At 61.0% G+C, this 57671-nt stretch carries 51 protein-coding genes (1 of these 51 running past the window's edge); 33 read left to right on the top strand and 18 right to left on the bottom strand.

The genetic code is table 11. The annotated features are described in order from the left end of the window. The 5 genes from NKJ18_RS07305 to NKJ18_RS07285 all read right to left on the bottom strand — a co-directional run. A protein-coding gene (locus NKJ18_RS07305; RefSeq protein WP_352758028.1) for a lanthanide ABC transporter ABC transporter substrate-binding protein PedA1 crosses the window boundary here: on the bottom strand, positions 1-1070 show its 5' portion. Its footprint begins 106 nt before the window's first position; the window shows 1070 of its 1176 coding nt (coding positions 1-1070); the start codon lies at positions 1068-1070; its stop codon lies beyond the left edge, outside the window. Continuing rightward, positions 1067-1738, bottom strand: coding sequence for an ABC transporter ATP-binding protein (locus NKJ18_RS07300; RefSeq protein ID WP_352512460.1), 672 nt, complete (start codon positions 1736-1738; stop codon positions 1067-1069). The genes NKJ18_RS07305 and NKJ18_RS07300 overlap by 4 nt, the downstream gene beginning before the upstream one ends. After that, a complete protein-coding gene (locus NKJ18_RS07295; RefSeq protein ID WP_023667999.1) occupies positions 1738-2505 on the bottom strand; it encodes an ABC transporter permease in 768 nt (255 codons plus the stop codon). Before NKJ18_RS07295 ends, NKJ18_RS07300 begins: the two co-directional genes overlap by 1 nt. A gap of 10 nt (positions 2506-2515) precedes the next feature. Continuing rightward, positions 2516-3550, bottom strand: a complete 1035-nt coding sequence (locus NKJ18_RS07290; RefSeq protein WP_352758027.1) for an ABC transporter substrate-binding protein — start codon at positions 3548-3550, stop codon at positions 2516-2518. A gap of 157 nt (positions 3551-3707) precedes the next feature. Next, positions 3708-4049, bottom strand: coding sequence for a DUF768 domain-containing protein (locus NKJ18_RS07285; RefSeq protein ID WP_023667997.1), 342 nt, complete (start codon positions 4047-4049; stop codon positions 3708-3710). Between the two features lie 188 nt (positions 4050-4237). On the opposite strand from NKJ18_RS07285, the gene NKJ18_RS07280 reads away from it, so the two are divergent. The 4 genes from NKJ18_RS07280 (at position 4238) to NKJ18_RS07265 (ending at position 7565) form a co-directional block, all read left to right on the top strand. After that, on the top strand, positions 4238-5194 hold the full coding sequence (locus NKJ18_RS07280) for an NAD(P)/FAD-dependent oxidoreductase (RefSeq protein ID WP_352512456.1): 957 nt from the start codon (positions 4238-4240) through the stop codon (positions 5192-5194). 165 nt (positions 5195-5359) lie between these two features. Further along, entirely contained in the window at positions 5360-6646 is a 1287-nt protein-coding gene (locus NKJ18_RS07275) for an SDR family oxidoreductase (protein WP_352629306.1), read from the top strand. Continuing rightward, complete coding sequence (locus NKJ18_RS07270; RefSeq protein WP_023681104.1) at positions 6646-7128, top strand: DUF2269 family protein; 483 nt, start codon at positions 6646-6648, stop codon at positions 7126-7128. The genes NKJ18_RS07275 and NKJ18_RS07270 overlap by 1 nt, the downstream gene beginning before the upstream one ends. Before the next feature lie 110 nt (positions 7129-7238). Further along, entirely contained in the window at positions 7239-7565 is a 327-nt protein-coding gene (locus NKJ18_RS07265; protein ID WP_023681103.1) for a low affinity iron permease family protein, read from the top strand. A gap of 212 nt (positions 7566-7777) precedes the next feature. On the opposite strand, the gene NKJ18_RS07260 is transcribed toward NKJ18_RS07265, so the two are convergent. Next, positions 7778-8053 (bottom strand): hypothetical protein, encoded by a 276-nt coding sequence (locus NKJ18_RS07260; protein WP_023667991.1) that lies wholly within the window; start codon positions 8051-8053, stop codon positions 7778-7780. Positions 8054-8270: 217 nt separating this feature from the next. Between NKJ18_RS07260 and NKJ18_RS07255 the strand changes: the two genes are divergently transcribed. The 9 genes from NKJ18_RS07255 to NKJ18_RS07215 all read left to right on the top strand — a co-directional run bounded on the left by NKJ18_RS07255 (position 8271) and on the right by NKJ18_RS07215 (position 17489). Then, positions 8271-9377 (top strand): NAD-dependent epimerase/dehydratase family protein, encoded by a 1107-nt coding sequence (locus tag NKJ18_RS07255; RefSeq protein ID WP_023733216.1) that lies wholly within the window; start codon positions 8271-8273, stop codon positions 9375-9377. After that, entirely contained in the window at positions 9374-10447 is a 1074-nt protein-coding gene (locus NKJ18_RS07250) for a GDP-mannose 4,6-dehydratase (RefSeq protein WP_023804822.1), read from the top strand. The genes NKJ18_RS07255 and NKJ18_RS07250 overlap by 4 nt, the downstream gene beginning before the upstream one ends. Further along, positions 10444-11736: a TIGR04295 family B12-binding domain-containing radical SAM protein gene (locus NKJ18_RS07245; RefSeq protein WP_023712229.1), complete on the top strand. Its 1293-nt coding sequence runs from the start codon at positions 10444-10446 to the stop codon at positions 11734-11736. Before NKJ18_RS07250 ends, NKJ18_RS07245 begins: the two co-directional genes overlap by 4 nt. After that, complete coding sequence (locus NKJ18_RS07240) at positions 11721-12821, top strand: glycosyltransferase family 4 protein (RefSeq protein ID WP_023804821.1); 1101 nt, start codon at positions 11721-11723, stop codon at positions 12819-12821. Before NKJ18_RS07245 ends, NKJ18_RS07240 begins: the two co-directional genes overlap by 16 nt. Positions 12822-12823: 2 nt before the next feature. After that, a complete protein-coding gene (locus NKJ18_RS07235; RefSeq protein ID WP_023696369.1) occupies positions 12824-13954 on the top strand; it encodes a CgeB family protein in 1131 nt (376 codons plus the stop codon). Next, complete coding sequence (locus tag NKJ18_RS07230) at positions 13951-15045, top strand: CgeB family protein (protein ID WP_023667985.1); 1095 nt, start codon at positions 13951-13953, stop codon at positions 15043-15045. The genes NKJ18_RS07235 and NKJ18_RS07230 overlap by 4 nt, the downstream gene beginning before the upstream one ends. After that, positions 15042-16145, top strand: coding sequence for a CgeB family protein (locus NKJ18_RS07225; protein ID WP_023804820.1), 1104 nt, complete (start codon positions 15042-15044; stop codon positions 16143-16145). The genes NKJ18_RS07230 and NKJ18_RS07225 overlap by 4 nt, the downstream gene beginning before the upstream one ends. 23 nt (positions 16146-16168) lie before the next feature. Continuing rightward, a complete protein-coding gene (locus NKJ18_RS07220; protein ID WP_023744467.1) occupies positions 16169-17209 on the top strand; it encodes a UDP-glucuronic acid decarboxylase family protein in 1041 nt (346 codons plus the stop codon). A 94-nt stretch (positions 17210-17303) separates the two neighbouring features. Next, a complete protein-coding gene (locus tag NKJ18_RS07215; RefSeq protein WP_023667982.1) occupies positions 17304-17489 on the top strand; it encodes a hypothetical protein in 186 nt (61 codons plus the stop codon). A gap of 8 nt (positions 17490-17497) precedes the next feature. Here NKJ18_RS07215 and NKJ18_RS07210 read toward each other — a convergent pair whose 3' ends face one another. Next, complete coding sequence (locus NKJ18_RS07210) at positions 17498-19312, bottom strand: hypothetical protein (RefSeq protein WP_352521484.1); 1815 nt, start codon at positions 19310-19312, stop codon at positions 17498-17500. An 85-nt stretch (positions 19313-19397) separates the two neighbouring features. Here NKJ18_RS07210 and NKJ18_RS07205 point away from each other — a divergent pair, with 85 nt between their 5' ends. The 11 genes from NKJ18_RS07205 to NKJ18_RS07155 all read left to right on the top strand — a co-directional run bounded on the left by NKJ18_RS07205 (position 19398) and on the right by NKJ18_RS07155 (position 28372). Next, positions 19398-20501 (top strand): inositol-3-phosphate synthase, encoded by a 1104-nt coding sequence (locus NKJ18_RS07205; protein WP_023681094.1) that lies wholly within the window; start codon positions 19398-19400, stop codon positions 20499-20501. Then, the gene (locus NKJ18_RS07200; RefSeq protein WP_023667978.1) at positions 20498-21094 is read left to right on the top strand and encodes a histidine phosphatase family protein; all 597 of its coding nucleotides are present in this window, start codon (positions 20498-20500) and stop codon (positions 21092-21094) included. The genes NKJ18_RS07205 and NKJ18_RS07200 overlap by 4 nt, the downstream gene beginning before the upstream one ends. 14 nt (positions 21095-21108) lie before the next feature. Further along, entirely contained in the window at positions 21109-22209 is a 1101-nt protein-coding gene (locus NKJ18_RS07195) for a CgeB family protein (protein ID WP_023667977.1), read from the top strand. Next, the gene (locus NKJ18_RS07190; RefSeq protein ID WP_023667976.1) at positions 22209-23012 is read left to right on the top strand and encodes a sugar phosphate nucleotidyltransferase; all 804 of its coding nucleotides are present in this window, start codon (positions 22209-22211) and stop codon (positions 23010-23012) included. The genes NKJ18_RS07195 and NKJ18_RS07190 overlap by 1 nt, the downstream gene beginning before the upstream one ends. 3 nt (positions 23013-23015) lie before the next feature. After that, the gene (locus NKJ18_RS07185) at positions 23016-23777 is read left to right on the top strand and encodes a TIGR04290 family methyltransferase (protein ID WP_023667975.1); all 762 of its coding nucleotides are present in this window, start codon (positions 23016-23018) and stop codon (positions 23775-23777) included. Continuing rightward, positions 23770-24702, top strand: a complete 933-nt coding sequence (locus NKJ18_RS07180) for a glycoside hydrolase 5 family protein (protein WP_023691448.1) — start codon at positions 23770-23772, stop codon at positions 24700-24702. Before NKJ18_RS07185 ends, NKJ18_RS07180 begins: the two co-directional genes overlap by 8 nt. Before the next feature lie 7 nt (positions 24703-24709). Continuing rightward, positions 24710-25867: a glycosyltransferase gene (locus NKJ18_RS07175; protein ID WP_023667973.1), complete on the top strand. Its 1158-nt coding sequence runs from the start codon at positions 24710-24712 to the stop codon at positions 25865-25867. Between the two features lie 8 nt (positions 25868-25875). Then, positions 25876-26853, top strand: a complete 978-nt coding sequence (locus tag NKJ18_RS07170; protein ID WP_023712235.1) for a GNAT family N-acetyltransferase — start codon at positions 25876-25878, stop codon at positions 26851-26853. A 4-nt stretch (positions 26854-26857) separates the two neighbouring features. After that, the gene (locus NKJ18_RS07165) at positions 26858-27760 is read left to right on the top strand and encodes a class I SAM-dependent methyltransferase (RefSeq protein WP_023744463.1); all 903 of its coding nucleotides are present in this window, start codon (positions 26858-26860) and stop codon (positions 27758-27760) included. Positions 27761-27833: 73 nt separating this feature from the next. Further along, positions 27834-28052 carry a hypothetical protein gene (locus NKJ18_RS07160; protein ID WP_023741848.1) on the top strand — a complete coding sequence of 73 codons (219 nt, stop codon included), beginning with the start codon at positions 27834-27836 and terminating at the stop codon, positions 28050-28052. Positions 28053-28195: 143 nt separating this feature from the next. Then, positions 28196-28372 (top strand): hypothetical protein, encoded by a 177-nt coding sequence (locus NKJ18_RS07155; RefSeq protein WP_023696378.1) that lies wholly within the window; start codon positions 28196-28198, stop codon positions 28370-28372. Here the strand turns inward: NKJ18_RS07155 and NKJ18_RS07150 are convergent, their stop codons facing one another. The 5 genes from NKJ18_RS07150 to NKJ18_RS07130 form a co-directional block, all read right to left on the bottom strand. Next, entirely contained in the window at positions 28373-28936 is a 564-nt protein-coding gene (locus NKJ18_RS07150; RefSeq protein ID WP_023667968.1) for a sigma-70 family RNA polymerase sigma factor, read from the bottom strand. A gap of 625 nt (positions 28937-29561) precedes the next feature. Then, the gene (locus tag NKJ18_RS07145; RefSeq protein ID WP_023712239.1) at positions 29562-30533 is read right to left on the bottom strand and encodes an amino acid ABC transporter permease; all 972 of its coding nucleotides are present in this window, start codon (positions 30531-30533) and stop codon (positions 29562-29564) included. 19 nt (positions 30534-30552) lie between these two features. Further along, on the bottom strand, positions 30553-31833 hold the full coding sequence (locus NKJ18_RS07140) for an NAD(P)/FAD-dependent oxidoreductase (RefSeq protein WP_023667966.1): 1281 nt from the start codon (positions 31831-31833) through the stop codon (positions 30553-30555). A 144-nt stretch (positions 31834-31977) separates the two neighbouring features. Then, complete coding sequence (locus tag NKJ18_RS07135; protein ID WP_023736090.1) at positions 31978-32805, bottom strand: transporter substrate-binding domain-containing protein; 828 nt, start codon at positions 32803-32805, stop codon at positions 31978-31980. A 298-nt stretch (positions 32806-33103) separates the two neighbouring features. Continuing rightward, positions 33104-34306 carry an MFS transporter gene (locus NKJ18_RS07130; RefSeq protein ID WP_023712240.1) on the bottom strand — a complete coding sequence of 401 codons (1203 nt, stop codon included), beginning with the start codon at positions 34304-34306 and terminating at the stop codon, positions 33104-33106. 176 nt (positions 34307-34482) lie between these two features. On the opposite strand from NKJ18_RS07130, the gene NKJ18_RS07125 reads away from it, so the two are divergent. From NKJ18_RS07125 to NKJ18_RS07110, 4 genes are all read left to right on the top strand, one after another. After that, positions 34483-35394: a LysR family transcriptional regulator gene (locus NKJ18_RS07125; RefSeq protein ID WP_352758026.1), complete on the top strand. Its 912-nt coding sequence runs from the start codon at positions 34483-34485 to the stop codon at positions 35392-35394. Between the two features lie 289 nt (positions 35395-35683). After that, positions 35684-35887 carry a hypothetical protein gene (locus tag NKJ18_RS07120; RefSeq protein ID WP_023667962.1) on the top strand — a complete coding sequence of 68 codons (204 nt, stop codon included), beginning with the start codon at positions 35684-35686 and terminating at the stop codon, positions 35885-35887. Between the two features lie 224 nt (positions 35888-36111). Continuing rightward, positions 36112-36366 carry a hypothetical protein gene (locus NKJ18_RS07115; RefSeq protein WP_023712242.1) on the top strand — a complete coding sequence of 85 codons (255 nt, stop codon included), beginning with the start codon at positions 36112-36114 and terminating at the stop codon, positions 36364-36366. Between the two features lie 316 nt (positions 36367-36682). Next, positions 36683-37657, top strand: coding sequence for a L,D-transpeptidase family protein (locus NKJ18_RS07110; RefSeq protein WP_023712243.1), 975 nt, complete (start codon positions 36683-36685; stop codon positions 37655-37657). A gap of 88 nt (positions 37658-37745) precedes the next feature. On the opposite strand, the gene NKJ18_RS07105 is transcribed toward NKJ18_RS07110, so the two are convergent. The 5 genes from NKJ18_RS07105 to NKJ18_RS07085 all read right to left on the bottom strand — a co-directional run bounded on the left by NKJ18_RS07105 (position 37746) and on the right by NKJ18_RS07085 (position 44785). Then, positions 37746-39716 carry a CHASE2 domain-containing protein gene (locus tag NKJ18_RS07105; protein WP_352758025.1) on the bottom strand — a complete coding sequence of 657 codons (1971 nt, stop codon included), beginning with the start codon at positions 39714-39716 and terminating at the stop codon, positions 37746-37748. A 90-nt stretch (positions 39717-39806) separates the two neighbouring features. Then, on the bottom strand, positions 39807-40631 hold the full coding sequence (locus tag NKJ18_RS07100) for a FecR family protein (RefSeq protein WP_023687780.1): 825 nt from the start codon (positions 40629-40631) through the stop codon (positions 39807-39809). Then, the gene (locus NKJ18_RS07095; protein ID WP_197031261.1) at positions 40628-41845 is read right to left on the bottom strand and encodes a tetratricopeptide repeat protein; all 1218 of its coding nucleotides are present in this window, start codon (positions 41843-41845) and stop codon (positions 40628-40630) included. The genes NKJ18_RS07100 and NKJ18_RS07095 overlap by 4 nt, the downstream gene beginning before the upstream one ends. A gap of 532 nt (positions 41846-42377) precedes the next feature. Next, complete coding sequence (locus NKJ18_RS07090) at positions 42378-43565, bottom strand: magnesium transporter (protein ID WP_023736095.1); 1188 nt, start codon at positions 43563-43565, stop codon at positions 42378-42380. A 503-nt stretch (positions 43566-44068) separates the two neighbouring features. Further along, entirely contained in the window at positions 44069-44785 is a 717-nt protein-coding gene (locus NKJ18_RS07085) for a pentapeptide repeat-containing protein (RefSeq protein ID WP_023687777.1), read from the bottom strand. A 1444-nt stretch (positions 44786-46229) separates the two neighbouring features. On the opposite strand from NKJ18_RS07085, the gene NKJ18_RS07080 reads away from it, so the two are divergent. Genes NKJ18_RS07080 through NKJ18_RS07065 form a run of 4 tightly spaced genes read left to right on the top strand, consistent with a single transcriptional unit; the run spans position 46230 to position 51811 of the window. Further along, complete coding sequence (locus tag NKJ18_RS07080) at positions 46230-47678, top strand: TolC family protein (protein ID WP_023687776.1); 1449 nt, start codon at positions 46230-46232, stop codon at positions 47676-47678. A gap of 37 nt (positions 47679-47715) precedes the next feature. Then, a complete protein-coding gene (locus tag NKJ18_RS07075; RefSeq protein WP_352758024.1) occupies positions 47716-49848 on the top strand; it encodes a type I secretion system permease/ATPase in 2133 nt (710 codons plus the stop codon). 42 nt (positions 49849-49890) lie between these two features. Continuing rightward, positions 49891-51180 (top strand): HlyD family type I secretion periplasmic adaptor subunit, encoded by a 1290-nt coding sequence (locus tag NKJ18_RS07070; protein WP_023681070.1) that lies wholly within the window; start codon positions 49891-49893, stop codon positions 51178-51180. Then, entirely contained in the window at positions 51170-51811 is a 642-nt protein-coding gene (locus NKJ18_RS07065) for a ribbon-helix-helix domain-containing protein (protein ID WP_023681069.1), read from the top strand. Before NKJ18_RS07070 ends, NKJ18_RS07065 begins: the two co-directional genes overlap by 11 nt. An 85-nt stretch (positions 51812-51896) precedes the next feature. Here the strand turns inward: NKJ18_RS07065 and NKJ18_RS07060 are convergent, their stop codons facing one another. Further along, the gene (locus tag NKJ18_RS07060; protein WP_023687774.1) at positions 51897-52835 is read right to left on the bottom strand and encodes a transglutaminase-like cysteine peptidase; all 939 of its coding nucleotides are present in this window, start codon (positions 52833-52835) and stop codon (positions 51897-51899) included. Positions 52836-53157: 322 nt separating this feature from the next. On the opposite strand from NKJ18_RS07060, the gene NKJ18_RS07055 reads away from it, so the two are divergent. Next, on the top strand, positions 53158-57671 hold a 4514-nt coding region (locus NKJ18_RS07055), incomplete at its 3' end, for a beta strand repeat-containing protein (protein WP_352758023.1).

The following is a 57671-nucleotide window of genomic DNA, read 5'->3' as shown; positions in this document are numbered from 1 at the left end:
CCGGCGATCAAAATGGGCTGGCGCATCTGTCCGTCCCAGGGACGGAAACTAAGCCCCTGCCCCTTGAAGCCAGCGAGAAGAAACGCGTCGCCGCGTATATATCTGCCGATTGCCGCGGGATCGAGACTGTGCAGGCGCGTCGCCGCTTCGCCGATACTGCGCACAGCGAGCCAGGCCGCGTAGTCGCTGGGCAACATCCAGCGCCCTGCCTGCCTGTGGAAACGGTCCTGCAGTTGCGTGGCGCCCCATTCCTCGCTGACAGCGCTCCAGCCTGTGGTGACCAGCCCTTGCGTGCCGGCGACGATTCTCGGCAGCGCAGTGCGGCCCTCCAGATAGGCGCCGAATTCATCCGCCTCGTCGGCGACCACGAGCACATCATAGTCGCTGACCTGCGTGACCGCGGGTATTTCGGTCTGCAGCGTGACATGCCCTGTATCGGCACGTCCGTTGGCGGGCCTGAATGTCCACGGCTGGTCGATCGTGATCTCGGCTCCGAAGCGAGCCGCCGCCCGTCGAAAGGCCGCCGCCATCGCCTGATCCTGCGAATGCGGCCCCACAAGCAGGAACCAACGCTGCCAGCGCTTCCAGGCGAGATACTGCGCCAGCCCGTCGGCGAGCATGGCGCGGCTCGGGATCGTGTGCAACACGTTCCGACGGCAGTCCTGTTGGCGAAGCACGTCGTCCGGCGCCCGGCTGTTGAGCAACGTCATCTGCTCGGCACCGGGCGCGGCACTGGCCTGTAGAAGCTGACTGGCGTCGAGATCGGCGACGACAAAGGCGATGCCGGCATCGGCGAATTGTCTTACCGCGTCGTCCGGCGTTTCGGTTGGTTTCAATATTCTTTCCTCCAGCCGAAATTTCTGCCCAAGAAACCGGCCGGTGCTTTCGTCGTCGGCAATGCCGAGCCGTGCGCCTTGCAGGCCGTCATCGGTGACGGTTTCATCAAGGGGTCCAAGGGGCAGAGCCGGTTTGCGCTCCTGGCCGATATACCCGATCACCATCGTCTGTTGCTCGGTGGCGCCAGGGCCGGTGATCAGCAAAAGAAAGAGAAGGCCCAGCAACAGTCTCATTGTGTCGCCCCCAGCCCAAAGCGCGACGATCCCGCTTCATCGCCACGAGAGATTGCGACATCGCGCACGATGCGGGCCGGCGATCCCTCCAGAACAATAACCCGATCACCCAGCGACGAGGCATATGCGAGATCATGCGTAACCAGCAGCGTGGTAGTCCGCCGACTGGCGAAACAATCCTGCAGCAGGCGGCGCATGTCTTGCGCGGTCGCCTCGTCGAGTGAAGCGAATGGCTCGTCGAGGAGCAGGAGCGCAGGCTCCACGGCGAGCGCCCGGGCAAGCGCTACGCGCCGCGCCATGCCGCCCGAGAGTCGCTGCGGATAGCTCTTCTCATTGCCTTTCAGGTCGACAGCGGCAAGCCACCGGGCCGCATCGGGCGCGCGATCCGGGATGGCCATCTCTACATTGCGCAAGGCGGTGAGCCAGGGCAGCAGCCTCGGTGTCTGGAACAGCATGCCTATCGGAAGCGGTCGTCCGCTCACGCTGCCGCGAAATTCGCGGTCGACGCCCGAAACGATCGACAGCAGCGTCGACTTGCCGACACCGGAAGGGCCGGTCAGGACGCAGACCTGTCCGTCGGCTATATCAAGCGACAGCGCGCGAAAGATCGTCCGGCGCTGTCCGTCGTCACCGGGGAAAGTCTTGTCCTCGATCCTGATCCTCAGCATCAGCGTCGCCAGGCGAACAGACGACGTTCCAACGGCACAAGCAGTCCATACTCTATGGCAAGCATCACAACGCCGAAGCTGATCGCATAGGCAAGGATGTGGGTGACGTCGAAGTTCTGAAAATAGACCTGTAGCTGGAACCCGACGCCGTTGGAGCGGCCGAGCAGTTCGGCGAGCAACACGATCTTCCACGTTAGTGCCAGCCCGCTGCGCAGGGTGACGAGAAAGAACGGCGCCAATTGCGGCAGCACGACATGCTGCAGCTTTGCAGCACGCCCGAAGCGATAGAGCTCAGCCATTTCGGCAAAGTCCTTGTCCAGCCGGCTGGCGCCTTCACGAATAGTCACCACGACGTTGGGGATCTTGTTGAGCGCGACCGCAAGGACAAGCGCGGTCTCGGCAAGACCAAGCCAGATATAAATTAGAATGACCGTGATCAGCGCCGGCATGTTGAGGAGTAACACGATCCAAGGCCTCATCCATATGTCGGCTCTGTGCGAGCGGCCTGCCGCGTAGCCAAGGGCCGCGCCAATGACGATTGCCGACCCGAGGCTTGCCACGACGCGCGCAAGCGAGATGCCCAAATGGTATGGCAGCTCGCCCCGAACCGCTTCGTGCAGGAGAACCGAAACAACCTGGACCGGACCAGGAAACAGGCGATCGGCGGCGATCGATGATGCAATCTGCCAGACGAGCACCATGGTCAGCAATGCCGCAGTGGATTGCGAACGCTGCATTGTGATGGGGAACGCTGGGACATCGGTCATTGGCGCGAGCTCAAGCCGGTATGGCCCGGAAGACACCAGGATCGAGGCTCGTCGCCTTGCCGACCAGATCTTCGCCGCCCAATTCGGCCAGGATTGCAAACAACCGGGCCGCGCCATCACGTTCGGCTTTGCCGAACCGACGAGGGATTCCGGCTCGATAGGCGGCGCGTAACGCCGCCTGTAGGTGAGGATCGTCCGTGCCCAATTGGGGCGCGAGCACCCGCCATTCGTCGTCCGAAGACTCGAGCAGCGACTTCGCTGCCGCGGTCGCGCTCGTGAATCGCGCGAGGGCTATCGGGTTGGCCCGCGCCCAGCTTTCATGGAAGACGTAGCCGAGCATCGGCAAGTCCACGGATACGCCAAGCCCCTGCAGGATTTGCGCGACACTGAGCAGAGGCCTTGCCCCCTCTGACTCGAGACGGGCGGCGAAATTCCAGAACGTCAGCAGTGCATCCAGTCGCCCCGCCAGAAATTCCTGCTCCAACAAAGGCGGCGCGCCGAACACTGGCTCCACCTCTTCAGCAAGATCGCGCTTCACCTGACGGAGGCCGAGCGCGCGCAACAGGATCCAGCTTTTGTCCAGCGGACCACCTGCGATCCCCAGCCTTTTGCCCTTGAGGTCCGCAAGAGTTCGAATGGGCGAGCCTTGCGGCAGTTCCAGCGCGCCGACGGCACGAGAATAGGGATAAAAGACCAGATCAGCGCCTTCGCTGCGCTGGCGCATGACCCACACCCAGTCCGAAACGATGACGTCGACGCTGCCGGCCAGCAATGCGGTCTTACCGGCTTCGGTACCGGCAAGCCGCTGAGCCTCGATTGATACGCCGTGCATGGTGTCCAACGCATGTCGCCGCATGACGTCAACTTCCCAGGCGGCGGTGCCAAATCCCAGCACGCCAAATCGCACGAGCGGCGATGGCTGTGGCGCGGCTTCTGCGGAAGCACCCAATAGCCAGCAACAAATACCCGCAAGAGCGGCCCGCCGCGAGATGTGACCCTGATCATGCCGGGTCAGCCATTCGCCTGGAAGGGTAGCAGTCAGCACGGGCGCACCGGGTGTGAAGGAACTTTCCTAACGCCGTGGCGGCAGGAATGTTCCTCAATGGTGCATGGAACTAACGGGAAAGCACCTAAGGTCCGTTTTTCAGCTCGTATAGCAGCCCGGGGGGCTTGTTCAGGCGAACAGAAGAAGGTGTCAGGGGCTACGGTCCGCTCTTGGCATCATCGACCTCCAACGCGTCCATTACAGGTGCCGGATCGCTCTTTTCGGAGCTCGGGCTCTGCACCCCGGACCCGGCGTTCTCGATCGCTTGCACGATAGCATCTTCGATGTTTCCGAGTTCGTCCTCCCTTACTTCACGCCCATAACCAGCCACCTCGGCATCTTGCTCGAATTGCTGAGCGAGCACCGCGACGCTGACTTCCTCTCGACCAGGAAGTGTGCCGACATTCTCCTGTAGCCAGTTTTGAAAAAACTCTCTGGTCGCGCTCATCTCAGACCACCCTTTCGCCAAACTAAGCGCGACGATGAGCCGAAGTTCCATGATGCGTTCACTTTCCCAGTGGCGCTGTACTCACAGCGTTGGGAGCCACGAGGTTTTTGCAGGCTTGATGAGGCAGTGGCCTTTCTCTTCACGACTCGATTGGAGTTCACTCTTATCGCGCAGTGTGCATCCTGATTGCGTCCATTTCGACCCTGTGGAACAAGCCTGTTGAGTTGAAGTTAGGCCCTATGCCAAGCTTTTCGGGCGAACCAAGTTTTTCGGGCAAACAAGTTTTTGACGTTGCCATCGTCGGCGGCGGCCCCGCGGGGCTCGCTGCAGCCATGTATTTAGCCAGGTTTCTGCGTTCGGTGATCTCGCTCGACGCGGGGCATGCGCGTGCCAAGCTCATCCCAAAATCCCGCAACTGTCCCGGCTTCCCCGACGGCATCAGCGGGGAAGAACTGCTCGGCCGCCTACGAGCCCAGGCACAGCTATACGGCGCGAGCCTTGTCCATGGTTGCGTAGGCCACGCCGAAAAACGCGAAGGTTTTTTTGTCCTGACGACCACCTGCGGGATTGTCCAAGCAAGGCGCGTGATTCTGGCAACGGGCATTGTGGACAAGGCACCTCCCATTGAAAGACTGGAGGAGGCGATTGCAACCGGCATTGTCAGACTGTGCCCGGTTTGCGATGCATATGAGGCCCGGGGTAGCCGCATCGGCGTTGTTGGTCCGGAGCATCTCGCCGTCAGGGAGGCTCTGTTCCTGAAGGGATATGGCAGTCAGGTCGCCTTGCTCGCCAATAACCAGGATGATGTTTCCGAAGCTGCCCGCGGCGCCGCCTTGGCAGGCGGAGTTGAAATCTGGGACGCTGTCGATGACCTGATCCCTCGACGAACCGGGTTCGATGTCGTCATGGCCGAGGGCGCCCCGATGCGCAACATCGATGTGGTGTACCCTTCGATGGGCAGCGACGTACGCTCCGAACTAGCGGTTGCTCTGGGGGCTAACTGTGACGCAGAAGGCTATGTCCTGGTCAACCGACACCTTGAGACTTCAACGCCAGGACTCTATGCCATTGGCGACGTGGCCGAGGGGCTCAATCAAATTGCTGTTGCGTTCGGAGACGCCGCCAAGGCTGGAACTCACATTCATAACGACCTCCGCGATTGCGCCGAGCCCGCGACGAACTTCCGGCGAAGTTGACCTGCAGATGCGAACGCACCGTACCGGCTCACCTTTGGCTGCGTTGATGCCCGGAACCCGTTCCACCCGGCGTGAGACTACCGGCTTCGGCTTTGCTAGAGTTCTCTCAGGCGCAGCCGCTGGGTTGATGGAAGGGCACGCGCCGGCGAACGGCTGGAGGAAGGAATGAAAATTCTCGTCACCGGCGCGTCAGGTCTGATTGGAGCCGCGCTTTGCGCGCGCCTGGCCGGCGAGAGACATGAAGTGGTTCGCGTGCTTCACCACGCAGACACTGGCGTCCACCCGGAGATCCCAACCGTTTCCCTGGATATGGCGCGGGCCTTGCGACCTCAGGACTGGATCCCCTATCTCGCCGGTGTGGACGCCGTCGTAAACTGTGCCGGCGTCCTGCAGGATAGTGCCCGGGAAAACACCCGGCATGTCCATTCTACCGGCGCCTCGGCTCTCTTCACCGCGTGTGAGCAAGCAGGTGTGAACAAGGTGATTCACTTTTCTGCCATCGGGGTCGATCGCCAGCAGCCGTCCGCCTTTTCCGCTAGCAAGCTCGCTGGCGATGAAGCACTGATGGCACGTAGCCTTGACTGGGTCATCCTGCGCCCCTCCGTAGTGCTGGGAAGGCCGGCCTTCGGCGCAAGCGCACTTTTTCGCGGCCTCGCGGCGTTGCCGCTCTTGCCGTTGATGCCCGACACGGGCCGTCTCCAAGTCGTCCAGCTCGATGACGTCATCTCCACCGTCCTGTTCTTCCTCAAACCCGGCAGCCCATCGCACCTCACGCTGGACCTCGCTGGGCCCGAGGCACTTTCGATGAGCGAGGTCGTGGGTCGCTATCGCCGCTGGTTCGGATGGAGCAGTGCTCGGGAGTTCATCTTGCCGAATTGGGCCGCAGCTATCTTGTACAGGTTCGGGGATGCCGCGGCTCAGCTGGGCTGGCGCCCGCCGATGCGCAGCAATGCAGCAAAAGAGATTGCCCGTGGCGCTGTCGGCGATCCCCAGCCGTGGATGACGGCGACCGGCATTCAACCATCAAGTCTTACATCTGCACTGCGTCTAAATCCTGCGACCGTGCAGGAGCGATGGTTCGCCGGTCTTTACTTTGTCAAGCCGGCGCTCTTTGTCGTCTTGCCGCTCTTCTGGATCATGACCGGCATCATTTCCCTGACCGCCGGCTGGCGCAGCGGAGTTGACTTGCTGATTGGCACTGCCGCCGGCCCCTTGGCCGAACCGGCGGTAGTCGCCGGCGCGTTGGCTGACATCGCCGTCGGGGCGCTTATCGCCTGGCGCCCAACCAGCCAGCTTGGTCTTTTCGGCGCAATCGCGGTATCGCTTTTCTATGCGACCGCTGGGAGCATTCTGCGGCCGGATCTTTGGCTTGAGCCACTCGGGCCGCTGATCAAAATCCTCCCGATCCTCGTTCTGCATTTTGCAGCGCTGGCCATTCTGGAGGAACGCTGATGATGTACTTCGTGCTTAAATACCTGCACGTGATCGGCGCTGCTGTGCTGCTCGGAACTGGTGCCGGCATTGCTTTTTTCATGCTTTTGGCACACCGGACCGGGAATGCCGCGACGATCGCAGCCGTCGCCCGCATTGTCGTGCTGGCTGATTTCCTGTTCACGGCTACGGCCGTTGTCGCACAACCTCTGACCGGACTGGGCCTCGCTAGGGTTGCGGGGTATTCGCTGTCGGAAGGATGGATCGTTCTCTCGATCCTGCTCTACATCTTAACGGGCCTGTTCTGGCTGCCTGTCGTGTGGATGCAGATCGAGATGCGAAATCTAGCCACACAGGCCGCACTCTCCAACCAACCTCCTCCCGAGCGCTACCATCAGCTGTTCAGACGCTGGTTTGTCTTCGGCTTCCCAGCTTTCGGCGCCGTGCTCGCCATTTTCTGGCTGATGATTGCGCGCCCGGCAATCGAGTGGTCATCGTTGTAGCTGCGATCGGCAAGCACTGCGCCGTGAATTCATCCGTCGCGCCTAGCTGGTTCGTGCCGGCGCGATGCACTGCGGTCGGGAACCACGGTCACTGCCGCGAGTTCTTTCGCATGGCCAATCATCCCGTCACCGGCGTGCTTACCTCAATCGGCACATTAACCTCCCGCCCCGCGGCATTCCTGATCCTGTTGGTCTACGCAATCCTTTGGATGATCTTCGAGCGACAGACCCTGGACTGGCATGGAGCGGCTACCTTGTTTACGTGGGCCATGACGCTGTTCATCCAGCGTGCCGAGCACCGCGACACTCAGGCCATTCACGCCAAACTGGATGAGATCCTGCGATCAGACCACAATGCCTCGAACATCACGCGGATCGACGATGAAGAGCCCGAGGAAATCGAAAAACACCGCCACCGCAGGCAGCAGGACGACTGATGAGCGGCGTTTTGGTTTCACGGCAGGACGAGTAGCGGGTTTCCAGCTTTTGACGCCTATCCAGCCCCGCCGCCTCCTGCGCTCAGGCCCAGGCCTTCGATCCTTGCTGCGGCTGTGGTTCAGCGACCGAAGGATCGGAGCCTCTATTGTTCCACCGCATCCAGAAATTGGCCCGAGAACCAGGTCGGGCAAATCGGCCGGCTCGAAATGTGTCATTCGCCTTTCTGGTTGCGCTCGACGAACTTGTTGAAACGGCTGGTTTGTCCGTCACCAGTCTTGGACTGGTAAAGAAAGGCCAGATCGTTCTCGTCGAATATGCGGAAGAACTCGTCCCATTCGACCGGCTCGAATGCTTCCTCGGGTTTGCCGAAGTCGATCCGCAGGATGCCGCCCGCCCCTTTGGTGCGAACCACTGCCGGCCGTCCATCCCGCTCCTCGGCCCATTTGCGGATTTCGTCGTGATTGGTGGTCGTTTGCGACTGGGACATTGAAATCTCCTTTGATCATCGGCGTTGCCAACATCGGGCATCGTCGGGGCTGCCGGCGTCCTAACAGCACAAGGGCGGCAATGTTCCGGCACGGCGCGGCGAGCGCGATGTGGCTGCTTCCGGACGAAGCCGGCCAAAGGAACTTTGTTGAAGCCAAGGGAACAAACCTTTTGCCGAAAAGTTCGGGTCGCCAAGATTACCTGTCTGAGGAGTGGTCGTGAAACGGATATTGGTTACAGGGGGCTGCGGCTTCATCGGCCGGCATGTCGCCCAGGAACTCATCGAGCAGGATTATTCGGTTCGCATTTTGGATGTGCTGCTGGAGCAGGTGCACGCAGGCGAAACAGTCGCCCTTCCCGCCGGGGCCGAGCTGATCAAGGGCGACATTCGGGACCGGGAGGCAGTCGCCAAGGCGCTGGAAGGCGTTGACGCGGTCATTCATCTGGCCGCGGAAGTCGGCGTCGGACAGTCGATGTACGAGATCGCGCGCTATGTCGGCACCAACGATCTCGGCACCGCGACGCTGCTTGAGGCGCTGATCAAACACCCGGTCGAGCGCATTGTCGTCGCCTCATCGATGAGTGTCTATGGCGAGGGCCTCTATGCTACATCGGACGGCCGGCGCATCGACAATGCCCGGCGCAAGGCGAGCGACATCAAAAACGGACAGTGGAATCCGCTGTCGCCGGAAGGCGAACCCCTCTCCCCCCTGCCGACGGACGAGGAAAAGCCGGTCGATCTCGCCTCTATCTATGCACTGACGAAATACGCCCAGGAACGCGCCGTGCTGATCTTCGGCGAAGCCTATGGCATCGATACGGTCGCGCTGCGCCTGTTCAACGTCTTCGGCGCCGGCCAGGCGTTATCGAACCCCTATACCGGCGTGTTGGCCAATTTTGCTTCGCGTCTCGCCAACGGCCAACGTCCAATGATCTTCGAGGATGGCGAACAGAAACGCGATTTCGTCCATGTGGATGACGTCGCCCGCGCCTTTCGTCTTGCGCTGCAGCAACGCCAGGCAAGGGGTCACGTCATCAACATCGGCAGCGGCCGAGCCTATGCGATCAGCGACGTCGCGCGGGTACTTGCCGAGGCCATGGGAACGCCGGACCGCTCGCCAGAACTGCTCGGCAAGGCGCGCTCCGGCGATATCCGCAACTGCTTCGCCGATATATCCAAGGCCCGTGAGCTGCTCGGTTTCGAGCCGAGGCAACAACTGGAGAATTCGCTCGCCGATTTCGTTTCCTGGGTGCGCAACTCTTCCGCCATCGACCGCGGCGCCGACATGAAACGCGAGCTCGAAGAACGTGGGCTGGTGTCATGAATACGCGCAATCGACGCGCCGCCCCGGTCGCCATTGTCGGCGGCAGCGGCTTCATAGGATCGAACCTGGCCGACAGCCTGTTGTCGGATGGCGAGCCGGTGCTGGTGATCGATAATCTCAGCCGCCCCGGCGTCGAACAGAACCTTGAATGGCTGGCGCAAAAGCACGGCAGCCGCCTCATGGTCGAAACCATTGACGTGCGAGACGCCAACGCGCTTGCGCCCGTTCTGAAGAGTTCCAAGGCGATCTTCCATTTGGCCGCGCAAACCGCAGTCACAACGAGCCTGGTCCAACCGGACGAGGATTTCGACATCAACCTTCGAGGAACGTTCAATGTCCTCGAGGCGGCGCGGCTGAGCAGTGAGTTTGTTCCGGTGGTCTTCGCCAGCACCAACAAGGTCTATGGCAGCCTGCCCGACGTCGCGGTGCGCGAGGACGGCGATCGTTACCTGCCTTGCGACGGCATCATCCAAGCGAATGGCATTGACGAGACCCACAGCCTGGATTTCTGCACGCCCTATGGCTGCTCCAAAGGCGCGGCGGACCAATATGTGCTCGACTATGCCAAATCCTACGGCATGCCGACGGCGGTGCTGCGGATGAGCTGCATTTACGGGCCGCGCCAGTTCGGAACCGAGGATCAAGGCTGGGTCGCGCACTTCCTGCTGAGTGCGCTCACGGGACGTCCAATCACCATTTACGGCGACGGCAGACAAGTGCGCGACATACTGCATGTCTCCGATGCGGTCGCCGCCTACAGGGCCACGCTCGATCGTATCGAGACGACCAAAGGCCAGGCATTCAATCTTGGCGGCGGCCCCGATAATGCGATCAGCCTGCGCATGCTGTTGAGCGAGATCCGTAGCTTGACCGGCCATGAGCTTTCGATCCGCCATGATGGCGAACGCACCGGCGATCAGCCCTTCTTCGTCGCCGACACCCGCAAGATCAAAGCGATGCTTGGCTGGAAAGCTCGTGTTTCATGGCGCGAAGGCATTCGCGATCTCGCAGACTGGCTGCAAAAACACCGGCTCCAGCCTCGCCCCGAAGTCGTGAGGTACGTCGCATGAAAATCGCCCTGGTAAACCCGTTCTGGACCTATGACGACAGCATTTATTTCGGCTGCCGCCAACCACATCTCCCGCTGGAACTCGGCTATTCGAAATCCCTGCTCGAAACAGCCGGCCATGAGGTGCTGATGCTGGATGGGCAATTGCAGAAGCTCGACAACTCGGACCTCTCCGAGCGTGTGGCTGATTTCGCGCCTGCAATGACGGTCGTCAGTACCGCCCCGACTTATCTGTTCTGGCGCTGCGCACCACCCGAGTTGCGCGTGCCGGCCGATTTCCTCAACCGTCTCGCCGGGCGCGGTGGACGCACAGTCGCGGTCGGGCCGCATGGCTCGGCTACGCCCGCGCCAACCTTGCGCAAGCTTGGCGTCGACATTGTTGTGCGCGGCGAATGCGAGGAAATCGTCGCGGAACTTGCCCGGCGCGACGACTGGAGCGCGGTCCCCTCGACCGCTTACCTGCGCGACGCCAAGGTGGTTTTGAACGGCGGCGTCCACGCCAGCTCGTTTGTCGATCATCCGCCACTCCAATGGCCATCAGACTGGATCGCAGCCCATTCGCATCACCATCACAGGTTCGATGACAAGCAGGTTGGGTTCGGCGCGGAGGTCGAAGCATCGCGCGGCTGCCCCTACAATTGCAGCTTCTGCGCCAAGATCGATTTCCGCGATGCCTATCGCCGCCGCAACCACGAGGCGGTCATAGCGGAAATCGATCGGCTGATTGCCCAGGGCGTCGGCTACATTTATTTCATCGATGAAATCTTCCTGCCGCAGAAAGCGCTGTTGGAAGCGTTGATCCATCGCGACGTGAAGTTCGGTGTGCAGACCCGCATCGACCTTTGGAAGCCCGAGCTGCTGGAATTGCTTGGTGCGGCCGGCTGCGTCTCCATCGAGGCCGGTCTCGAAAGCCTGACCGTGGAAGGTCGTGCGATGCTGGCGAAGCGCTGCCGGCTGGGTACCGAGGAACTCGCCGCGCTGCTCGTCAATGCCAGGCGTCACGTTCCATTCGTACAGGCCAATCTGATCGGCGTCGTCGAGGATGACCCTGCCCTCGTCGATTACTGGCGAACGCACCTCATCGACAACGGCGTGTGGGCCAATGAACCCGTACCGCTTTATCCATATCCGAGTTCGCCAAGCTATCGCGAGCTTTGGGGCGAACCCGACGACCTCGCCTGGGAGCGCGCCCATGATCACTATCTCGCATCATTCCAGAAGTTCAGCGACATCCAGGAAAGGCGCCCGCGTCCGCTGGCGGAACTGGAGGCGACATGTTGCGGACACTGACGCCGCGCTCGCGGCGCATCCTGATGACGGTCGATGCCGTGGGCGGCGTGTGGCGCTATGCGCTCGACCTAGCCAGGGAACTTGTCAACGGCGGCGATAGCGTAGTGCTTGCCGGTCTCGGTCCGCCACCGTCCAGGCAGCAGGCCGACGAGGCGGAGGCTTTCGCGAAGCTGATCTGGCTGAACACGCCGCCGGATTGGATGACCCGCAACGGCGGTGATCTCGACGCGCTGCCGCGAGAGTTGCATGCGCCCATGCGCGACCACGCCATCGACCTTGTCCATTTCAACGCGCCTTCGCAGGCGGCGGGATTCGACGCGCCATGCCCGGTCGTGGTGGTCTCCCATTCCTGCGTGACGACTTGGTTCCATGCGGTCAGAGGACAGGCGGCGGATGGCGCATGGGCCTGGCAGAAGGAGCGCAACAGACGCGGCATGGATCGGGCCGACGCGGTCATCGCGCCGAGCCGCAGCCATGCCGACATGCTAGAGACCTGCTACGGCCCGATCGCGCGCTTGAGTGTGGTCACAAATGGTGCCCGTCCTCTGCCGAAGGCCGAAAAGCATCAATCGCTCGTCTTCGCCGCTGCCCGCTGGTGGGACGAGGGCAAAAATGCGGCGGTGGTCGATCAGGCGGCGTCCCTGACGCGATGGCCTCTGTTTGCCGCCGGTTCGACGAACGGCCCAAACGGCGAGCATGTCAGCTTCAGCCATGCTGTTCCTCTGGGAGCAGTGCCGTCCGATGAGGTGCGTTCGTTGATGGCTCGCGCGGGTATTTTCGTATCGCCATCGCTCTACGAGCCATTCGGCCTGGCCGCGCTGGAAGCCGCCATGTCGGCTACGCCCCTGGTGCTATCCGATATCGCCACCTATCGCGAACTATGGGACGGGGCCGCGATATTCTTTGACGCGCGCGATCCGCACGATCTCGCTGCCTGCCTCAACCGTCTCTCCAGCGATGCCGAGCTCCGGCGAGAGCTTGGCCAGGCAGCCATCCGACGCAGCCGCAGGTTTAGGCTGACAAAGCAGACAGCGGCTATGCGCGGCGTCTACGACAAAGCGGCCTTAGCGATGGCGGAGCGCTGATCATGCGCTTTGTGTTTTACACCCACTCGGTCGTTTCCGACTGGAACCATGGCAATGCCCATTTCCTGCGCGGCGTCATGCGAGAGCTGGTCCAGCGCCGGCATCAGGCTATTGCGCTGGAGCCGGCGAATGGCTGGAGCCGGTCGAATCTGCTGGCTGAGAAGGGGTCGTTCGCCATCGAACGCTTCCGCAAGGATTTTCCCGAACTGATGCCGGTGACCTACGATGCCGGATTTGATCACGAAGCCTGGATTGCCGAGGCCGACGTTGTGATCGTTCATGAGTGGACGGATCCGGAGCTCGTCGCACGTATTGGCCGTGCCCGGGCCGCCGGCGGCAACTTCATCCTTCTTTTTCACGACACCCACCACCGGGCCGTGTCTGCGACCGAGGCACTCTCGGCGCTCCGGCTGGAGCACTATGACGGCGTTCTCGCCTTTGGCGAAACCTTGCGCGAGAGCTATCTGCGCGCCGGCTGGGGCAAGCGCGTCTTCACTTGGCATGAAGCGGCGGACGATCGCCTGTTCAAGCCGCACCCGGAGATCCACCCCACCTCCGATCTGGTCTGGATCGGCAACTGGGGCGATGATGAGCGGACCGCCGAACTCAAGGAGTTTCTGATCGAGCCGGTGCACGATCTCGGCCTTGATGCCGCTGTTCACGGCGTACGCTACCCCAAGACCGCACTTGCGGATCTGGCCACCGCAGGACTGCGCTATGAGGGGTGGATCGCCAATGCCGACGTGCCGAAGGCCTTCGCCGCGCATCGTGTCACCGTTCACATCCCACGGCGCCCCTATCGCGAGAGGTTGCCCGGAATCCCGACGATCCGCATGTTCGAGGCACTCGCCTGCGGCATTCCGCTGATTTCAGCGCCATGGTCCGATGTCGAGCAGCTTTTCAGGCCCGGTGTCGACTTCCTGTTTGCCGAGAATGGCTCGCAAATGCGGCAACAGCTTCGGACGGTGTTGTCCGACGAGGACTTTGCGGCCTCCCTGGTGACCTCGGGTCTCGAGACCATCCGCTCGCGGCACACCTGCCGCCACCGCGTCGACGAGTTGCTCGGCGTGCTCACGCAATGCGCGAACCGACACACCGCCGTCCCGACAGCCGCAAAGGAAGCCGTCGCATGAAGATCGCATTCTATGGATCGAGCCTTTTGTCGTCCTACTGGAACGGTGCCGCGACGTACTATCGCGGTTTGCTCAAGGCACTTTCGCAATTGGGTTACGAGATCACGTTCTACGAACCCGATGTCTACGACCGGCAGAAGAACCGCGACATCGAAGCTCCCGACTGGTGCACTGTCGTCGTTTATGAGGCGACCCAGCATGCGCTGATGCAGGTCGCGGCACGTGCCGCCGGCGCCGACATCGTCGTCAAGGCGAGTGGCGTCGGTTTCGAAGACGAGGCGCTGCTTCGCGCCGTTCTCGACCACGCCCGCAGCGACGCGCTTGTCGTATTCTGGGACGTGGATGCGCCAGCCACGCTTGCCCAGTTGCGCGACGAGCCGGACCACCCGCTCCATCGTGCACTGCAGGAGATCGACCTCGTGCTGACCTATGGTGGCGGCGATCCCGTTGTCTGGGCCTATCGTGCCATGGGCGCCAAGGAGTGCGTGCCCATCTACAATGCGCTCGATCCCGAAACGCACCATCCGGTCGCCAGCAAAGCGCGTTTTGCCTGCGACCTGGCGTTCCTCGGAAACCGGCTGCCGGACCGTGAAGCGCGTGTCGAATCGTTTTTCCTCGATCCCGCCAGCCAGCTGCCGAAACAGCGTTTCCTGCTCGGAGGCTCGGGTTGGGGCGACAAGCCGCTCCCCACCAATGTAGGCTGGCTCGGCCATGTCGGCACCCGCGATCACAACGCCTTCAATGTCACCCCAAAAGCCGTGTTGAACATCAGCCGCGATAGCATGGCCGCCAACGGTTTTTCACCGGCCACGCGAGTGTTCGAGGCGGCTGGCGCCGGCGCCTGTCTCATCACGGATGCATGGCTGGGCGTGGAACTGTTCCTGAAACCAGGCGAGGAGATCCTGGTCGCGCGTGACGGCGGCGATGTCGCCGAAATAATGCGCTCGCTGACCCCCGGTCGGGCCAAGGCAATCGGCCAAGCCGCACTTCACCGCGTGCTGGCGGACCATACCTACGCGCTTCGGGCGGATGTGGCGGATGCCGTCTTCAAACGTCATTTCGAGCACGGGGCCGTGGAGGCAGCGGAATGACCAAGAAACTGGACATCGTCTTTCTCGGCCTGTCGCTGTCCTCATCGTGGGGAAACGGTCACGCCACCACTTTTCGAGGTCTTTTGAAAGGCTTGCACGGACTCGGTCACCACGTGACTTTTCTGGAGCGCAACGTGCCATGGTACGCCAATCACCGCGATCTGCGCGAACCGGAGTTCTGCGCCTTGCGCTACTACGAAACCACTGCGGAGCTGCAACGCGACTACGCACAGTGCCTGGAGCAGGCCGACATCATCGTCATCGGATCCTTTGTTCCAGAAGGACGCCAGGTCATCGACATCGTCGCCTCGCTTTGCAAGGGGCAGCTCTGCTTTTACGACATCGACACCCCGGTGACCCTGGCCAAGCTTTCAGCCGACGATTGCGATTATCTGAGTTCGCGGCAAATTCCGTATTTCGATGTCTATTTCTCCTTCACTGGCGGACCAACGCTCAACCATCTGGCGCAAGACTTCGGCGCGCGCCATGCCGAACCTCTCTATTGTTCGGTCGATCCAGAACGGCATCACCCGACAGGAGATCCGATCCGCTGGGATCTCGGCTATCTCGGCACCTACAGCATGGACCGGCAGACAACGCTGAACGCTCTGCTGCTCGAGCCCGCACGGCATATGCCGAACCTCCGTTTCGTCGTGGCCGGCTCCCAATATCCATCCGACATCATCTGGCCGGACAATGTCGAACGCATCGAACATTTGCCGCCAGCCGATCACGCCGCGTTCTATAGCCGTCAGCGCTACACGCTGAATGTCACACGCAGTTCCATGATCACCGCAGGATGGTCGCCCAGCGTGCGCCTGTTCGAAGCGGCGGCTTGCGGCACGCCCATCGTCAGCGACCACTGGCCAGGGCTCGACAGCTTCTTTCCCGCATCGGCGATCCACACCGCCGCGGAGACGGACGAAGTCATCGATATCCTCGTTGGCGAGTCCGAGCGCGCACGCCTGGCCATGGCCGGCCGGGCTCGCAAACTCGTCCTCGCTTCCCACACCGGTGGGGCCAGGGCTCGCGAATTCGTGGCGGCGCTGACCCAACCAAGGGCGACGGCCCTCGATCTCGACATTGGAAGTGCAGCATGAACGGCAGACAGGAGAAAACAGCGATGCGACAGACAAGAAAGGCGCACAGGGCAAAGACGGTGCTTGTTGCCGGCGGCGCGGGTTTCCTCGGTTCGCATCTTTGCGAAGTATTGCTCCGCAACGGCTGGCGCGTGATCTGCGTCGACAATTTTCTGACCGGGCGCATGGAAAACATCATCTCGATCATGGACCGGCCGGGTTTCCGGTTGATCGAGCAGGACATCTGCCGGCCACTGGATCTCGGCGAGCCCGTGGATCACATCTTCAACCTGGCCTGCGCCGCCTCACCGCCGCGTTATCAGGCCGACCCGATACACACCACGCGTACCTGCGTGATCGGAACCCTCAACCTGCTCGAACTCGCTGTCCGCAATGACGCGCGACTGCTGCAGGCCTCGACGAGCGAAGTGTATGGCGATCCGGAACAACACCCGCAAAGGGAGGACTACGTCGGTCATGTGAACTGCACCGGCCCACGCGCCTGCTACGACGAGGGCAAGCGCACCGCCGAAACGCTTTGCTTCGACTATCTAAGGGCCGGCAAGGCCGACGTCCGCGTCGCGCGCATCTTCAACACCTACGGTCCGAGAATGGATCCGGCCGACGGTCGCATCGTCTCGAATTTGATCATGCAGGCGCTCGAGAAGCGTCCGCTGACGATATTCGGCGACGGCCAGCAAACGCGATCCTTCTGCTATGTCTCCGACTTGATTGATGGATTGATGCGCCTGATGAACATCGACCCCAATCCGGGCAAGCCGGTCAATCTGGGCAATCCCGGAGAATTCACCATCGTGCGACTGGCGGCATTGGTGAAGGCGATGACCGGCACCAAGTCGGATCTGAAATTTCTGCCCCTGCCGCAAGACGATCCTCGGCGCAGGCAGCCTGATATTACGCGTGCGAAAACGCTGCTCGGCTGGTCGCCGAGAGTGCCGCTCAACGAAGGGCTCAAGCTGACGATCGATTATTTCGCGGCGCTCGAAGGCACCGGCATCGGCGATCAGATGACAGGCCTTGCCAAAAGGAGACCCGCAGGCGGGCTGCAGAACCTTCCTGCATGACGTGGGCCGCGGCCGGACCTGCCCGGAGATCGTGCGGAACATCCATCCAACCTTGTAGTTTGGCGGGAGGGACCCGATACGGAGGATCATCCTCATGCAACCCAAGCGACCCGCGAAGGATGTCGACAAGATTGCCGAACGCGAGGCGGCTGCCTATTTGCGGCGCTCCTCGATCACCTATCTCGAGTGCTGCGTCAGCTTGATGATGACGCATCTGCAGCGCGAGGAAGTGGCCGCTATTCTTGAGCAGGAAGCAGACATGCTGCGAAGGCTGGATTGATCGAAACGTTACACCTGAGATTCGTCCAGGAATCGTATCAGCCCCGCCCTGTATCGGTCTGCCGTCCCGGCCAGCCTTGCTTTTTCCTGGCCATTTTCGGATTGCGCAGCCGTGCTCCAGAGCCCGATTTGGAACGCCAAATAGCAGGGTTCGAAAAAATCGATGTGGCCATTGTCAATATCGAGCCCCATCCCCTCGACCAACGTCGTCACATCGCTGTCGGACAGTCCATATTCGACACAGGCGCCGGCAATGTCCCACTCTATCGGCTGGCAGCCAATCAAATCGTGTGCCCGGCAATGGTCGACGGCATCTGTCTTGACCACCGTGCCATCGGCACAAACGAGAAACTCCCACGCGTGAAGCTTTCCGTCGATTTCCACCCGCTGCAGAACATGCGCAGGGGTTTTTTTCGAGAGCCAATGGCGCAACGTCGCCGCTCGGTTCTCGCCCAGGGCTTCAGATGTATTGGAAACAGCCATTTCCGCGAGTGCGAGCAATGATGCACCCGGTTCGCAGGTTCGGAGATTGAGCGCCCGCCAGGCTAGATAGCGCGTCAACTCCGCGACCAGCCTTCCTCTGGGCAGCGGCGCCTGGTCCATCGTGGTGCCGTCAATCCACCGTTCGACCAGAAAGCCGTGGCAAAGCCCGACCACTTGCGATCCGAACCCGGCTTTCCCCAACATTTCCGCGGCTCGTCTCTTACGCCGTCCGGTTTCGCCGAGGCCTGCGAATTTGACGAGCCAGCGACCACACCCCGCGGACGCCAGGAATTTACGCCGCTCGATGCCGCGCGGGCTCGGCGGCCAATGCTTTTCGTCGACGTAGTGGACGCTCCTCCATTCGCCACCAGACAGTTCGGTCAGGCGTAATTCGGGGCTGCCGACCGCCTCGGCCACCCATTCGCTAAGCGTGGGAATGTTCGAGCTTTCGGGGAAGGTGCATTCGAGCGCCGTCGCCACATGTTTCGGACAGCGCGACCATGTCTCCCTGGCCTCCCGTGACGCTTCGATGCCCGGGTTGCCAGGATGGCTGGGAAACAGGTGAATGCGGTCCATACCAATACCCAGTTCCCGCAGCCACGCGACGACGGCGTGCATCGAACTGCCGGACAGACCGGGACCTTCGTCTACAACGGCGAAGCGTGCCGATGGATTGTTCTTCCAGGAAGCGATCGAGCGCGAATCGGCATTGATGTGCCTGCGGAAAGGATGGCCGACCGGACGAACGCTGAACGGCGCCGGCGCGCCAATCGCGGCAGCCACTATGGCGGCAAGCCCCAGGCCGATGCTGCGGATGCCGATCACGCATGTGTTCGCATCGAGACCTGACTCCTGCGCCGCTCCCAAATAGCTTTCGGGATAAAGCGCGTAATGCGCGTAACCCTCGGCAGAACCGGTCAGAACCTCAGCCTCGCAATCCAACCCGTCCAGCAGTTGGAGAAGTCCCGGCTCGATGCCACCGCCCACGGCGAAACCGCTTCGCCACGACTTCGCCACCTCTGCCGCAAGACCAACCAGCAATCTGGCGCCTTGCTGTTGCCGCGGCGAAAAGATGTCGATGCCCCTGTTCTCGAAATCGACATCGGCAAGCGCGCGAACCAGTTCCGATACGCTGATGAATAGGCCGACCAACGCGGCATGGCGTCGGACGCCATGAGCCATGCGGTCCAGACTTTGAGCAACTTCGCTCGCAGCATCGCGAAGCCGTTCTGCGCTCTGCCTCCGCTTCTGGTCGCCGTAAACGATCATCGACCGGTTTTCCAATGCTTTGCCTTGCGGCAACGCAGCCAGCGCTGCTTCGATCCATGCTGTCTTGCGCAATTTTTCGGCAGGCCAAGGAACATTCCGGCACGCTGGTGGTTCGGCGGCAGGAACTTACCTTTGAACAGCATAGGGCGGCAGTTTCGTGGGATCGAAAAAGGTTCGTGTCGGTATCGTCGGGGTCGGCAATTGCGCATCCTCCCTGGTGCAGGGCCTCTCCTATTATCGTCACGCAAAAAGCAACGAACCAATCCCAGGGCTGATGCATGCCGACCTCGGCGGTTACCATGTCGACGACATCGAGATTGTCTGCGCATTCGACGTCGCCAGGAGCAAGGTTGGCCTCGACGTCGCTGAAGCAATCTACGCCGCCCCGAACAACACGTTCCGCTTTGCCGATGCGGCGGCAAACGGCGTTCGCGTCGAGCGCGGACCGACACTTGACGGCATCGGAAAATACTTGCGCGACGAAATCGAGGAGGCGCCGGAGCCGGTTGCCGACGTCAGCGAAATCCTGCGCAACAGCGGCGCCGACGTGCTGGTCTCTTACCTGCCGGTGGGCTCCGAGGAGGCGACGCGCTTCTACGCCGAATGCGCGCTTGAGGCCGGCTGCGCCTTCGTCAACTGCATACCCGTTTTCATCGCCTCACGTCCGGAATGGCGCCGGCGCTTCGAGCAGCGAGGGCTGCCGCTGGTCGGCGATGATATCAAGAGCCAGGTCGGGGCGACCATCGTTCACCGCCTGCTGGCCAATCTCTTCCGCGAGCGCGGCGTGCGCATCGATCGCACTTATCAGCTGAATTTCGGCGGCAACACCGACTTCCTCAACATGCTGGAACGCGAGCGGCTGGAATCAAAGAAAATTTCCAAGACCCAGTCCGTGGCCAGCCAGTTCGATGTTCCCCTGGAGCCGGGCAATATTCATGTAGGACCCAGCGACCACGTACCGTGGCTGACTGATCGCAAATGGGCCTATATCCGAGTGGAAGGGACGACCTTCGGCGGCGTGCCGCTCAACGCCGAGCTCAAGCTGGAAGTCTGGGATTCTCCAAATTCAGCCGGCGTGGTGATCGATGCGATACGCTGCGCCAAGCTTGCGCTCGATCGCGGCATAGCGGGAGCACTGACCGGTCCCTGCAGCTATTTCATGAAGTCGCCTCCCGAACAGTTCACCGACGCCGAAGCGCGGCAGCGCACGCTCGCCTTCATCGCCGGCAAGGACGAGCCTTTGCTGGATGCCGCGGAATGACGACAACGTTCTTTTTGATCCGTCATGCAGCGCACGACAATGTCGGCTCCTATCTTGCAGGACGGATGGATGGCGTTTGCCTTGGCGAGGCTGGGAAGGCGCAGGCCGCGCATCTTGGTGGCCGCATGGCCCGGGAGCCGATTGAAGCCATCTTGTGCAGCCCGCGTGAGCGTACGCAAGAGACGGCCGTGCCGATCGCGCTTGCCTGCGGCGTCGGTGAAATCGCGATCTGCGCCGAACTCGACGAGATCGATTTCGGCGATTGGTCGGGAAAGACCTTCGACGAGTTGAATGGCGATGCCGGTTGGCGGGCGTGGAACGACCAGCGGCAGGAGGCCAGGACACCGAGCGGCGAGACCATGCTGGATGTGCAGGAGCGGATCGTCGCACTGATGAACGCAGTGCGCGAGCGGCATCCGAACCAGTGTGTCGCCCTGGTCAGCCACGCCGACGTCATCAAGGCCGCCGTCTGCAAGGTGCTTGGCTTGCCGGTCGGCGACTGCTTCCGCTTCGACATCGATCCAGCCTCGATCACGACGATCGTGTCGGGTGACTGGGGCTCCAAGCTCCTGCGAATGAACGAAGCTGCCTGACGAGGACTTTCCGGATGCAGATGGTCATTTTCGGTCTCACCGTTACATCATCATGGGGCAACGGCCATGCCACGCTCTGGCGCGGTCTGATCCGCGCCCTGGGTCGGCTGGGATGGTCCATCACCTTCTTCGAACGCGATACCCCCTACTATGCCGGGACGCGTGATCTCGATCGGCTCGATGGCGGCAACGTCGTCATTTATCCGGACTGGGAGGACATCCGTCGCGTTGCGGAGCGGGCAATGAAGCAAGCGGATGTCGTCGTCGTCACCTCCTACTGTGCCGACGCCGTGGAGGCCTCGCGGCTGGCGCAGCAGACAGGTCGCGGATTGCGTGTCTTCTACGATCTCGACACTCCGGTCACGCTTGCCCGCATCGAGCAAGGCGAGCGTCCGCCCTATTTCGGACCTGAGGGTCTCGCCGATTTCGACCTCGTTTTGAGTTACACCGGCGGCTCTGCGATCGAGGCGCTTAAGTCGGTTTTGGGCGCGCGTCACGTGGTGCCGCTCTATGGGCATGTCGATCCCGACCAACACCGGCCGGCAGAGAAGCGGGCCGAATTCGCCGGTGATCTGTCCTATCTCGGAACTTACGCGGCGGATCGCCAGGCCGGCGTCGAAAAGCTGCTGGTCCGCCCGGCCGCGCGCCTGCCTGACCACCGTTTCATCATTGGCGGCGCGCAATATCCGCAGGAATTCCCATGGAGCGACAACATCTTCTTTGTCAGGCATCTTCCGCCAGCCGACCATCCGGCTTTCTTCTCATCATCTCGCCTGACACTGAACGTCACCCGGGAGGCGATGGCGCAAAAGGGCTGGTGCCCGTCGGGACGGCTCTTCGAAGCGGCCGCGTGTGGGGCTGCCATCGTCACCGATGCATGGCCGGGCCTGACCGAATTTTTCGAACCCGGCCGCGAAATCTTGTTGGCGCATGACACCGATGATGTGGTCGCCGCATTGCGATTGCCGGAGCGCGAGCTCGACGGCATTCGAAGGCGTGCCCGCGACCGGGTCTTGGGCGAACACACTTCGGCACGGCGCGCGGCGGAACTGGATCGCATCCTGAACGAGGCCTTTCAAAGATCTCCCGGCGAACCGATGAGGGAAGCGGTCTGATGTTGGGCATCGTACCCGCTGCCGGGCGCGGCAGCCGCATTCAGCCGCTCGGCTTCTCGAAAGAGCTGCTGCCGGTCGGTAGCCGGATCGATGGACAGACCGAGCGTCCATGCGCCGTGAGCGAGTATCTGGTACGGCGCATGGTGCAGGCCGGCGTCGACAAGATTTGCTTCATCATCGGATCGGGCAAATCCGACATCCTTGAATACTACGCCGCCGGCTACGGTGACGCGGCGGCTCTCTTCGTGGTGCAGCCGAACCCCGTCGGTCTGTGCGATGCGATCTTCCGGGCGGCGCCCCTCGTCGCGCCCGACGAGGTCGTCCTGGTCGGCCTTCCCGATACGATCTGGTTTCCCGAGGACGGTTTCCGCCATTTGCCCGACGATCAGCTCTCATTTCTGCTTTTCCCGGTGGATCAGCCGGAATTCTTCGACGCCGTCGTCACCGACGTCCACGAGCGCGTGATCGAAATCCAGGTCAAACGACAGGATGCCGCCACGAACTGGGTCTGGGGTGCGTTCAAGATGCCGGGCCATATCCTGCATCAGCTTGCGGCACTCTGGCGTGAGCGCGAGCGCAGTGACGAATATATCGGCACTTTGGTCAACGCCTATATTGCGGCCGGCGGTACAGCTTTTGGTGTCAGGGCTGGGTCGGACTATGTCGATGTCGGCACTTTCAACGGCTATCGAACAGCTCTGCGGTTGCTTGAAAACGACGCCTCATCCGCGCAGCGCCGGCCCACCATGATCATGCCCGGCGCGCAGTCGCATGTACCCGTCGTTCCTGGCGAAGGAGCCTGAGCCATGCTGCATTCCCATGCCGAAATCCGCCGCCGCATCGATGCGCTCGGCCCATGGTTCCACAACATGGAACTTGCCGGCGTCCAAACCGCTCCCAACCATTTTCTGGGCAACTACCCGCTGATCAAATGGCGCAAATTTGCCAATGCCATTCCCGCTGATCTGAGGGGCAAGGCCGTACTCGATATCGGCTGCAATGCAGGATTTTACTCCATCGAGATGAAACGGCGAGGTGCTGACCGTGTCCTCGGCATCGATTTCGATGACGCCTACCTGGCGCAGGCTCGCTTTGCCGCCGAGGTTGCCGATTGCGAGATCGAATTCCAGAAGCTTTCGGTCTACGACGTCGGCTCGCTGCGCGAGACGTTCGATGTCGTGCTGTTCATGGGGGTGCTTTACCATTTGCGCCACCCCTTGCTCGCGCTCGACCTGATCCGCGAACATGTCGCCCGTGACCTGATGATCTTCCAGTCCATGCAGCGCGGCAGCGCGGATCTGCCCGAGTTGGAAGAAAACTATCATTTCTGGACGCATGACCTGTTCGACCAGCCGCAGTTTCCCAAGCTGCATTTTATCGAGCACCGCTATGCCGACGATCCCACCAACTGGTGGATTCCAAACCGCGCCTGCACCGAAGCGATGCTGCGCAGCGCCGGTTTCGAGATCGTTCTGCACCCCGAGCAGGAGGTCTATTTCTGCCGCGCAGCCGGGGACCCGGCCGGCGGCGGCGCCATCTACCCCTCGAAAGGACAGCTCCATGATTGAAGCCGCCATGATCTGGAACGAGCCCAACAACAAATCGCATTGGGACCCAGAGCTCGATCCCGATTGGAGCCGCTTTGCCAGGATGGCGATCTTGTCGGCTGACGCAATCGCGTCGGAGAACCCGTCTTTGACGAAAGTACTCGGTGGCATCTCGCCGATAGATCCGGGCTTTATCACCCGCATGAAGGAATTCGGCGTGCTGGACCATGTCGATGCCGTCGCCGTGCACGGCTTTCCGCTCGACTGGAACCTGTGGCAGATCCACGAATGGCCACAGAAGATCGGCGAGATCGCGACCGTCACCAACCTTCCCATCTGGGTCAGCGAAGTCGGCGTATCGACCTTCGGCGCGGAAGAAATCCAGGTCTGGGGGCTCAAGCGCACCGCCGAGTTGCTGATCGGCAACGCACCACGCATCCAGTGGTACAGCCTCTACGATCTTCCGCGCGAATGGGAAGCAACGACGCGGCATCGCGAGGCAGAGGGCTCTTCTTACTATCGACATTTCCACATGGGGCTGCTACGCCAGGACGGTACGCCAAAACCTGCGCTGGAGGAGTTCCTGCGCTACACGCCCGCAATGGGGCTGGTGCAGTGGTTTCATTTCGAGGACGCCCGGCTGGACGATGCCGTCGCCTGGATGAAGCGGCTGGGCGTCACCAATATGCGCACGGGGCTTTCCTGGGCAGACAGCTTCCGGCCGAACGCGCTGGACTGGTTTGACCGGCAGATGGAGGCACTCGCCGATTTCGACGTGACGGTCACCTTTTGCTTTACACCGCAGCATCGCGGAATGATGCCCCACCACACCAGCCCACCTCTGGTGCCGGAGGAGTTCGCGGAATTCTGCGCAACCATGATCCGCCGCTATGCGCCCGGCATGACGTCCGCTTCGCTCCCGACGCGGCGGGCCTCGGCAGCGTGAAAGTGTCATGCTGCCAATGCATCAGACGCCTGACACATTGGACGAATTAGCGGCATCATCGACAGGTGGTGCGGCATACGGGACCGAGGCGCAACCAGCCGCGGCGCTCACTGTCCTCAATGTCGCCTACCCTCTCGCACCCGTCGGACCCGATGCTGTCGGCGGTGCCGAACAGGTTCTGTCGATGCTCGATCGGGAGCTGGTTCGCGCCGGCCACCGCTCTATCGTCATTGGCTGCCGCGGCTCCAGCGCGAGCGGTACCCTTGTGGAAATACCGGCTGAAAACGGCGTGCTCGACGAGGCGGCGAAGAGCCGCGCGCAGCAGGCTCATCGCAAAGCGATCGCCGCTGCCCGCGCCCGATGGCCGATCGATGTGGCTCATCTGCACGGTATCGATTTTCATGCCTATTTGCCCGACGATGGTCCGACCCTGGTGAGCCTCCACCTGCCCTTGGACTGGTATCCGGCCGAGGCTCTGCGACCGACGCGCGACGACCTGTGGCTCCATGCGGTCTCGCCCACCCAGCAGCAAACGGCGCCACCAGGGGCCAGACTGGTGGCGCCGATTCCCAACGGCGTTGACATCGAAGCACTGAGCCTGGTGCAGCCGAAGCGAGACTTTGCCCTGGTTCTCAGCCGAGTCTGCCCGGAAAAGGGCATTCACCTGGCCCTGGACGCGGCCAAACAGGCGGGCGTGCCCCTGGTCATCGGCGGCAAGGTCTACCCCTACGAAACACATACGCGCTACTTTCGCGACGAGGTCCAATCCCGTCTTGATGCTCGCCGCCGCTTCCTGGGCCCGCTCGGTTTTAACGCCAAGAGGCGCTTTCTCAACGCAGCCCGCTGTCTGGTCATTCCAAGCCTCGCCGCCGAGACAAGCTCGCTTGTCGCCATGGAGGCCCTCGCCTGCGGTACCCCGGTGGTCGCATTCCCGAATGGTGCGCTTGCGGATGTCATCGAGCACGGCAGGACGGGCTTTCTCGTCAACACAGTCGACGAGATGGCCCAAGCCATTCTTGCGGCGCCCAGCCTGGACGCCGAGGCGTGCCGGGTGGAGGCGCGACGGCGGTTTTCGCTGGAACGGATGATCTCGTCGTATATGGCTGCCTATCAGGCGCTGGCACAACTTGGCACAGATTGCCGGCGCTTCGCTGCGGCACCGTGAGAAAAGCAGTGTTGCGCAGCGAAATCATCGATGACCCCGTAAAATTCGATGCCTTGACGCCGCACTGGTGGAAACTGTGGGAGCAGAGTTCCTCTGCGACGCCGTTCCAATCCCCCGCCTGGCTGGTGCCATGGTGGCGCGCATTCGCACCCGGTGAACTGGCGACAGTTGCGGTCTGGCGTGGCGGCGATCTGGTCGGGCTGGCGCCACTCTATCTCGAGCATGGAACGGCCGGTTCGAAGCTGCTTCCGGTCGGTATTTCGCTCAGTGATTATCTGGACATCCTGGCTGTCCGGGATATCGAGGCGGCGGTTGTCGCCACCATTGCCGAAACGATCTGCTCGGTCGGGTGGTCACAATGGATCTTGTCTGATCTGCCGCAAAACAGTGCCGGTCTTACGATCGCGCATCCCGGTTTAACGGTCGAGAGGCCGGTAATTCATGCAGCCTGTCCCGTGCTTGCTGTTGCCGGCGACGACACGTTGGCCGGCTGCGTTCCCGCTCGGCGCAGGCGCCAGTTGCGCCGGGCGCGCCAAGCGGCGTCCAGACGCGGCCGGCTCGCGTTGGCGTCAGCGCGGGGCGATCAGAACTTCCTGAACCAATTGATCCGCCTGCACCAGGCACGCTGGGTTGGACATGGAGGTGGTGTATTGGCCGACCCCGCCGTGCAGCACTTCCATGGGCTTTCACTTCCCTTGCTCGATGCTCACGGCCTGGTCCGATGCTGGTTGCTCGCGATCGATGGCACGACTGTCGCCGCCTATTACGGATTTCACCACCGCGGCCGCGCCTATGCCTATCTCGGCGGCCTCGATCCTGCTTATGCCGAGGAGAGCCCAGGGGCGATCCTGATCGGCCACGCGATCGCGGAGTCGATCCGCGAGGATGCGCGCGAGTTCGACTTCCTGCGCGGCCAGGAGCCCTACAAATACGGCTGGGGCGCCGTTGACAGGTGGACGATGCGGAGGATCTGGACGCGGAGTTGATGTCATGAGTGTGCACGCGCAGCGCCGGACATCGGTCAGACGGGCGGTCGAAGATTGCATGGCCGATGGTGCCTGCGCCGAAGCTGTTCTCGTCAGGCTGGCGCTTCACCTGCCGCCCACAATTGAAGCGGCGGAATTGGCGGAGGTCGTGCTGAAAGTCCGTCCGGCGGATACCGGCGATGCTGAAAGACTGCGAAAGGTCGCTGGACTGCTGCGCCACAAACCGGGCGTCCTTGCCACTTTGCGAGCGACAGGCGGCGCCGTTCGGCATGAACGCGGTAACGGCGAGACGGATATCGCCGTCGTCACGCGGCTGGCCTCGAGTTTTGATGCCGCGGCAGCAATTTCGACAGCCGCAAGTGTCCAGTTAGGATCCCTTGGCGATGACGAGCGGCTGACAGCCATGACCGACGAAATCGTTGAATGGCTCGAGGCGCGAGAATTCACCGGAATTGAACGAGACATTCTCGACATCGGTTGCGGCATCGGACGTTTCGAGCGCGCGCTGTTCAATTCCTTCAAGCGGATGGTCGGCATCGACATATCGTCGCGGATGATCTCTATCGCCTCCGAGCAATGCGCAACGCTCGGCAATGTCGAACTGCGCCAAACCTCCGGTCTCGATCTGGCCGACTTCGACGACGACAGTTTCGATTGCGTGTTGGCGGTCGACAGCTTTCCCTACCTGGTCCTGGCCGGCATGGCTGAGCGGCTTTTCGATGAAATTGCGCGCGTTCTCAAACGGCCGGGCCGGCTCGCATTGCTGAACTATTCTTATCGCGGATCGCTTTCTTTGGACCGGGCCGACATCGGCCGTCTTGCGCAAGCTCACCAATTGCGGGTCGTCATCGACGGCGAGAAGCCGTTTCGGTCATGGGATGGCGACGCCTTCCTGCTTGCTGGGTGAGACGGAACATTACAGCGCGATGCCGGTTCGGGCGTCGGCACCGATCGGTGTCCTGGATTCGAAGGAGGAGATCATGGCATCCGGCGGCAAAAAGCATTTCGGCCAAGGCAGCCAAGGCAAAGGTGCCGGCGCCGGCGCAATGACCACCTTGGACAAGGACAAGATCGAGGAAAACGCGGTTTTGTCCAACCGCGACAGGAAGCAGCATGGCCGAGAGCGCGGGCTGGACGGCAATCGAACCAAGTCCGATCAATTTCAGGATCACGCCGCAAACCGGTTGCTGAAGGACTGACGCCACCGCGCCGCGTCTTGCCGCGGCACGGAGGAAAAACTGTGCAAGGGCCGCCGGTGAGCCTCTCAGCGGCCGACAACGCCTTGTAGTGCCGAGCGCTCATCCACCAGACTTGGATCTAGGGATGCTATCAAGAGAACGTGATGTCTCATTCGAGCGACGATACCACGGATCTGCTTGTCGAGATGGCAGTGGATCGGGAGATTGCTTCCCTGCTGGCCGCCATAGAGCAGGAAAAGATACCAGACCGCCTATCCAAGCTGGCGATCGAATTGCAAAATGCTCTCGTCGAGAAGCATCGGCGAGACGTGAAGAGCTGATTATCTGCGGCTGTCGACCTCTATATCGAGCTGACCATCCGACAGCTGATTTCGCCTTTCTATCAATGTCTGCAACGAGCTCTCCCCGAGTAGCTCAAGGATGTTGGCGCGGGCACGGTTCAGCCGGCTCTTGACCGTCCCTACCGCGCAGCCGCAGATTTCGGCGGTTTCCTCGTAGCCCACTCCTAAAACGCCGATCAGCATCAGCACCTCGCGCTGATGTTCGGGCAGCTTTTGGATGGCGCCGTGAACTTCCTTGCTCTGAACGGTCCATTCCTGGGTAGCTTCCGAAATCGGTCTCGAAGACGCGCAGTCGAGAAGGCCTGGCGCTTCCCGTGCAGCGATCTTGATCCGCGTGTAGTAGGTGTTGCGCATGATGGTGAAGAGCCACGACTTCATGCGTGTACCGGGTTCGAACTTGTCGATGTTGGCGAGCCCTTTGGTCAACGTTTCCTGCACCAGATCGTCGGCATCGTCTGGAACGCGGCAGAAGGTGCGCGCGAAAGCCCGCAGGGCAGGTATCAGATCAACGATGGAAACGTCATTGGTTTGTTGGTCGGCCAAGAGATAGCCTCCGGATGACAATGGTCCAGCTCCCAGAAGAAAGAGTGAATGAACGAAGCCAGAGCTAAATGCATGGAAGTTTGGTTCGTTCCCGCCGTTGGAAACAACTCTTCGAAAATTCCACCGGGCGCGAACACGCCGACTACGGTCTTCCCCCAAACACGCCCACTTCAAAGGAACGAAACACCATGCCGAGCTTCATTCCCGGGAACCTCGCCGGTGCGTTTGGCTGTGCAGGGCATGGACCGAGTCGTGCGGCTGGTAACGCGCAAACCACTGCCTGACAAACCTATTGGCGAACCACGTGGCGAACTCGGCTACCATCGATACATAGCGATAATGGTTGGCCCGGAGGACATGTTAAAGTCGTTGATTTTATCGATTTGTCGGCGCGGGTGAAATCCAGCAATCGGTCGAAGTTGCCGGGCAGTCGGCCAACGACCATGCTCGTCCAGCACTTGCTCTATTCTGCCCTCCGATCGGGCTAAGCCGATGAAATACCGGGTTGATTCACCCTTGACGGCGTCGCCGAACGGCGTGCTGTGGCGTACAATCTGCAGCTGCTCTCCGAAGCTGGCTGTTGCGGTGCTGTGCAACTCGCTTTGGCGAAAATCACGGATGACGATCAGCGCTTGAGTGAGCGCCCGAACCGGTCCTCGATCCGCGACTGCAGGAACTCGAGCCCCATCGAGAGCAGCCAATAGATCATCGAGGCGGTGATGAGCATCTCGATGTGGCGGAACTCGGTCTGGCCCTGCGTGCGTGCGAGATACATGATCTCCCAGACCCCGACCACCGAGACCAGCGAAGAATCCTTCAGCATCGCAATGAACTGGTTGCCGGTTGGCGGCACGATGACCCGCATCGCCTGCGGCAGGATCACCAGGAACATCGTCTGGTTAGCGCTAAGGCCGAGTGCCGTAGCACCCTCGGTCTGGCCGCGCGAGATGCTTTCGATGCCGGCCCGGAAGATCTCGGTCATGTACGCGCCGTAGCAGAGCGACAGCGCCATGATACCGGCCGGCACGGCGCCGATCACATAGCCAATCTGCGGCAGGCCGAGATAGATGATGTAGATCTGCATCAGCAACGGCAAGCCACGAAACAGAGAGGTATAGAAGGTCGCCAAGCCATAGACCACGCCGTTGCGGGAAAGTTTGGCGATGGCGCCAACGAAGGCGATGAGGGTGGCAATGGCGATCGAAATGGCCGAAATGTAGAGGGTCGTCACCACACCCTTCGAGACGAGGAAGCCGATCTTCTTGGCGATGAACGCGAAGGACAAGTCGAAGGAATAGAAAAACAACATTAGCAACACGAACAGCTCTATCCAGACTGCCACAATCTGCTGTTTGCGGCTGAGATACCGCAGCGCGTTCCAGTTCGCCACCAAGATCAATGCGATCAGCACCGCCGAGACCGCCCGCCCGACGTCCGGGTTGGCGGCGAGCCACTCGACGGACCACGGAACGAGCTTGCCGAGCCAACTGGCTTTGATGCCGAGCCCATACAGGCCGGCGGCGATGGCGGCGAGCACGAAGAACACGCCAACGCGGCGCGCCGCGTCCGGGTGGTTGAGCAATAGTCGGCCGATCACGTCTTCGATCTCCCTGCGGTCAGCGGGCCCGCTCGCGCCACCAATCCTGCGCCTGCAGCTTCCAGTAGGTGAGTTGCGCAACCGCAAGTCCAGCCGGGCCGCCCGCCCAGGCAAGGCCGAAGGGTGTGAACAGCCGGTAGCGGTCCGATTGTCCCAGTATGGCTTCGGCGATCAACTTGCCGGCGATCGCCGTGGTGTTGATGCCATGGCCACCAAAAGCCGTGAGGTACCAGACGCCCGGCTGCAACGGGCCTATCTGGGGCATCATGTGCCGGGCATAAGACATGAGCCCGGACCAGGCGAGTTCGGTCTTGAGGTGTTCGAGCTGCGGATAAGTGGTGACCATCTCACGGCGCAATTGCCTCGCCAACACGCCCGATGAGGCTGCCCGGGTGGTGATGCGCCCTCCCCAGAGCAGCCGCCTGCCGTCTTCGACAACACGGTAATAATCGCCTGCGCGACGGTTATCGCCGACGGCGTCGGTCGTCGTAATCGACTTGGCGATGAGGTCAGGCGCCTCCTCGCTCACCATAACGTAAGTGGCGATCGGCAGGAATGCCCGCTGCAGCCGACCGACCAGTGGCCCCGTATATCCGCCGGTGGCAACTACGGCCTGGCGGGCGCGCACTTCGCCGCTGTCGGTACGCAAGATCTTTTCGGCGCCGTCAAGGTTGGCTTCAACGGCAGCCGTTCTCTCGTATATCCTGCCGCCCAGCCGCTCGATCTCGCCAGCAACGGCGCGCAGATAGTTAAGCGGATGCATGTGGAAGGCGCTGGGATCGCGCAGGCCTTGGTGGTAGCGATCCGAATGCAGCACCGCTCGCACCTGGTCGCGATCGAGATAGTCGAGCCGATAGTCGAAATCCCGCGCCAGTTGCTCGGCATATGCCTTGAGCGCGGCGCCACCATCGTGGCGAAGCACGCTCAATATACCGGAGCGCGGCTCTGCCGCCTTGATGTCGAGATCGCGGATCGTCTGCCGCACGAAGTCGACGCCTTCGATGGACAGGCGGTGCAGTTTTTGTGCCGCGTCGACGCCGGCCATCGCGGCGATGTTGTCGGTGCCGGTGGCGAAACCGGGATTGACGAAGCCGCCATTGCGACCGGAAGCGCCGAATCCTATCCGCTGCGCCTCAAGCACGACGACCTGCTGGCCGGCGCGAGCCAGCTGCAACGCCGTTGTCAGGCCGGCCAGTCCGCCGCCGACAACGACTGTCTCGCACTCGGAAACGCCGCTCAGCGGCGGTCTGATGGTGTTGTCGGCAAGCGTGCGTCGGTAATAGGTGTCAGGACATGTCATGATCAATATGATGAGGTGGCGGCACTAGAGCATTTTGCAGGCAGGCGGAGCCGCCCGGTGTCGTGGAAATGCGGCTGAAACAAAACAGATGGAGCGGGATGTTCAATTGAATGCATCCCGCTCAAGCTTTATCCACGACGCTCCTCAGTCGGCGCTGTAATCCTTGCCGTACCACTTGGTGGTCAGTTTCGCGAGGGTACCGTCCTTCTTCATCTCGTCGAGAATGCCGCCGATCTTGGCATTCCACTCGGCATCACCTTTTTCCGCGATCACCACCAGCGGCTCACGGAAGGCATAGCCGCCTTCCAGGACACGCAACGGGTAGCCGTTCTTTATCGCGTTCTGAGCCGTCTGTTCTGGTGCGATGACCGCGTTGAGGCGCACGCCGTCGCCAAGCCTCAAATCGTCGAACGGCAGCATTGAGTCGGCGAAAGTCCTGATCTCACCTGGCTCCAGCTTGTATTCGATGGGCGGCAGGCCGGGAGCATCGATCTCGAGTTGTCTGCGGATGAAATCCTCCGACGTGGTGGCGGTCTCGACGCCGATGATCTTACCGTTCAGGTCGGCGACCGATTTGGCCGGGCTGTCCTTGTGAACCACGTAAACGTAGGGGCTATAATAATAGATGCCTTCGAAATCGATCACCTTGGCCCGCGCTTTGGTCGGCGTCACCGAGCCGACACCCAGATCGTAGCGTCCCTGCCAATGGCCGCCCGTCATCGTCGCCCAGTCCGGCGTGTCGAAACTGACCTCCACACCGAGGCGCCTTGCGATCTCCTTCGAGACGTCGATATCGAAGCCGACCAACTGATTACTGTCGTCGAGGAAACTCTGCGGCGGCCAACCGCTGTTTGTGGCGACCACCATTGCCTTCTTCGAGGTAACCCGGTCGATGGTTTCACCCGCCGACGCCGCAGACGCGAACGCGAGCGTGGTAGTGGCCAAGGCCAGCCACGCGATCAATTTCCTCACTTGAACCTCCCTCTTCATCGTCATTCAGACATATGCTTCCCAGAGCGCGCTCCCGTAGAGAAACAGCAATTGAGAGCGCGGCATGAGATCGATCTCATATCAGCACACATATCGACGAGGGGATCAAGTCCTTTTTCAAGTAGCCAGTTGTCCTCCGGGGGCGCAAAGCATCGGCACCCGCACGTTGCGGCGGAACCGCGTTTGATGTGACGCGCGTGACTTTCAAGACAGAGGAACGAAGGTCTACTTCAACCTACACAGCATCATAGACAGATGGCGGCACAGGATGGCTTGCTGTCTACGAGTTTCCGATGTTCCGGTTAAGCATGGGTGCGCGGCACACCGGCAGCAGCACCAGCAGGATGATGGCGGAGTCGACCCAGAGGACCCTGTTCACGCCCATCGTGTCGACGATCTGACTGGTCGCTAGGGTACCCACGGAGATGGCAAGATTGAAAGTGAAGCAGTAGATGGCCGTCGCGGTCTCCGCGCTTTCTGGTGCTGCACTCAGCACCCACGTCTGCAGCGTGATGGGCGCCGCGCCATACGCGAAGCCCCACACCAGCAGCAGGATGGTTCCTGTGAGCGGCGTGACCCCGAGCAAAGGGAAGAGAGCCAGCGTGGCGCCGAGCCCAATGACGATGCAGGCCAATGTGCGACCGACGGATTTGGCGGCCCAGACGCCTGCGACGGCGTTGCCAATCATTCCGAGAATGCCATACCCCAACAGTAGCCAGCCTATGCTCCCTGCAGTGACGCCCGAGACCTCCAGCAACACCGGGCTCACGAAGGTGTAGGCACCGTAGTGAGCAGCCACCAGCAGTGCGGTCGCAACCACGCCCGCCAGAAGGGCGGGATTGCGCAATTGCGCACGCAGGGCTTTCACCTCCACAGGCTGCGCCGCCTCCAGCTTCGGAAGCACAAGCAGGGCGGCGAGCAGTATGGCAAAGCTCAGACCGGCGAGAGACCAGAACGCGCCGCGCCAGCCGACTAGATCACCGATGATCGTGCCGGCCGGCACGCCCAGCACCGCAGCGGCACTTACACCGCCGAAGACAATAGTCATGGCGCGCGGCACGGACGGTCCAGGAACAAGGCGTACTGCGATGCTCCCGGCTATCGCCCAAAAGCCACCGATGGTGATCCCGACGAGCAGCCTGGACGCGAGCAGAACGGGAAAGTTCGTTGCAAGCGCTGAAATCACGCTCGCCGCAGCCATTGCCGCGAGCAGGCCCGCCATCAGAATACGCCGGTCGAGCCTCCCCACTGCCAACGGCAAACCGATAGAAGCGAACGCCGCAATTACGCCGGGTATCGTCACCGTGAGACCGCCACTCCCAATAGAGACATTCAACTCGGAAGAAATTGCCGGAATCAGCCCCACAGGGAGTTGCTCCGCAGTGATCATCGAAAAAATACCCAGCGATACGGTGAGCACGGAGAGCCACATGCGAACAGTGGCTCCCTGTTTCTCCTGAAGGGCTGCTTTGGTCAGAGACATGATCACCTCCAGCCCGCAAGAAGGCACTCGACGCCGACGTTTCGGGCAAATGTTAGAGAGACGGATCGGGCAATTGATCCCGGCCTGGCTTCAGATAATCTGTCCACCGTGGATTGATAATGGAGGGAAATATGGATGGTGAATTCACGAAACGTGAATGAAAGAGGTGATTGCAGTTGGACCGGCTGACCAGCATGACCGTGTTTGCCAACGTCGTCGGTGAAGGCAGCTTCGCTGGAGCGGCCAAGCGGATGCGACTATCGCCAGCGGCCGTGAGCAAGCATGTCCAAATGCTGGAAGAGTGGCTTGGCGCACGCCTTCTCAACCGGACGACCCGGCGCATCAGCCTGACAGAGGTCGGCGCCTCCGTCTACGAGCGCAGTCTGCGCATAATCGAGGATGTCGAGGAAGTTCGTACGAGCGCGGCCGAGAGCAAGGCACGTCCGACCGGCTCACTGCGTGTCAGCGCGCCGATCTCCTTCGGCGCGATGCACCTTGGGAGAGTCGTTGCAGAATATCTCGCGGTCTATCCGGAGGTGTCGGTTGAGTTGGTGTTGGACGACCGTGTGGTTGATATCGTGGAAGAGGGCTTGGATGTCGCGGTACGCATCGCTCCACTCACGGTTTCCAATCTGGTTGCTCGCCGAATCGCGCCCTCACGCGAGGTGGTCTGCGCTTCGCGCGACTATCTGGACAGACGCGGGCGTCCCACAAAGCCGTCGGATCTCCACGACCATGATTGTCTGGACTACGCGTTGCGCGCCAGCCGCGGAAAATGGCGGTTCGACGGACCAAAGGGGGAAGTGGCGGTAAAAATCACTGCACGGATGACGGCAACGAACGGGCAGCTCCTGCGCGATGCGGCGCTGGGTGGAGCAGGCATAGTACTTTGCCCCACTTTCCTTGTTGGAGAAGCCATTCGTTCGGGCCAGCTGGAGACAGTGATGCCCCAGTTCAAGCCGGTAAGCCGGTCGATATACGCGATGTACCCGTCAAGAAGGCATCTTTCCGCCAAAGTTCAAAGCTTCGTAACGCTTCTCGCCGCCCACTTTGGTGAGAACCCGCCTTGGGACAACTTTGGACCATGACGACTGGAATGTTGAGCCCAGAGGCCGCGCGCACTTGCACGGCCTTACTGTGCATGGGACCAGCACCCAGGGCCAAGGGGCGGTGCATATCGAGCCGTCCAGCACCTTTTCGAGACTGAAGCATCCGCTATTTGCCGACGGTCAGTCGCTGAGGCTCAATCCACCGCCCATCCTAAGCGCCGCCACAGCGCGAGTTGTAGCATCTGCGGTGTCTCTGGTTCTCTGCGGCCACCGGCGGAACGGGTTGTAAGCAGGCGCGTTCCTCCAGCGTCAAGCTTGGAGAACATACATGGATGACGAGCTGCGCCTGAAGTTACAAGAGCTGAGCCAAAGCATGCAAACGCGAGCGGCCGAACTTTCGACGCTCGGCGGCAGCGCAGACATAAGTACGGTGATGTCGGGGATCGCCGTCGCTCTGGAGGCGCTACTGGTGATTGCCGAAGAGATGAAAACGCCACGTTCCGGCCCTTCGGTCCTGCCCGACGCTACATGAACATCTCCGATCGTTTGGGAGAGGCTCCAGAGCGAGAGCGCCTACCGCTCACCAGCAAATCGCTCGCCGAGGAACTGGCTTTAATCCACATTCCGGGTTGGAGAGTGGAGAGCGCAATCTACTCAGTGGAGTACTCCAGGTGGGGTGAGCGTCGGCAGAAATGGATTTTGCACTCGACGATGCCTTTTGGATAATCGAGGACGGCCTTAGGACGGAGGACCACGATGGCTTGGATGGCCGCAATTTGCCCTATCACAGATGAGCAGGCACTCGTTAATTCGGAGACAGTTGGCGACATCCGGGAGTTTCGCTGTCCGAGTTGCGGCGACTTCAAAATCACGAACTCGGCCACCGCGATGTTCAAAGGCCTGTCGGCAGAACAGAAGTTGGAGCGCTTCGAATACGCTAGGGCAATCGCGGGCGACAACGCGATCACAGTGACGACGGAACATGGATCTGTCGATACCGAAGATCAATAGAATACCCGCCCGACGAGCCGGGTTCCCAGCGCATCTCCTCATTGCTGCCCTGAGACCATTTGACTGCCGGTCCAGGTAATTGGGCAGTTTTGAAGGTAGAAGCTCACGTCAAGATGGCCAGACCATTTTTACACTGCCGATCTGCGCGGCCAGCAACGCCTCTCGTGAGGGGCAAGGCATGGGCATCGAACGTCGCGGACCGGTCGGCGGCGTAAGGCTGGTTGCCTATGATCCTCCTACCGGCGAATGGAACCAGATCTGCCACAGCGCGTCATAGAGACAGATCAGGTGCGATTTAACGTAAGGAGTGACATCGATGATCAGGCTCCTTCTCCTCCTCGCCATTGCACTCGCCTTCGCATGCGGCGGGACGGAGGCGGCCAAGCTGGATCTAGCCGCGGTAAATCAGGCGCAATTCTCCGCCGGCGGTCCGAAAGGGCTCGATCCTGCCGTGCTGAAGGCGCAAATTTTTTTGGATCGTGCGCGCTTCTCACCGGGGCTCATCGACGGCCGCCTTGGAGAGAACTTCGCCAAGGCGGTCAAGGCCTTCCAGGCGTCGAACGGACTGGCGCCAGATGGCAAGCTCACCCAGGCGACTTGGGACAAGCTGATGGCAACCTCCACCAGCCCAGCTCTGGTCACCTATGAACTGACCCGCAAAGATGTACGCGGCCCCTTCACCAAACGCATTCCGGGGCGCATGGAGAGGATGGCTCGCCTGAGAAGGCTTGGCTATCACGACTCGATCGAGAAGCTGGCGGAGCGCTTCCATGTGAGCGAACCATTGCTCAGGAGGCTAAACCCAGGCACCGGATTCAGGAAAGCTGGAACCACGCTGCTGGTACCAGATGTTGGCCGGGGTGAACCTCCCGCCACCATTGCCGGCGTGGAAGTCGACAAAGGCGCTCATCAGGTGCGCGTGCTCGACCCCTCCAATAAAGCGCTTGCCGTCTACCCTGCCTCGATCGGGAGCGACGAGAAGCCGGCACCAAGTGGGCAGGCAGAGATCCAAAGGGTGGTGCACAACCCGACCTATCACTACGATCCCGATTTTGCATTCAAGGGAGTCAAAACCAAGCGGCCCTTCACCATTGCTGCCGGCCCTAACAATCCCGTGGGATCAATCTGGATCGACCTCTCCATCGAAAGCTACGGCATTCACGGCACGCCCGAACCCGGCAAGATCGGGAAGACCTTCTCTCACGGCTGCATCAGGCTCACGAACTGGGATGCCGAGGACCTCGCCTCGATGGTCCAAAAACATATGAAGGTGACTTTCAAGGACGAGTGACGCAAGCCGTCGCATCCCTCGATGGTCGCCGAAACAAGATGTCCGTCTGTGCCCGTGACAATTGCATCTTGCGATCCGCTGGATCCGATCAGCGGATGCTCCGGGTTCGGGGTGTCAGGTCAAGCGGCGCCATTTGCACGGATGGCGGCGAACCAACCACCATGGCGGGGGCGCCAGATTTCTCACCACGTTGGCTCTCTACTTCGCGGCTCATACCTTGTTGAGCAGCTTGCATCTCCGGAACGGTGAAAACCGGCACCTCGCCCTTGAAACCCTGGAGCTCAAAGGCGCCCGCCTGGACGACCGGCATCGATGCTGCTGCCGCAAAGCCGGGTCCAAGCACCAGGGGGATGCCCAGCTTCTTGGTCGTCGATTCGAGCCGTGCCGCGCGGTTCACGGGGGAGCCGATCGCGGTGTAATCGAAGCGCCGTTCGGAGCCGAAATTGCCTACCGAGCAGATGCCGGTCTCGATGGCGACGCCGATTTCGATGGAGCGATGGCCATCCGCGGTGAAGGCGGCGTCTTCGCGCCTCACCCGCTCGATAAGGGCCAGGCCCGCGTCGAGCGCACGCTCACGATGATCGGGTTGATCTAGCGGTGCGTTCCAGAAGGCCAGCACCGCATCGCCCATGAACTTGTCGATGGTGCCGTCGCGCTTGAGGATCTCATCGGTCGCAATGCCGAGGAAATGGTTGACCACCTTGGCGATCTCTTGGGTGTCGAGCTGTTCGCTCATGGTCGTGAAGCCACGTATGTCGCTGATCAAAATTGTGATCTCGCGCTTCTCGCCGGACAGGATTGCCTCGGTGTCCGAGCTTGCGAGGCGCTGCACCACGGAGGGCGACAGATATTGGGAGAACTGTCGCGTCAGGGTGGACCGGCGCTGCTCGCTGCGCCTGTAGAGGACATAGCCTTCGAAGCCCGCAACCATGATGGTTGCAAGCGCCGGCTGCAGCGGGTCATAGAGTGCACCCTGCAGGCTGTACTCGAGAGCGCCGAACACGAACGGCGTGAGGGCCAGCAGCGCCAGGGAGATGGCGCCAAGCACGACACGCCCGGCGAGCACTCCAGAAAGCCCGATGAAAACGACGGCACTGAGGAGAAACCAGAGCCGCTCGAGCATACGCGCGTGCGCTGGCTCTGCCAGGAAGCGCCCGGCAAGCATCTGGCCGATCGCATCGGCGTGGATCTCCGCTCCTGGTCGCGCTGGACTCGTCGGCGTGGGCAGGTACTGCGTCAGGCCCACAGCCGACAGGTCGACAATGGCGATGGCGTCCCGCAGCCGCGGATCGCCATGGCCCGAAAGGATAGTGCTGGCAGACAGGCGAGGCGTGTCGGTGGCGGTTTCCCAGAGGCGGATGCTCCCCTCCGGCTCGAGCGGCACAATGGCGCCTGCCATCCTGAGTGCGTCGAACCCGGCTGCATTCATCCGGGCTGTGTAACCGTCCTGTCCAGCGTAAAGGCGCAGGAGCTCGAGTGCGAAAGACGGCCACAGCTGCGCGCGTTGAGGGGTGTTGCGAAGCCAGAGCAGCGGCACATGGCGCAGTACGCCGTCGGGATCGGGCAAGGTGCGAATCACGCCGAGGCCTGCGGCGGCGTTCGAGAATTCGGCAAGCGACCCGGTAAGACCGGTGAAGCCGGGAAGTGTATCGGGTACTTGCCCGACGATCGACCAGCCGGCTTTGGGTTCTGCTTCTGAAACCGTCGCTTCATTGCCCAGGCTGACGGCAAGCGCCGTTCGATTTTTGGACAGCGCCGCTGCCAGGCGCTTGTCTCCGGCCATGCCCTCAGGCGAGGTGTCAGCCTCGGGGAGTACCAGCGCAAGCCCGACCACCGCCGCACCGGACTGCGTGATGCCATTGACCAGATCGGCCAAGAGGCCACGGTTCCAGGGCCATCGCCCATGTGCCTTGAGGCTGGTGTCGTCTATCGAGACGATCACGACAGGATTGCTCGTCGCCTGACGTGGGGCGAGAAACTGATAGAAGTCGTACGTCCGCTCACGCAGGCGCGACAACGGCCCGTCAAAAGCCAAATGGCAAGCGAGCAGCAGGAGCACGACCACAAGGCCGGATATTTTGCGTCTGCCGGCTTGCCGCCAATCAGCCCAGCGCCTACCGACCGAGTGGCTCATCTCGTGCAGCCAGGCCTAATCGCAGTTGTAGTAGTAGCAGCAACCCTCACCCTCACACTCGCCCCGCCGCCCCCCGCTGCCCGCAGGTGGCGTTGGGCTGTCAGGGAATTCCATGACCACTCCTGGCAGTGCGCCGTCCCTGGACCCGCAGACTTTGAGCGAGGAGCCTAGAGCCGACGCACAAATTGCGCTTACGTCCAACCCAGGACCCGGTGCGCCCGGCAGGCCGGTTCCCGCTATCCGGTCGATACTGTCCAAGATCGGGAAGGCGTCGATGCCGCCGTAGCCGGCCAGAAGCTTGCCATCGTCCGACGTGCAGGCGTAGCCCGGGTTCGTGATGACCAGCCGTTTGCCATTGATCGTGCAGGTCATGCGGCCGGCGCGCAATATGCCGACGGTCTGGCCGGCTGCCACCAGCACTTCGATGATGCCGCCTCTCGCTCCGAGCACCATGTGCGGCGTCGCAACCTGCATGACGCCCCCTTTCGAAACCTGGCCGCCATAAAAACGGGCCAGGCCGCTGTTCATCCCGATGTCGATCTTTCCCGACCCGGAGCCCGGATTGTAGACGAACTCATCGATCGTCAGGCTGGTGTTTGGACCAATTTTGGCGCTCGATTCATCCCGGAACACCAGCATTCCGAGACCGGTGGGATTGCTGCGCAACTGGTCGCCGAGTTCGACGCCGGCGCCAACGTTCATCGTCCCGCCGTTATTGCGGACGATGATGGTCTGGTAGGCCGTCATCGACCCGACCGTCTCAGCAGCGGATGGTGCCGCGAAGGCGAGGCAGGCGATAAAAATGACGATCTGATGATACCTCATCGCGGCCTCTTTCAATTGAGCGTCAACGTATAGCTCATGAGCATTTCGAACGATTTTCGGTCGCGGTTGGCGAGGGCGAAGTTGGTTTTGCGGTAGGCGAGATCGACGCTGATCTTCTGCGCTTCCGTCAGCTGAAAATCGCTTTCCGAGGCAATGCGCCAGAAGTCGCTCTTGATATTTGTGCCGATGCCGACGGACAGATCGGGAGTGTCGCTGTGGCCGGCCGATAAGGCGATCTGGTGCGACCATGCGAAAAAATCCGGTACGTTCATCAACAGGCCGCCATAGCGGACCTCGCCCGTATAGCTGCGGCTGATTTCGCCCGATCCGGAAGCGAAGTCATTCGAGCCGACAAAGCGCAAGCCGAGCGCCTGGCCATTGCGGAAGCGGTAGCTGCCGCCTGCCTCATAGAAGACCCTGCTATCCGCGAAAATGCCTTGCGAGGCGCTTAGATCGATGTAGCCGCCACCGGCGAAGAGCGTCGTCTCGACCGTCGGGCGAACGACGAAACGTCCACTGAGGCCGATACCGGTTTCGTAAATGTCGCTGTCGAAACGATCCGTAACGGTGAACGCGGAAAGCAGCAGGCGCAGCGAATCGATCCCGCTGTTGGGCAGTCCCTTGTCCCAGGTTATCGCTGCGTTGCCGTGGATAAAAGTCTTCTCGCCACCCGGAACCGACAGGTCTTCCGTGAAAAGACGCTCAGTCGCGGTCAACGACCCCGAAAGAACGAGCGCGTCGGCACTTGGCGTGCCGAGGTCCCACCGCACAAAACCTTCCGCCTGCCCGTAAGGCGAGACGAAGCTGTCGTCGTCCTGCGCCCCGCCTGGCTCAAAATCGGTGAATGCGCTGAATACGCCGCCGGTCAGGGCGAGTTCCCAGGTGACGCCACGCAACGCGCGCTCGATGCGGGCGAGCAGGCGAACAGCTTCCTGTTGCTCACTTGCGGTCAGACCCCCGACTTCGATGCCGTACTGCACCTGCCGCCGGGCCAATTCATAGGACCCGACATGGTAATACAACCGGCTGGCCGCAAGCCGGGCGCGCGCATCGCGGGGGTACTGGATCAGATACTGCTCGATCGAGGAGATCGCCTGATCGTATTGCCCAGCGTTGACCGCAACCGTGACGAATTGGGCGAGCGTTCCATTGTCGGCCGGACTGGCGATGCGGGCCGCAAACGCATCGTCATAGGCCCCAAAAAGACCTTGTGCGCCGGCCGGCAACACGCCGGCACAAAGCAGCGCTGCGGCGAAGCCGAAGATCGTTCGAAACGAAGATTGCATGCCGAGAACCCACCCCAAACCCGACTAGTGCGAGGGATTTAGCACGACTGCAAGAAAAAGGCGACTGAACGGTCGCCGGACTTATGCGAGTCCTCAGCAGCTGTTGCAGCTGCGCAACAAGATATCGGGTTTATTCCTATTTCGGCTGCGCTGATTGTCAAAAACTCTTCTCAACATTGCTGCACGTGATTGAAGTATTTGGCCCAAGGCTTAACAAAATCAAATCTCATCAGTAGTGGATCGCACAGCCGACAAGATTAATATTGGGTGGGCGATCCTGCGTATCTGGTCACCAGGCTTCAAGGTCACCCACGGCTTCTCCAAAGGCCTTCCGTCGCGTTTCGCAAGGGACGGAGAGCTGCCGGAGGTGCTTCTCACGAGGCGTGTGCGATTCGGCCCGGGTCTTGCAATTTCTTTGAACGCGAGGTCAGCTCATTGCCTCAACGCCCAGGGACGCGTCACCGCACGCAGCTTGCTACAGCACGAGCATGGTGGCCAGCCCCAGCATCAGGCCCATGCCTACAATATCGGTCACGGTGGTGAGGAAGATCGCCGAGGCGACCGCCGGATCGGCGCCTACCCGGCGCAGGCCCAACGGGATCAGCACGCCGGAGATGCCGGACATGAGGCACGATCCGGACATGGCAAGCAGGATCACAAGTGCCAGCATCGGCGCTTGCGCCGCCGACGCCGGTTGCCTCGAGGCATAGAACCACATCGCCGCAGCCGCAACAACGCCGACGAGCACGCCGTTGGCGGCCGCGAGCGCGCCCTCTCTCATCACCAAGTGCAGCTTCGGTCGTTTGTCCACATCCCCCAGGGCAAGGCCACGCAGCGTCATAGCCAGTGCCTGGCAGCCGGTGTTTCCGCTCTGCCCGGCCAAGACCGGGAGAAACGCCGCCAGAGCAACGATCTTCTCGATCGTGCCTGTGAACGAACTGACCACGAATGCGGCCATGAAGGCCGTCAGGAGATTCAACTGCAGCCACGGATGACGCTTCAGGAAGGCTGAAAACAGCGGCGTAAAAGAGCGCTCCTCCTTCTGGAGGCCTACCATCTGGCCAGACTGGGCGGAAATCTCGATGATTTGCTGCTCGAACAATCGCCAGCCGCGAACCTGCCCGAGCAGCCGGTTCTCCGCATCCACCACCGGATAGACAGGATAGTGACGCCGTACCGCCGCCTTGCATGCGTTACTCAAAGAGAGACCGACATCAAGAGCGAACGGCCTGGGCAGCATGATGTGATCGACAATCGCGTCGGGTTCGCTCAGCATCAGATCGCGCAGGACCGCTAGGCCAACCAGTCTATTGCCCTCGTCCGTGACGTAGAGATAAGTGAGCTCGGTCGGCACCTGGGCGCCTCTGACAGCTTCCACCGCGGCAGCAACCGTCGTCCCGACAGGAACGCTGGCGGGGATCGGGTCCATCACGTCGACGAGCGACTCGGGGATCGCGAAACCCATCTCACCGTCATGAGAGCTGATGGGCCGCATATGCAGTGGCAAATGCTCGGCCACCTTACGGGCGTGCCCGTCCGGCAACAGCTTTAGTGTGTCGCGGATGAACTCGGGAGACTCTCTAGCGAGCAATTCAGCTGCGTCATCAGGTGCTCGAGCACGCAGCGTGCGCACCAACTTCTGAACGCCGGTCTCTTCGTTCATTTGCTATGGCCCCCAATTGGAAAGTGAAAAAGTTGTGAAGTATCGGATCGCACCGGGGCGGAAATACGACAGCTTCTTCCGGCCCCAGCAGTCCGCTTTGTGGTTGTCGCAAGCGCCGCCTGCACACTCCTAGCTTGAGAAGGCAAAGCAGACGTCTACATTTTGGGCGTGCCTTCGGTCAGGTCAGCATGGGAGTGTCCGCGCTACTTCCCTCGCTTTTCAATCTTTAGATTTGGGAGGTCGGGTCGCTTGGATACCACACCGGCCTCCTTCAAGGCTGTGTATCCAACCTTTTTGAGGAGCTTCTCTGTTTTGGCGCGCTCCTTGTCCAGAGCGGTATCACCTTTGACCTTGGGCATCCGTCCTCCATTTGGTCGTTGTCGTTCGCCGGTAAATGAGATTGCCGGAAATGTCCCGCAGTGTCGTGCTTTGACCCGCGGCCGAGGACTGAATTGAGGCGCTTTGCCGCCCGGCAGCCTTTGGGCGGGAAGCGGACGGGCGGGCTATTCCTGCTGGAATTGACAGGGCCAATCTTCTGGCCTCGTCATGCCAGAAGGCAACTCGGTCCGGGCGTCTCCACAAGCCATGTTGAGCTGCCACTGGGACAGACCCGCCGAATTGGATAGATCGAGGCCCTCGATACGGGTCAGAAAGAAAAAAGCGCCGTCAAAGTCTATCGGTGCGGTGAACTTCGCTCCTCGGAAATCCGCCCGCGCGAGATTGGCAAACGAAAAGTGGCTGCCGCTGATATCGGCGTCATGGAACTGTGCACGCCCCAATTCCGCCTTTGTGAAATCAACATTGACCAGATTGGCGTTCTGGAAATTCGAGCGCTGCACTTCCGCGCCCGTAAACACAGCGCCCTGCGCGTCCATCTGGCTGAAGTCGGTCCTGTACGCCTCGATTTTGTCGAACCGGGCGCCTTTGGCGGTCGAGCCGGCCAGGGAAGCGCGCACAAGCGTTGCCTTCTCAAAATTTGCCGCAAGGAGATTGCTGTTCCTGAGGTCGGTCGAAGTGAAATCAACACCGAACAGGTTTGCCCCGCTCAGGTCCTGTCCTTCCAGGATGAGAAGCTTTTTGTCACACTCCTGCCAATTGACGCCAGGCGTCGCGGCTGCGTAGCAATCTTGAGCGGCGGTGGCGTTTTGCCAAGCCAATACAGTGCAAACCGCCAGAACCAAGCCGGATCCGCCGTAAGCTCTGGTTCGTCTCAAAGTCATTGTTGCTGGACCCCTCTGCTACTCGTCGACAATCAGCCTTACCACATCTGCTGACACTCGAGCCACGGTAACGACCGCCGTCACAGTTGCGCATCAACGATCCGCCGATAGCCAGCGGCAGCTTGCGAAATTATCGAGAGGTGGGGAAAAGCTTTGACGGTAGAGTGCTTTTTCGCGGATGCGATCACAAAACAAAGAGTTCGGCGTAAGCCGTGAGTTATTGGTGGGCCCGGAGGGCGAACGGAAATTGTTGATTTTGCTGGATTTTGGTGGGCCAAAATCTGAAAGGTCCCGTATCATCCCGTATGCTCCCGCGACCCCAAACTGCCGACCATAGCTGACCTCGTTTTGCAAACGTTGGGAGACAGGGTCCAGAACGGCGGAAATGGGGACGGTTGCAGATCGGCAGCTGTGGCAACAGCGCGCGACCAGCTGACGGTCTAGCGCCTCGATATGGCCGATGAGACTTGGGAAGTAACAAACAAGCGGCAGCTTGCAGGCAGTTGTGATCGGTGGAATGGATTTACGAGTCGAGGCGCCGGACCAGGACCGGCTCACTTGCCTCGAAGTTCAGCCTGTTGGAATGGCGCGGAGGAACGAGTAGTGGTATCTAACGAGCCGGCGGCCCTCGATGTTTGACCGCGCTCGTCCTGCAACTCTCGTATGTCGTCCTGCAAAGTGGTGGCGCAACCGACCACTTCGTTCCGCATTGTTTAAACAGCGTATGACTCAATTCCAGTCAGATTTTTTTCTGAGCTGCGAAAAGGCGGACACTAACCGTCAAAAAAATTGCGCTTTTGATTTTAACGGAAAATCGCCGCAAGAACTATTTTGAGGTTTCACCAGCTATCGGGTTCAATGGAGCGATTTTTGGACCTTGCGGCATTCGATGGCCTACAGAACCGCCTCAAAAAGTACCGTCACCTCTTCGGTTGACCGAGTCGTTGATCGGCCGTCATATGAGCCCTATGCTGGCACGCTGGCCAGTGAAGCAGTTGTCGGCCTTTATTCGCCGGCTCAGGGATTTATGCCCACGCTTCAGGTCGAAGAAAGACCGGGGTGTCGGTTCCAGGCTCTGGCAAGCGGGCTAAGATTATCTGCCGATTGTAGCCGCCAACCAAGATGTTGTCGGTCACCTCGCTGAAAAAATACACCCAGAAATAGTCAAGCTATCAGGAGCAAATAGGTCGTAAGGTGGCCTTGCGGTCCTCCTTCCCGGAGCGGTTTCGCTTGCCTGTTCAAACTCGGACGGCTGTTACTCAAAAACCGCAGTGGGTATTTTATGTGCCATTTTTGCGACATTCTATAGAATTTTGCTTGAATTTAGCGTTTTAGCGGGCCCTAAATCAATAAGTGCTCCCATATTTTGCAAATTTGTGAACAATCACGGTTGAGTTGTAACGCCTGGCAATAATGGCGCAGGGGAACGTTGGGGTGGGGTGAAATGAATACGACATCTATGTCGGCGATAGGCAAGCGCCTCGGCCTGCTGACGACGGTCGCCATATTGAGTTGTGGGAATGCTCACGCGCTCACTCTCCAGGAGGCGATGGCGGTTGCGGTGGAGTCCAACCCCGAAATTGGCCAAGCGATCGAAAACCGCGAAGCAATCGAATTCGAGCTACGCCAAGCGAAGGGACTTTATCTTCCCAGCGTCGATGTCGAGGCGTCGGCGGGGGTTCGTCGTCTCGACAATTCCTCCCGGCGTTCGCTGTCCATAGAGGATGACGCGCTCTATCCGTCGGAAGCCGATGTCGTTGTCACGCAGACGCTTTATGACAGCGGCGCAAGGCGGGCGGAACTGAACCGTCAGGCGTCGCGGGTCGACGGCGCATCGTTCCGGGTGCTGGAACGGTCTGAATTCATTGGACTGTCTGTCGTCCAGGACTATCTCGAATACATGCTGCAGGCTTCGATCGTTTCGGAAGCGAAGAAGAATCTGGGCTTTCACCAGGCAATCCTCGGCGACATCCGGCAAGGTATTGCAGGCGGCGCGTTGAACGAGGCTGATCGCCAGCAGGCCGAGGAGCGGCTGTTCGCTGCCAAGGCACGTATGCAGGAGGCGACCGAAGAACTGGAGGCTTCCAAGATACGGTTCTTCAAGACGGTCGGTAAGCCGCTGACCAACGCGTCAAGGCCAGGCGATGTCTCGAGCGCGCTGCCAAGGTCGCTCGACGACGCGCTAGGGCTGGCGCGACAGAACAATCCGCGCGTCCACATGGCCAACAGCGATATCGACGCCGCCGCCTCCCTGGTGGATGCGGCGCGGGCGAAATTCGGGCCCTCCGTCATCGCCGAAGGCCGCGCCCGCGGCGGCTATGACATCGACGGCGACGATGGCGACGCCAGCGACCTGCAGGCGCGGCTGGTGCTGCGCTGGAACCTCTATCGCGGCGGCATCGACAAAGCCAACGAGCAAGAGCAGGTCCGCCGCACCAGCGAGCAGCGCCTTGTGCTGCACCAGGTTCTGCGCGAGATCGAGGAAGCCGTCCGTACGTCATGGGATCGCCGCTTCCGGCAGGCCGATCTGGCAAAGACATTGAAGCTTCAGGCTGCCGCCAACGAAAGGCTGGTGGCGTCCTATCGCGAGCAGTTCAAGGTCGGACAGCGCTCGCTGCTCGACGTGCTCGACGCGCAGAACACGCGGTTCAACACAGCTACGCTTGCCGACACCGCATCCTACGCGTCGCTTTTCGCGCAGTACCGGCTGCTGGCGGCAACCGGGCAGTTGCTGAAGACCATGAATCTTCAGCCGGCAAAACAGGCCACCGCCTATGCCAAGGCCGAGTTCAATGCGCCTGAAACGGCCGACACCGAAACCTATGCGCGCACGCCGTCGGAGCAGACGAACGATCTGCCTTTCGACATCCTCGCACCGGTAAGAAAGAAGTAGGAAGGTCAAGGACGAACGATAGTCCTGCGGGCCGATCGTGAACCCACAACCCAAAATCCTCTCCCCAAAAGAGGCGTTCAAGGCCTGCTTCTCCGCTGTTGCCGGGTACCTCGGCAGGCCGAGTTCCGAGACCGTGCTGTTTGCCGGCGTGCCGCTGTCAGACACCCGCATCGATATCGACGCCATCCGGCATCTTGCCGAACGCATCGGTCTTGAAATCACGGAATTCAGCCATCGCGACTTTCTTCGCGGACGCATCGACCTTCCCGCCATTCTGTTTCGCGTCAGCCAGTTGCCTGTAGCGCTGCTTGCCCAGACCGAGGACGGTGGATTTACGACCGCTCCCCAGGAAGACGGCCGCACGACAATCAGCAAATCCGAGTTTTCCGGAAGTTATATTAGTGGCGGCGTTTCGTTCTCGATAACCTATGCCAACGCAGTAGAGGCGATGAGCGTCGGTTCGGCGGCCAAGATCGAGCGGCGACATTGGCTGACCGGCACGATGGGGCCGTTCTGGCGCACCTATTCGAAGGTCATCCTGTCGGCGGTATTCATCAATCTGCTGGCTCTTGCCTCACCGATCTTCACCATGAACGTCTACGACAGGATCTTGCCGAACAAGGCGATATCGACGCTCTGGGTGCTGTCGATCGGGATCGGCGCGGTCATTCTGTTCGACCTGCTCTTGAAGACCGCCAGAGCGTCACTGATCGACTATGCCGGGCGCAAGGCCGATCTTCGCATCTCCTATATGCTATTCGAGAAGGTGCTGAACTCGTCCTTGTCGGCAAGGCCCGGCTCAACCGGCGAATATGCAAATCGGGTGACCCAGTACGAGTTCGTGCGCGAGTTTTTCACGTCGAACACCATCAGCGTCTTCATCGACACAGCATTCGTCTTCGTCTTTCTTCTTGTCATCTATGCGATAGGCGGTTGCCTGGTCGTCATACCGGCCATTGCCTTTGTCGCCTCGGTGATCGTCGGGCTGATCACGCAACGGCGCATCGGCAAACGCGTTGCCGCTTCCATGAACGAGGCTTCGCAGCGCCAGGCCCTGCTGGTGGAATCCATCTCCACGCTGGAAACGATCAAATCGCTGCGCGCAGAGGCGTACCTTCTGCGAAAATGGGCGGAGCATTCCAAGAACGCATCCAACACGTCCGAGAAGATCAAACAGCTTTCGGCTGCCGCCGGCAACATAACCCAAGCCATCCAGCAGATGGTCACCGTCGCTTTGATCGTGGCCGGCGCCTATGCCTTTTCGGAAGGGCATGTCTCGACCGGCGCCATCATCGGCACCGTCATGCTGGCAGGCCGGGCGGTGGCCCCGCTTGGGCAGATTGCGATCACCTTGTCCAGACTTCGCCAGGCGATGCTGTCCCTGCGAATGGTGAATTCGATCATGGCGCAGCCTGAGGATCGGCCGGACACGGTTGGTTTCGTCAACCGCCCCATTCGCAACGGTGCAATGGCATTCAGGAATGTCGGCTTTGTCTACCCGGGTTCCGAAAACGAAGTGCTGACCGGCCTGAATTTCTCGGTGAAGCCCGGTGAGCGGATCGGCATCATCGGCCGCATAGGCTCGGGAAAGACGACCATGGGGCGGCTGATCGGCAGGCTTTTCCTGCCGACCTCCGGCGAGTTGCTGCTGGACGGGATCGACATCCGTCAATACCACCCGTCGGAGGTTCGCGCCGCGGTCGGGATCGTCGCGCAAGCCAACGATCTGTTTTCCGGCACCATCAAGGAAAATCTCCTGATGGCGTGCCCGGAGGCGACCGATGAGCAGATCGTCGACGCGGCCAAGGCTGCCGGCGTCGACGACTTCGTCTCCCGCCATCCGCGAGGTTACGACATGAATGTCGGCGAGCGCGGCACCAATCTCTCGGGCGGTCAGAGGCAGACAATGGCAATTGCCCGCCTGTTGCTGACCAAACCGAAAATCGTGTTCCTGGACGAGCCGTCCGGCTCGATGGATCTGGCCTCCGAGCGCCAGCTGATCAAGCAGCTCAAAGTGGCTTTCGATCGCAACACGACCCTGATCGTATCGACGCACCGCTTCAGCATGCTCGAGCTGGCCGACCGCCTGATCGTCATCGAGCAGGGCAAGATCGTTGCCGATGGACCGAAAGACCAGGTGATACAGGCGCTGCAGAAAACAAGCGCCTGACGAACAGAATTATGCGTGAACACAGCACGTTGGGACGTGGTAATGCTAGCCAGGGAAGACCGTCCGCCGCTTTTTGCGTCGGCTTCGATATTCATTATCGGAGCGCTTTTTGCGAGTTCGGTAGCCTGGGCATCCTTCGCCGAGGTCGATGAAATCGCACGCGGCGACGGCAAGATCATACCGGCGTCGAAGACCCAGATCATCCAGGCCAGCGAGCCGGGCGTGGTTCAGGAAATCGCCGTGACGATCGGTCAGGTCGTCAAGAAGAATGACCTCATCATTCGTCTCGACAACACCTTCAACACTTCCAGCCTTGGCGAGCAGCAGGCCAAGGCGCGGGCGCTGCAGACGCGCATTGCACGGCTCCAATTCGAACAGACCGGCAGCCTCGAGGGCGCGTTTCCCTGTCCGTCCGAGATCCAGAAGGTGGCGCCGGAAATCTGCGACAACGAGCAGAAGCTGCTAATCGCGCGGCGCGACAACTTCGAAGTCAAACTGTCGGTTCTCAAGTCGCGGCTCGATCAGCGTGAGAAGGAACTCGACGAAGCCAACGCCAATGCCGATCGCCTCACCAAGAACCTGGCCGTCAGCGACCAGGAGGCGAAGCTGGTCGAAGCGATGGTCAAGAAAGGCCTGATGGCGCGAACCGAGCAGCTCCGCGTCGAGCGCGAGCAGACCGAGCTCAATGGTCAGCTGACGCTTGCCGGAGAGACCATCAAGAAAGCCAGGTCGGCCATCACGGAAGCCAAGCTTCAGGTCGACGAACTTGGCCTGCAGCTGCAACAGGAAGCGCTCAGCGATCTGACGCAGGCGCTGGCCGATCTCTCGGTGGTGGACGAGACGATACGCGGTGCCACCGACAAGGTGGCGCGTACCGATATCCGTTCGCCTGTCGATGGTATCGTCAACACGCTTGACATCAACACGGTCGGCGCCTTCGTCCAGCCCGGCGCGGTCGTCGCGGGTATCGTGCCGACGTCCGAGACCCTGCTGGTCGAAGCCCGGGTCTCACCGCGGGACGTCGCCTTCATCCGGCCGGGCCAGGATGCCCTGATCAAGGTGACCGCCTATGACTTCTCGATCTTCGGCGGCATCGAAGGCAAGGTCTCGAACATCACTGCCGACAGCCTGGTCGACCAGAAGACCGGCGAACCCTATTATCAGGTCCGTGTCGCCACCGACAAATCGACCCTGACACGCGACGGCAAGACCTATTCGATCATCCCCGGCATGATCTGTTCGGTCGACATCAAGACCGGACGCAAAACGATTCTCACCTACCTTATGAAGCCGATCAACAAGGCGCGAGAGGAGGCAATGAGTGAGCGATAGCGCGGTCTCCCTTCCTGCCGATCGCGACCGGCTGCTGCCACCGCTGGCGGCAGAGGATTTCGGACTGGAGTTCCGGGTTGTGGCGCGTGGCGGCATGCGCCGCGGCATTCGTCTGGAACGGGCGTTCTGGACATCGCTGAAGCAGATGGCGGAAAGCCGCAAATGCACGATCGGCACACTGATCGAGGAAATTGCAGAGAGCCACGCCAACGCCGGAAACCTGACATCGGCAATTCGCGTAGCCTGCATGCGTGGATTGGCCGACCAAAACCTCACCTTGCAGAGGCTCGCGTCGATCAAGACCATCAGCGCCATTCTCGTCGCCTGTCCCTCGCCGGCCTTTGCCCTGGCATCGTCGAAGAAGATCCTGACCTTCAATGCGCCGTTCCAGCAACTGGTGCGGCGGCAATTGCCGGTGGCGCCGAACGAGGACGCGCGCCAGGATCTCAAGCTGGCGCTGGACCTCAATGTCGCCGACATATTCGCTAGGCTCGACGCCAATGGCGAGACGCCGGTCGCGACCGGTTTCGTCATAGGCGCCGGCGACCGCCGCTACCGCGGTCAACTGAGCGCGGTGCGGGCGCCGGTGGTCGAGCCGGAACTGCTGATGGCGTTCGTCTTCGGCGGCTAGAGCAATTCCGGGAAAAGTGTGAGCGGTTTCCGTGGAAAATTGCGTCAAACAAGAGATAGAGCGCTCAAGACTCTCTGATGGGAGCTTACGGCTGCACACCTTCACCAGGCGCGACCGTCGAAAGGCCGCCCTTGATATCGGCTATTTGAGCAGAACCGGTCTTCGCGCCATGGATCCACGCGCGATCGGTGCTGAACGAATACAGCGGCACGTAGGTCGGCAGGTCTGTGTCGCGGGAAACTACATTGCTCAAACTGTCGAGAATGAAGACGCCGCTGCCGGTGCTGACCGACAGCACGGCATGAAAGAAACCGCGCTTGCGATCCTGCAAGACGACCAGCGACATGCTCTGCGCCGGGATGCCTGCATGCAGCAGCGCGGCCATCTTGAGGATGGCGAAATCCTCGCAGTCCCCTGCCCGCCGCTCAAGGATTTCCCGGGGCTTGGCCCAGTAGTCGAGCTTGCCGTAAACCACGCTGTCCTTCTTGTAGGCGATGGCGCGATTTATACTTGAGTTGACGAAGGACAACTTGTCGATGAAGCGCTTGTTCCCGGCTGCCTTGACTATCTCGGCAAAGGCGCTGTTCTTGCGTTCGCACGCGCTGCTCGCGGTACAGTCGACAATTGCCTTGTAGACCGGCGCCCAGCGCGCCGAAACCGGGAAATTGCGCATCGACAGGGCAACAGAACCGAACACGCCGGGAATGATCGCCGCCGTCTGGATCAGGTCGATCCCGGCGGCGGGCGGCGCGATCGAAGAACCACGCTTTTCATCAACGGCAACAGAGCTGCTGAAAATCATGCCGATCCGGTAGGCTGAAACCGGCTGCCATGGCTGCGGCCGAGCCAGCGAAACGCCGCCGAGACTGGAAGGGGTTTCGACCGCCGCCAGAACTCCAGCGGCAGCGCCGGCATTCACGGTAATTGCTTTCGCGGATGATGGCTGCGGCAGGCTTGTGATCGCCATTGCCAGCAGGATGAGCCTGAGCCCGGTTATTCCCAGGGCAGATTTTTCTTTTTTCATAACGCCCACCTCTTGACTGTGGACGGTACCAATCTTGTCTCAAATTACTGGAAAGGAAGGTGGATAAGTTTCCTTCAATCGGGAATACCTATTTTGTGTAAAACTTTATTCAAACTTATACTTCTGTTTACCAATCCAGCTCAGCCGGCGGATATAAACGAAGCGCGGCGCGGTCAATGTATATCAGATTATATCTTCCGGGTTTACCACACGTAAAAAATGCCGAGACTTGCATACCGGGATATATGAAATTGATTGCGGGACAGTTGCAAAGCAGAAGTCGTCACTGTCTCTATCCGGGAAATGCCGGAGGGGTTTGGCGATGACGACCAGTAACGATTTGGATACCGTCTCGAATTCTTGGGACGAGCACTCTTCACATGAACATGGCGGCTCGCCATCGCAGGCAGGCATCCAGGTAGCGCAGGCCGCTCAGGCGGCGCCTGCCGAGCCGGTGCCGGTCGATGTCGGCAGTGGCGCACCCGTTCAGCCGGCAGCACCCGCGGAGGCGAAAGCGCCGGCGGCAGCCGCGCCGCATGAATACGTGGCCGACGCCAGCAACATCGTGAAGCTTCCGGCGGACGTCTCCATCGACAACATCAAGGTCGACGGCCACAATCTGTTGCTGGAACAGGCCGACGGTTCAGTCATCCTCATCAAGGATGGCGCGCTCAACGTGCCGACCTTCATCATCGGTGATGTCGAAGTTCCGCGCGTGGCCTTGCTGGCCGCTCTTGAAGCGAGCCACGTCGATGTCGCCTTCGGTGCCGATGGTTCGATCTCGGCCGGCCCGGGCGGCGCCCCAGGCAGTGCCGGCGGCGACTTCACCATTCCCCCAGGTGGTATCGGCGACGGCTTCGATCTTTCCGCATTGTTGCCGCCGACGGACCTGCAATTTGGACGGCTGGAGCCGCGTGAGCTGACGATCGGGGTCAGGGAAGAAGATACGACGCCGACAATCGACATTGGCTCCGGATTTGTCGTCAACGAGGCCGCGCTTTCCGACGGGACGGACCCGGCCAGCACCGCCGAGCAGGTTTCAGGGACCTTCAACATCGTCTCGGGTGATGGCATCGGGACGCTTGTCATTGACGGTGTGGACGTGACCAACGGCGGCAGCGTTGCCGGGCAATACGGCACGCTCGTGGTCACCGGCAATCCTACGAACGGCTATAGCTGGATTTATACCCTTGCCGACAACACTCTTGATCATCACGACAACTCATCGACCGGAACGACCGAGGGGGTTTCCGACAGCTTTGCCGTCGTGGTTACAGACACAGACAATGATCCGGCCACCGCGACCCTCAATATTGGTGTGCTGGACGACGGCCCAACGCTTTCGGTCCAGGCAACTGCGCAAGCGGCACAGTTGCTTTCGGTCGAACTCGACGAGACGGTCGGCGGCGACCGCTACAATAGCGGCGAGACTGAAGATGCCGGCGGTAACGCCAACACGGATGACGGCGTTGGCCTGGCCCAGGTGACGACCGGCCTGGCGGGTGGCCTTTCTTCGCTATTCGCCGTTGGCGGCGTCTACGGTGCAGACGGACCGGGCAGCACGACCGGGCAGTTGGCATTCACCGGCATTCCAGTCGGTGGCCTTGCCACGAATCTCACTGCCACCGACGGCGGCGCCGTTACGCTCTTCCTCGAAGGAGGAGTGATTGTCGGCCGCGACACGCAGGGTGATCAGGTTCTGACCATTGCGATCACCGGTGCGCCGGGCGCCGAGCAGCTGCAGACCACGCTCTACGAAGCACTCAACCATGGCGCCGACGGCAACAAGTTCGATTCCGAGCTCAACCTGTCGCTTACCAATGGCGGTCAGGTTCAGCTGCAATATGAGGTGACGCGCCAGGATGGCGACGGCGACACCGTCATCGAGAAGGCGACCGTAGACCTGATCGACGACAAGGGTTCGGCATTCTCCTTCGACGATGACGGGCCAAGCCTTACGGTTGGCGCCCACGATGGAGCCGCTGGCCTGCTTTCCGTCGAACTCGACGAGACGGTTGGCGCGGATCGCTACAATGGCGCTATCGGCGAGACCGAAGATGCCGGCGGCAACGCCAACACGGATGATGCCGGTCCGGGCCTGGCGCAGGTCAACACCGCGGTAGCAGGCGGACTGACCAATCTGTTCACTGTCGGCGGCAGCTATGGTTCGGACGGTCCTGGTACCGTTACCGGGAATCTGAGCTTTACTGGCATTCCGGCCGGTGGCCTTGCCACGAATCTCACCGCCACCGACGGCGGCGCCGTCACGCTCTTCCTCGAAGGAGGAGTGATCGTCGGCCGCGACACGCATGGCGATCAGGTTCTGACCATCGCGATCACCGGGGCGCCTGGCGCCGAGCAGCTGCAGACCACGCTCTATGAGGCACTTAACCATGGCGCCGACGGCAACAAGTTCGATTCCGAACTCAATCTGTCGCTGACCAATGGCGGCCAGGTTCAGCTGCAATATGAGGTAACGCGCCAGGATGGCGACGGCGACACCATCACAGAGAAGGCGACCGTCGACCTGATCAACGGCCAAGGCTCCGCATTCTCCTTCGACGATGACGGGCCGAAGGTTACTGGCACCGCCCAGGTCACCGCGAATGTTGACGAAGACGGTCTGCACAACAGCCAGTCCACCGGAAATGCCGACAATCCTCAGCCGGACGGCGAAGTGACCGGAACAAACTCCGCTGTTGCCATCGGTGCTGCCGGCGCATTGAATGCAATCGTCGACTTCGGCTCTGACGGCCCGAATGCGAGCTCGGCCTTCGGCCTTGTCACCCAAACCACCCCATCGGATTCGGGATTTGATTCGAAAGGCGGCAACGTCCTCATCGTCTCCGACGGCACGACCCTGACCGGCTATGTCGATGTAGGCGCCGGCGCCGGCTATCAGGCGGGCACGGATCGTCCCGTTTTCACCCTGACCGTCGGTGCGGACGGCTCCTATGTCTTCACCCTGATCGACCAGATCGATCATCCGACTCTGGATACGCTCCCGGGCGATAACACCGAAAATACGCTTGCCAATGGCGGTATCGATCTTTCGGCCTTCGTCATCGCCATGGACGGTGACGGCGACACCATCGGACTGGCGGCTGGTACATTCAAGGTCCAGGTGCTCGACGACGTTCCGCAGATCGTCGCGCGGGATGCCGGCACGACGACCACAACCACGACCGAAACGATCGTCTACACGCTGCAGGCCGGCAACACCGATGTTCGCGGCATGGATGGCGCAGGCAACCACGACATCAAGCTCAGCGCCGTCGACATCAACGAAGGCGACAATTCCGTCAACACCACCGGCACCAAGATCGGCGTTGGCGATGGCCAGATCATCGACGGATACGAAACCCATCCGCATTTGACCGGCCCCGAAATCGTGACGATGGACTTCGTCAACAATCTTGTCATCGCCCCCAACAATCCGAATCCGCCCAGCATCACCGACGGTGGTTCATACGACGTCGACTCGGTCAAGTTCACGATCGATGTTGCGGAAGCCCAGGGTGTCGAAGCCGCCGTGATGTTCATCGGCGCCAAGGACGGTGGCACATTCGAGCCGTTCACCGTGAGCATCAATGGTGTGCTGACGGCCGGCACGGCTGTCTTCGAGGGCGGCGTGCAGGTGGGCTATGCCTTCGCCGGCGTGCCCGATGGTGCGACTGTCGAGGTCATCGGCAGCACCCCGTTCGACCAGCTCAAGGTGGGCAACTACAACGATTTTACCTTCGATTCCAACGCTGGCGGAACCGATGCGACCCTGACTGGCGGCAACCCGTTCAAGATCTTCGGCATCGAAGCCAAGGTCACGACAGTCACAACGCAGACCGAGGTCTTCCGGGTCAGCCACGACGAGTCCGCCGGCGTCAACAATGCCGCGGATCCCAATCCGGCCAACGACACCGCGCTGCCCCCGCCTGCCCTGGTCATCGAACCAGACGCACTAGGTTACGCAAAATCTTCAGCCAGTGCACTCGGCCTGTTCAATGCGTCGGTTGGCGCGGACGACGACGCGACGTTCTCCTTTGCGGTGACGGATGCGAACGGCAACCCGCTGGCAAACATCGATTCGGGCCTGAAGACACTCGACGGCCTGGCAATCATGCTCTCGACAAATGCGGACGGCGTTCTCGTCGGCTCTGCCAACGGCGTCGACGTCTTCAAGGTTTATGTCGATCCAACCGGAGCGGTCTGGATCGGGCAGTATCAGCCGATCGCTCACAATGTCGACGGTTCAAGCACCGCAGCCTTTGACGACATCGCGACCGTCACCGCCGACCTGCACGTCAAGGCCACGATCACCGATTTCGACGGCGACACGAGCACCGCCGTATCCCATGTCGCGTTGAGCATCGAATTCCAGGATGATGGCCCGGTTGCGGTCAACGATCAGGACTCGGTCACCGAAGATGGGCCGCTCACGGCAGACGGCAATGTGATCACGGGCGTGGGTGGCGCCGACGCAAACGCAACCGACGGCCACGCGGATCACCTCGGCACCGACGGCTTGGGCTCGATCACCTGGGACGGCGCCGTTGCCAACCACGTTGCTGGAACCTACGGCCAGCTTACGGTGGGCGCCGACGGCAGCTACACATATGTGCTCTACACCCAAGCCCAGAACCCGGCCGGGTATGCCGCGGTACAGGCGCTGGATGTCGGCCAGACCGTGGCCGAGAGCTTCGACTATGCTGTGGCGGATGGCGACGGCGATACCGCTCTGGCGTCCCTGACCATCACCATCAACGGCACCAACGACGTGCCGCAGATCGTCGTCGACCAGGGCAACCCGGCCGGCGCGCACGACCTGGTCTATGAAGCCGG

It is taken from the genome of Mesorhizobium sp. M0217 (assembly GCF_040321955.1).
Taxonomy (GTDB): domain Bacteria; phylum Pseudomonadota; class Alphaproteobacteria; order Rhizobiales; family Rhizobiaceae; genus Mesorhizobium.
This window is presented reverse-complemented; position numbering and strand designations above follow the sequence as displayed.

What these genes read in the sequence shown, in the direction of transcription:
- NKJ18_RS07300 (WP_352512460.1), bottom strand. Translation starts at nt 1,738, where the DNA reads ATGCTGAGGATCAGGATCGAGGACAAGACTTTCCCCGGTGACGACGGA.
- NKJ18_RS07295 (WP_023667999.1), bottom strand. Translation starts at nt 2,505, where the DNA reads ATGACCGATGTCCCAGCGTTCCCCATCACAATGCAGCGTTCGCAATCC.
- NKJ18_RS07285 (WP_023667997.1), bottom strand. Translation starts at nt 4,049, where the DNA reads ATGGAACTTCGGCTCATCGTCGCGCTTAGTTTGGCGAAAGGGTGGTCT.
- NKJ18_RS07280 (WP_352512456.1), top strand. Translation starts at nt 4,238, where the DNA reads ATGCCAAGCTTTTCGGGCGAACCAAGTTTTTCGGGCAAACAAGTTTTT.
- NKJ18_RS07275 (WP_352629306.1), top strand. Translation starts at nt 5,360, where the DNA reads ATGAAAATTCTCGTCACCGGCGCGTCAGGTCTGATTGGAGCCGCGCTT.
- NKJ18_RS07270 (WP_023681104.1), top strand. Translation starts at nt 6,646, where the DNA reads ATGATGTACTTCGTGCTTAAATACCTGCACGTGATCGGCGCTGCTGTG.
- NKJ18_RS07265 (WP_023681103.1), top strand. Translation starts at nt 7,239, where the DNA reads ATGGCCAATCATCCCGTCACCGGCGTGCTTACCTCAATCGGCACATTA.
- NKJ18_RS07260 (WP_023667991.1), bottom strand. Translation starts at nt 8,053, where the DNA reads ATGTCCCAGTCGCAAACGACCACCAATCACGACGAAATCCGCAAATGG.
- NKJ18_RS07250 (WP_023804822.1), top strand. Translation starts at nt 9,374, where the DNA reads ATGAATACGCGCAATCGACGCGCCGCCCCGGTCGCCATTGTCGGCGGC.
- NKJ18_RS07245 (WP_023712229.1), top strand. Translation starts at nt 10,444, where the DNA reads ATGAAAATCGCCCTGGTAAACCCGTTCTGGACCTATGACGACAGCATT.
- NKJ18_RS07240 (WP_023804821.1), top strand. Translation starts at nt 11,721, where the DNA reads ATGTTGCGGACACTGACGCCGCGCTCGCGGCGCATCCTGATGACGGTC.
- NKJ18_RS07235 (WP_023696369.1), top strand. Translation starts at nt 12,824, where the DNA reads ATGCGCTTTGTGTTTTACACCCACTCGGTCGTTTCCGACTGGAACCAT.
- NKJ18_RS07230 (WP_023667985.1), top strand. Translation starts at nt 13,951, where the DNA reads ATGAAGATCGCATTCTATGGATCGAGCCTTTTGTCGTCCTACTGGAAC.
- NKJ18_RS07225 (WP_023804820.1), top strand. Translation starts at nt 15,042, where the DNA reads ATGACCAAGAAACTGGACATCGTCTTTCTCGGCCTGTCGCTGTCCTCA.
- NKJ18_RS07220 (WP_023744467.1), top strand. Translation starts at nt 16,169, where the DNA reads ATGCGACAGACAAGAAAGGCGCACAGGGCAAAGACGGTGCTTGTTGCC.
- NKJ18_RS07215 (WP_023667982.1), top strand. Translation starts at nt 17,304, where the DNA reads ATGCAACCCAAGCGACCCGCGAAGGATGTCGACAAGATTGCCGAACGC.
- NKJ18_RS07200 (WP_023667978.1), top strand. Translation starts at nt 20,498, where the DNA reads ATGACGACAACGTTCTTTTTGATCCGTCATGCAGCGCACGACAATGTC.
- NKJ18_RS07195 (WP_023667977.1), top strand. Translation starts at nt 21,109, where the DNA reads ATGCAGATGGTCATTTTCGGTCTCACCGTTACATCATCATGGGGCAAC.
- NKJ18_RS07190 (WP_023667976.1), top strand. Translation starts at nt 22,209, where the DNA reads ATGTTGGGCATCGTACCCGCTGCCGGGCGCGGCAGCCGCATTCAGCCG.
- NKJ18_RS07185 (WP_023667975.1), top strand. Translation starts at nt 23,016, where the DNA reads ATGCTGCATTCCCATGCCGAAATCCGCCGCCGCATCGATGCGCTCGGC.
- NKJ18_RS07180 (WP_023691448.1), top strand. Translation starts at nt 23,770, where the DNA reads ATGATTGAAGCCGCCATGATCTGGAACGAGCCCAACAACAAATCGCAT.
- NKJ18_RS07175 (WP_023667973.1), top strand. Translation starts at nt 24,710, where the DNA reads ATGCTGCCAATGCATCAGACGCCTGACACATTGGACGAATTAGCGGCA.
- NKJ18_RS07165 (WP_023744463.1), top strand. Translation starts at nt 26,858, where the DNA reads ATGAGTGTGCACGCGCAGCGCCGGACATCGGTCAGACGGGCGGTCGAA.
- NKJ18_RS07160 (WP_023741848.1), top strand. Translation starts at nt 27,834, where the DNA reads ATGGCATCCGGCGGCAAAAAGCATTTCGGCCAAGGCAGCCAAGGCAAA.
- NKJ18_RS07155 (WP_023696378.1), top strand. Translation starts at nt 28,196, where the DNA reads ATGTCTCATTCGAGCGACGATACCACGGATCTGCTTGTCGAGATGGCA.
- NKJ18_RS07140 (WP_023667966.1), bottom strand. Translation starts at nt 31,833, where the DNA reads ATGACATGTCCTGACACCTATTACCGACGCACGCTTGCCGACAACACC.
- NKJ18_RS07130 (WP_023712240.1), bottom strand. Translation starts at nt 34,306, where the DNA reads ATGTCTCTGACCAAAGCAGCCCTTCAGGAGAAACAGGGAGCCACTGTT.
- NKJ18_RS07120 (WP_023667962.1), top strand. Translation starts at nt 35,684, where the DNA reads ATGGATGACGAGCTGCGCCTGAAGTTACAAGAGCTGAGCCAAAGCATG.
- NKJ18_RS07115 (WP_023712242.1), top strand. Translation starts at nt 36,112, where the DNA reads ATGGCTTGGATGGCCGCAATTTGCCCTATCACAGATGAGCAGGCACTC.
- NKJ18_RS07110 (WP_023712243.1), top strand. Translation starts at nt 36,683, where the DNA reads ATGATCAGGCTCCTTCTCCTCCTCGCCATTGCACTCGCCTTCGCATGC.
- NKJ18_RS07090 (WP_023736095.1), bottom strand. Translation starts at nt 43,565, where the DNA reads ATGAACGAAGAGACCGGCGTTCAGAAGTTGGTGCGCACGCTGCGTGCT.
- NKJ18_RS07085 (WP_023687777.1), bottom strand. Translation starts at nt 44,785, where the DNA reads ATGACTTTGAGACGAACCAGAGCTTACGGCGGATCCGGCTTGGTTCTG.
- NKJ18_RS07080 (WP_023687776.1), top strand. Translation starts at nt 46,230, where the DNA reads ATGAATACGACATCTATGTCGGCGATAGGCAAGCGCCTCGGCCTGCTG.
- NKJ18_RS07070 (WP_023681070.1), top strand. Translation starts at nt 49,891, where the DNA reads ATGCTAGCCAGGGAAGACCGTCCGCCGCTTTTTGCGTCGGCTTCGATA.
- NKJ18_RS07060 (WP_023687774.1), bottom strand. Translation starts at nt 52,835, where the DNA reads ATGAAAAAAGAAAAATCTGCCCTGGGAATAACCGGGCTCAGGCTCATC.